This is a genomic window from Sinorhizobium saheli, assembly GCF_001651875.1.
GTDB classification, from domain to species: domain Bacteria; phylum Pseudomonadota; class Alphaproteobacteria; order Rhizobiales; family Rhizobiaceae; genus Sinorhizobium; species Sinorhizobium saheli.
The window spans coordinates 1-54,840 of the sequence record NZ_LNQB01000054.1 but is presented as its reverse complement, the minus strand read 5'-3'; the positions used below and the strand labels follow the sequence as shown (position 1 = coordinate 54,840).

50 protein-coding genes are annotated in these 54,840 nt (G+C 65.0%); 31 read left to right on the top strand and 19 right to left on the bottom strand.

What is annotated here, in order from left to right:
* Positions 1–76 precede the first annotated feature (76 nt).
* From ATB98_RS03945 to ATB98_RS28705, 3 genes are read right to left on the bottom strand one after another with little or no spacing between them, the layout of a single operon-like run.
* Positions 77–1,435, bottom strand: coding sequence for a sigma-54-dependent transcriptional regulator (locus tag ATB98_RS03945; RefSeq protein ID WP_066869342.1), 1,359 nt, complete (start codon positions 1,433–1,435; stop codon positions 77–79).
* 3 nt (positions 1,436–1,438) lie between these two features.
* Positions 1,439–3,304 carry a sensor histidine kinase gene (locus ATB98_RS03940; protein ID WP_066869351.1) on the bottom strand — a complete coding sequence of 622 codons (1,866 nt, stop codon included), beginning with the start codon at positions 3,302–3,304 and terminating at the stop codon, positions 1,439–1,441.
* The gene (locus ATB98_RS28705) at positions 3,286–3,549 is read right to left on the bottom strand and encodes a hypothetical protein (RefSeq protein WP_153435838.1); all 264 of its coding nucleotides are present in this window, start codon (positions 3,547–3,549) and stop codon (positions 3,286–3,288) included. The genes ATB98_RS03940 and ATB98_RS28705 overlap by 19 nt, the downstream gene beginning before the upstream one ends.
* Between ATB98_RS28705 and ATB98_RS03935 the strand changes: the two genes are divergently transcribed.
* Together ATB98_RS03935 and ATB98_RS03930 are read left to right on the top strand one after the other, a co-directional pair.
* Complete coding sequence (locus ATB98_RS03935) at positions 3,535–4,860, top strand: dicarboxylate/amino acid:cation symporter (RefSeq protein WP_066869339.1); 1,326 nt, start codon at positions 3,535–3,537, stop codon at positions 4,858–4,860. The genes ATB98_RS28705 and ATB98_RS03935 overlap by 15 nt on opposite strands.
* Positions 4,861–5,267: 407 nt before the next feature.
* Positions 5,268–6,176 carry a hypothetical protein gene (locus ATB98_RS03930; protein WP_066869336.1) on the top strand — a complete coding sequence of 303 codons (909 nt, stop codon included), beginning with the start codon at positions 5,268–5,270 and terminating at the stop codon, positions 6,174–6,176.
* A 156-nt stretch (positions 6,177–6,332) separates the two neighbouring features.
* Here the strand turns inward: ATB98_RS03930 and ATB98_RS03925 are convergent, their stop codons facing one another.
* Entirely contained in the window at positions 6,333–7,253 is a 921-nt protein-coding gene (locus ATB98_RS03925; protein ID WP_066869333.1) for a response regulator transcription factor, read from the bottom strand.
* Complete coding sequence (locus tag ATB98_RS03920; RefSeq protein WP_066869330.1) at positions 7,246–10,644, bottom strand: hybrid sensor histidine kinase/response regulator; 3,399 nt, start codon at positions 10,642–10,644, stop codon at positions 7,246–7,248. Before ATB98_RS03920 ends, ATB98_RS03925 begins: the two co-directional genes overlap by 8 nt.
* A 326-nt stretch (positions 10,645–10,970) precedes the next feature.
* On the opposite strand from ATB98_RS03920, the gene ATB98_RS03915 reads away from it, so the two are divergent.
* The 15 genes from ATB98_RS03915 (at position 10,971) to repB (ending at position 28,924) form a co-directional block, all read left to right on the top strand.
* A complete protein-coding gene (locus tag ATB98_RS03915; protein ID WP_066869327.1) occupies positions 10,971–11,249 on the top strand; it encodes a hypothetical protein in 279 nt (92 codons plus the stop codon).
* Between the two features lie 240 nt (positions 11,250–11,489).
* On the top strand, positions 11,490–13,607 hold the full coding sequence (gene katE, locus ATB98_RS03910; RefSeq protein ID WP_066869324.1) for a catalase: 2,118 nt from the start codon (positions 11,490–11,492) through the stop codon (positions 13,605–13,607).
* Positions 13,608–13,634: 27 nt separating this feature from the next.
* Positions 13,635–14,711 (top strand): ATP-dependent DNA ligase, encoded by a 1,077-nt coding sequence (locus ATB98_RS03905; protein ID WP_066869321.1) that lies wholly within the window; start codon positions 13,635–13,637, stop codon positions 14,709–14,711.
* Positions 14,712–14,850: 139 nt separating this feature from the next.
* Positions 14,851–16,143: an urea ABC transporter substrate-binding protein gene (gene urtA / locus ATB98_RS03900; protein WP_066869318.1), complete on the top strand. Its 1,293-nt coding sequence runs from the start codon at positions 14,851–14,853 to the stop codon at positions 16,141–16,143.
* 143 nt (positions 16,144–16,286) lie between these two features.
* A complete protein-coding gene (gene urtB, locus ATB98_RS03895; RefSeq protein WP_066869315.1) occupies positions 16,287–17,900 on the top strand; it encodes an urea ABC transporter permease subunit UrtB in 1,614 nt (537 codons plus the stop codon).
* Positions 17,897–19,072, top strand: coding sequence for an urea ABC transporter permease subunit UrtC (urtC, locus tag ATB98_RS03890; protein WP_066869312.1), 1,176 nt, complete (start codon positions 17,897–17,899; stop codon positions 19,070–19,072). Before urtB ends, urtC begins: the two co-directional genes overlap by 4 nt.
* 5 nt (positions 19,073–19,077) lie before the next feature.
* The gene (urtD, locus tag ATB98_RS03885; RefSeq protein WP_066869310.1) at positions 19,078–19,830 is read left to right on the top strand and encodes an urea ABC transporter ATP-binding protein UrtD; all 753 of its coding nucleotides are present in this window, start codon (positions 19,078–19,080) and stop codon (positions 19,828–19,830) included.
* A 15-nt stretch (positions 19,831–19,845) separates the two neighbouring features.
* Positions 19,846–20,541 carry an urea ABC transporter ATP-binding subunit UrtE gene (urtE, locus tag ATB98_RS03880; protein WP_066869307.1) on the top strand — a complete coding sequence of 232 codons (696 nt, stop codon included), beginning with the start codon at positions 19,846–19,848 and terminating at the stop codon, positions 20,539–20,541.
* A 325-nt stretch (positions 20,542–20,866) separates the two neighbouring features.
* Complete coding sequence (locus tag ATB98_RS03875) at positions 20,867–21,259, top strand: BRA0787 family protein (protein ID WP_066869305.1); 393 nt, start codon at positions 20,867–20,869, stop codon at positions 21,257–21,259.
* A gap of 401 nt (positions 21,260–21,660) precedes the next feature.
* Entirely contained in the window at positions 21,661–22,785 is a 1,125-nt protein-coding gene (locus tag ATB98_RS03870; protein ID WP_066869302.1) for a sugar ABC transporter substrate-binding protein, read from the top strand.
* Between the two features lie 78 nt (positions 22,786–22,863).
* Entirely contained in the window at positions 22,864–24,411 is a 1,548-nt protein-coding gene (locus ATB98_RS03865) for a sugar ABC transporter ATP-binding protein (protein ID WP_066869300.1), read from the top strand.
* Complete coding sequence (locus ATB98_RS03860) at positions 24,408–25,388, top strand: ABC transporter permease (RefSeq protein WP_066869298.1); 981 nt, start codon at positions 24,408–24,410, stop codon at positions 25,386–25,388. Before ATB98_RS03865 ends, ATB98_RS03860 begins: the two co-directional genes overlap by 4 nt.
* Positions 25,385–26,377 (top strand): ABC transporter permease, encoded by a 993-nt coding sequence (locus ATB98_RS03855; protein ID WP_066869295.1) that lies wholly within the window; start codon positions 25,385–25,387, stop codon positions 26,375–26,377. Before ATB98_RS03860 ends, ATB98_RS03855 begins: the two co-directional genes overlap by 4 nt.
* Positions 26,378–26,569: 192 nt before the next feature.
* On the top strand, positions 26,570–27,850 hold the full coding sequence (gene repA, locus ATB98_RS03850) for a plasmid partitioning protein RepA (protein WP_066869292.1): 1,281 nt from the start codon (positions 26,570–26,572) through the stop codon (positions 27,848–27,850).
* 3 nt (positions 27,851–27,853) lie between these two features.
* The gene (gene repB, locus ATB98_RS03845) at positions 27,854–28,924 is read left to right on the top strand and encodes a plasmid partitioning protein RepB (RefSeq protein ID WP_066869289.1); all 1,071 of its coding nucleotides are present in this window, start codon (positions 27,854–27,856) and stop codon (positions 28,922–28,924) included.
* Between the two features lie 54 nt (positions 28,925–28,978).
* Here repB and ATB98_RS03840 read toward each other — a convergent pair whose 3' ends face one another.
* Positions 28,979–30,133, bottom strand: a complete 1,155-nt coding sequence (locus tag ATB98_RS03840; RefSeq protein ID WP_066869286.1) for an acyltransferase family protein — start codon at positions 30,131–30,133, stop codon at positions 28,979–28,981.
* Positions 30,134–30,573: 440 nt separating this feature from the next.
* On the opposite strand from ATB98_RS03840, the gene ATB98_RS03835 reads away from it, so the two are divergent.
* From ATB98_RS03835 to ATB98_RS29420, 4 genes are all read left to right on the top strand, one after another.
* On the top strand, positions 30,574–31,254 hold the full coding sequence (locus ATB98_RS03835; RefSeq protein WP_066869283.1) for a redoxin family protein: 681 nt from the start codon (positions 30,574–30,576) through the stop codon (positions 31,252–31,254).
* A 282-nt stretch (positions 31,255–31,536) separates the two neighbouring features.
* Complete coding sequence (locus tag ATB98_RS03830; RefSeq protein WP_066869280.1) at positions 31,537–32,865, top strand: hemolysin family protein; 1,329 nt, start codon at positions 31,537–31,539, stop codon at positions 32,863–32,865.
* 151 nt (positions 32,866–33,016) lie between these two features.
* The gene (locus tag ATB98_RS03825) at positions 33,017–33,205 is read left to right on the top strand and encodes a DUF3008 family protein (protein ID WP_066869277.1); all 189 of its coding nucleotides are present in this window, start codon (positions 33,017–33,019) and stop codon (positions 33,203–33,205) included.
* 539 nt (positions 33,206–33,744) lie between these two features.
* Entirely contained in the window at positions 33,745–33,903 is a 159-nt protein-coding gene (locus ATB98_RS29420) for a hypothetical protein (protein ID WP_167354051.1), read from the top strand.
* 111 nt (positions 33,904–34,014) lie between these two features.
* On the opposite strand, the gene ATB98_RS03820 is transcribed toward ATB98_RS29420, so the two are convergent.
* On the bottom strand, positions 34,015–34,536 hold the full coding sequence (locus ATB98_RS03820; RefSeq protein WP_066869273.1) for a sigma-70 family RNA polymerase sigma factor: 522 nt from the start codon (positions 34,534–34,536) through the stop codon (positions 34,015–34,017).
* 177 nt (positions 34,537–34,713) lie between these two features.
* On the opposite strand from ATB98_RS03820, the gene ATB98_RS03815 reads away from it, so the two are divergent.
* The 4 genes from ATB98_RS03815 to ATB98_RS03800 all read left to right on the top strand — a co-directional run bounded on the left by ATB98_RS03815 (position 34,714) and on the right by ATB98_RS03800 (position 36,462).
* The gene (locus tag ATB98_RS03815) at positions 34,714–34,995 is read left to right on the top strand and encodes a DUF1236 domain-containing protein (RefSeq protein ID WP_066869270.1); all 282 of its coding nucleotides are present in this window, start codon (positions 34,714–34,716) and stop codon (positions 34,993–34,995) included.
* 99 nt (positions 34,996–35,094) lie between these two features.
* Positions 35,095–35,349, top strand: coding sequence for a hypothetical protein (locus tag ATB98_RS03810; protein ID WP_066869267.1), 255 nt, complete (start codon positions 35,095–35,097; stop codon positions 35,347–35,349).
* A 376-nt stretch (positions 35,350–35,725) separates the two neighbouring features.
* Positions 35,726–36,199 carry a CBS domain-containing protein gene (locus ATB98_RS03805; protein WP_066869264.1) on the top strand — a complete coding sequence of 158 codons (474 nt, stop codon included), beginning with the start codon at positions 35,726–35,728 and terminating at the stop codon, positions 36,197–36,199.
* On the top strand, positions 36,196–36,462 hold the full coding sequence (locus ATB98_RS03800) for a DUF982 domain-containing protein (RefSeq protein WP_066869261.1): 267 nt from the start codon (positions 36,196–36,198) through the stop codon (positions 36,460–36,462). The genes ATB98_RS03805 and ATB98_RS03800 overlap by 4 nt, the downstream gene beginning before the upstream one ends.
* A 9-nt stretch (positions 36,463–36,471) precedes the next feature.
* On the opposite strand, the gene ATB98_RS03795 is transcribed toward ATB98_RS03800, so the two are convergent.
* From ATB98_RS03795 to ATB98_RS03765, 7 genes are all read right to left on the bottom strand, one after another.
* On the bottom strand, positions 36,472–36,780 hold the full coding sequence (locus tag ATB98_RS03795) for a DUF6074 family protein (RefSeq protein ID WP_066869258.1): 309 nt from the start codon (positions 36,778–36,780) through the stop codon (positions 36,472–36,474).
* A 334-nt stretch (positions 36,781–37,114) separates the two neighbouring features.
* Positions 37,115–37,894 carry an SDR family oxidoreductase gene (locus tag ATB98_RS03790; RefSeq protein ID WP_066869255.1) on the bottom strand — a complete coding sequence of 260 codons (780 nt, stop codon included), beginning with the start codon at positions 37,892–37,894 and terminating at the stop codon, positions 37,115–37,117.
* A 3-nt stretch (positions 37,895–37,897) separates the two neighbouring features.
* A complete protein-coding gene (locus ATB98_RS03785; RefSeq protein ID WP_066869252.1) occupies positions 37,898–38,275 on the bottom strand; it encodes a hypothetical protein in 378 nt (125 codons plus the stop codon).
* 137 nt (positions 38,276–38,412) lie between these two features.
* Complete coding sequence (locus ATB98_RS03780) at positions 38,413–38,877, bottom strand: low affinity iron permease family protein (protein WP_066869249.1); 465 nt, start codon at positions 38,875–38,877, stop codon at positions 38,413–38,415.
* A 106-nt stretch (positions 38,878–38,983) separates the two neighbouring features.
* Positions 38,984–39,232 (bottom strand): DUF982 domain-containing protein, encoded by a 249-nt coding sequence (locus ATB98_RS03775; RefSeq protein WP_066869247.1) that lies wholly within the window; start codon positions 39,230–39,232, stop codon positions 38,984–38,986.
* Positions 39,210–39,500 carry a DUF982 domain-containing protein gene (locus ATB98_RS03770; RefSeq protein WP_066869244.1) on the bottom strand — a complete coding sequence of 97 codons (291 nt, stop codon included), beginning with the start codon at positions 39,498–39,500 and terminating at the stop codon, positions 39,210–39,212. Before ATB98_RS03770 ends, ATB98_RS03775 begins: the two co-directional genes overlap by 23 nt.
* Positions 39,501–39,845: 345 nt before the next feature.
* Positions 39,846–40,097: a DUF982 domain-containing protein gene (locus tag ATB98_RS03765; RefSeq protein WP_066869241.1), complete on the bottom strand. Its 252-nt coding sequence runs from the start codon at positions 40,095–40,097 to the stop codon at positions 39,846–39,848.
* Between the two features lie 398 nt (positions 40,098–40,495).
* Between ATB98_RS03765 and ATB98_RS03760 the strand changes: the two genes are divergently transcribed.
* The 3 genes from ATB98_RS03760 to ATB98_RS03750 all read left to right on the top strand — a co-directional run bounded on the left by ATB98_RS03760 (position 40,496) and on the right by ATB98_RS03750 (position 42,654).
* Positions 40,496–41,593, top strand: coding sequence for a DUF475 domain-containing protein (locus ATB98_RS03760; RefSeq protein WP_066869238.1), 1,098 nt, complete (start codon positions 40,496–40,498; stop codon positions 41,591–41,593).
* Between the two features lie 164 nt (positions 41,594–41,757).
* Positions 41,758–42,201, top strand: a complete 444-nt coding sequence (locus ATB98_RS03755) for a universal stress protein (protein WP_066869235.1) — start codon at positions 41,758–41,760, stop codon at positions 42,199–42,201.
* Positions 42,202–42,303: 102 nt separating this feature from the next.
* Positions 42,304–42,654 (top strand): hypothetical protein, encoded by a 351-nt coding sequence (locus tag ATB98_RS03750; protein WP_234781860.1) that lies wholly within the window; start codon positions 42,304–42,306, stop codon positions 42,652–42,654.
* Positions 42,655–42,759: 105 nt separating this feature from the next.
* On the opposite strand, the gene ATB98_RS03745 is transcribed toward ATB98_RS03750, so the two are convergent.
* Positions 42,760–43,509, bottom strand: coding sequence for a YoaK family protein (locus tag ATB98_RS03745; RefSeq protein WP_066869232.1), 750 nt, complete (start codon positions 43,507–43,509; stop codon positions 42,760–42,762).
* Between the two features lie 336 nt (positions 43,510–43,845).
* Here ATB98_RS03745 and ATB98_RS03740 point away from each other — a divergent pair, with 336 nt between their 5' ends.
* Positions 43,846–45,594 carry a type I secretion system permease/ATPase gene (locus tag ATB98_RS03740; RefSeq protein ID WP_066869229.1) on the top strand — a complete coding sequence of 583 codons (1,749 nt, stop codon included), beginning with the start codon at positions 43,846–43,848 and terminating at the stop codon, positions 45,592–45,594.
* Positions 45,591–46,907: an HlyD family type I secretion periplasmic adaptor subunit gene (locus ATB98_RS03735; RefSeq protein WP_066869226.1), complete on the top strand. Its 1,317-nt coding sequence runs from the start codon at positions 45,591–45,593 to the stop codon at positions 46,905–46,907. The genes ATB98_RS03740 and ATB98_RS03735 overlap by 4 nt, the downstream gene beginning before the upstream one ends.
* A 102-nt stretch (positions 46,908–47,009) precedes the next feature.
* On the opposite strand, the gene ATB98_RS03730 is transcribed toward ATB98_RS03735, so the two are convergent.
* The 3 genes from ATB98_RS03730 to ATB98_RS03720 all read right to left on the bottom strand — a co-directional run bounded on the left by ATB98_RS03730 (position 47,010) and on the right by ATB98_RS03720 (position 51,381).
* Positions 47,010–48,356, bottom strand: coding sequence for an SLC13 family permease (locus ATB98_RS03730; RefSeq protein WP_066869223.1), 1,347 nt, complete (start codon positions 48,354–48,356; stop codon positions 47,010–47,012).
* A gap of 98 nt (positions 48,357–48,454) precedes the next feature.
* Positions 48,455–49,969 carry a malonate--CoA ligase gene (locus tag ATB98_RS03725; protein WP_066869220.1) on the bottom strand — a complete coding sequence of 505 codons (1,515 nt, stop codon included), beginning with the start codon at positions 49,967–49,969 and terminating at the stop codon, positions 48,455–48,457.
* Between the two features lie 26 nt (positions 49,970–49,995).
* Positions 49,996–51,381, bottom strand: coding sequence for a malonyl-CoA decarboxylase (locus ATB98_RS03720; RefSeq protein ID WP_066869217.1), 1,386 nt, complete (start codon positions 51,379–51,381; stop codon positions 49,996–49,998).
* Between the two features lie 216 nt (positions 51,382–51,597).
* Between ATB98_RS03720 and ATB98_RS03715 the strand changes: the two genes are divergently transcribed.
* Positions 51,598–52,248: a GntR family transcriptional regulator gene (locus ATB98_RS03715; protein ID WP_066869345.1), complete on the top strand. Its 651-nt coding sequence runs from the start codon at positions 51,598–51,600 to the stop codon at positions 52,246–52,248.
* A gap of 27 nt (positions 52,249–52,275) precedes the next feature.
* On the opposite strand, the gene ATB98_RS03710 is transcribed toward ATB98_RS03715, so the two are convergent.
* On the bottom strand, positions 52,276–54,495 hold the full coding sequence (locus ATB98_RS03710) for a PBP1A family penicillin-binding protein (protein WP_066869214.1): 2,220 nt from the start codon (positions 54,493–54,495) through the stop codon (positions 52,276–52,278).
* Positions 54,496–54,840: the final 345 nt, after the last annotated feature.

The window sequence follows — 54,840 nt, the reverse complement described above, 5'->3', positions numbered from 1 at the left end:
CAAATCAGTCCCTCTGTTGCAGCCGTAGGGAATCACGGCAAAAACCCAAAAGCCAGAGGGCTTTTTCAGCAGCCTGCTAATCCTCCGCAGACTTCCCGGCATAATCCGCCCGGTTGATGCCGTGGCGCTGCAGCTTGTCGTAGAAGGTCTTGCGGGGAATGCCGAGCGCTTCCAAGGTCGCCTTGACGTCGCCGCGGTGGGTCGTCAGCGCCTCCTTGAGGATATCGGCCTCGTAGCGTTCCAGCCGTTCCGGCAGCGTACCCTCGCTCGTCGTGGCGGCAACCGGCGCCTTGCCGGGGATTGCCTCGACGCCGAGCGCCACCCGCTCGGCGAAGTGGGAAAGTTCGCGGACGTTGCCGGGCCAGGCGTGCGACATCAGGTGGTCGCGGACGGCCGCCGACATCGTCGGAACCTCCCGGCCGAAACGTTCCGACGCGCGCGCAAGGAAATGTGAGAACAAGAGCGGGATATCCTCGCGGCGTTCGCGCAAGGGCGGGATCGACAGCGTCACGACGTTCAGCCGGTAATAAAGATCCTCGCGAAAGTCGCCGCGCTCCGCCGGATCGCCGAGATCGACCTTGGCGGCGGCGACGACGCGGATGTCGACGGGCCGCGTTTCGTTGGTGCCGAGCGGCGTGATCTCGCGCGCTTCGAGAACGCGCAGCATCTTCACCTGCGTCGCCGGCGGCATCGCCTCGATCTCGTCGAGGAAGAGCGTGCCGCCGCTTGCATGCTCGATCCGCCCGATGCGCTTCTTGACGGCGCCGGTGAAGGCGCCGGGTTCGTGCCCGAAGAGCTCGCTCTCGATCACCGTTTCCGGCAGCGCGCCGCAATTGAGGGCGACGAAATTGCCGGCCCGGCGCCGGCTCCACTGGTGCAGCAGCGTTGCGACCACCTCCTTGCCACTGCCGGTCTCGCCGGCGACCAGCACGTCGACGTCGGTGTCGGCGATGTGCCTCAGCGTCTGGCGAAGGCGCTCCATCGCCGGCGTCTGGCCGATCAGCGGCAGGCCGTCGGAGGCGGTCTCCGCCGCCTGGCGGAGCGCGCGGTTCTCCATCACGAGTCGGCGCTTCTCCTCCGCCCGCCGCGCGCTCTGGACGAGCCGGTCGGCGGCAAACGGCTTTGCGATGAAATCATAGGCGCCGTCCTGAATGGCCTGCACCGCCATCGGTATGTCGCCGTGGCCGGTCATCAGGATCACGGGCAGGTCGGGGTCGAGGTCGGCAACCTTGCGGAAGAAGGCGAGCCCGTCCATTCCCGGCATGCGGATGTCGCTGACGACCACGCCGGCGAAGTCGGGCGTGAGTTCGGCGAGCGCCTCGGTCGCGCTGGCAAAGGGTGACACGGTGAAACCGGCAAGCTCGAGCGTCTGCCGCATCGCCTTGCGCAGGTCGCGGTCGTCGTCGACGAGGAATACGGATGGGGCGGCGTTCATCGCTCAAGCCTTCTGCAGATTTACGGTGAATGTCGTGCCGGATGGGCCGCTCTCGACCTCGATCGTGCCGCCGTAATCGGAGACGATCTCCTTGGAGATCGCCAGGCCAAGGCCGAGGCCTTCTTCCTTCGAGGTGTTGAAGGGCGTGAACAGCTCGTCGCGGATCGCGGTCGGAATGCCGGGACCGTTGTCCGCGACGGTGAGCGCGATGCCGGTCGCCGTCTCCTCGCAGCGCACCTCGATCGCGGCGCCGTCGCTGTCGCCGATCGCCTCCAGCGCGTTCTGCAACAGGTTGATCAGCACCTGCTCCAGCCGGATGCGGTTGCCGAGTGCCTTCAGCCCATCGGGCGGCAGCGCGATGCGGATCGCGTCCATCCGCCCGGCGAAGCGGCTGCGCAGGAGCAGGAGCGCGCCCTCGACGACCTCCTTCATCGCAGTCGGCTCGGCGGCGAAATGGCCCTTGCGGGCAAAGCGGCGGAGCTCGTCGGTGATCGCGCCGACGCGCTCGGTAAGCTCGGCGATCGTCTCCATGTTCTCGGCGGCCGTGGCGCTCTGGCCGCGGTCGAGGAAGACGCGGGCATTGTCCGCATAGGCGCGGATGGTGGCGACCGGCTGGTTGATCTCATGGGCGACGCCGGCGGCGACCTGCCCGAGGATCGCCAGCCGGTTCGCCTGCACGAGATCCTGCTGCACGGCCTGCAGCTTCTCCGTCGTCTGGCGGTGATCGGCGATCTCGACTTCGAGGCGGTCGCGCGCGAGCCGCAGGTCGCGCGTCCGTTCCTCGACCTTCGCTTCCAGCTCGTTGCGCGCCAGCCGCTCTTCCGCCGACCTGACCGCGATCACTTGCCGCCGGCGCATGAGAAACGCGGCGAGCGCAAGCAGCGGCACGAGTACGGCGAGCATGAGGAGCCGCGCCTCCCGCGCCCCGGCCGAAAGCGCGGCGCTGAGCGGCGACAATTGCTCGAGACGCCAGTTCGTCGAGGGCACCATGGTCTCGACGCGCAGGAACGGCTCGGTGCCGTCGCCCGGCAGCAGCGCGTCGAGCGTGGAGGAGCCGTCGGGCCGCGCCTCGACCTTGCGGAAAGGCAGCGGCAACAGGGGCGCGTCGCCGAATTGCAGGCTCTCGCGGATTTCGGCGAGCCGCTCCGCGGGGATCGCCTTCGTCGTCATGAAGCGCCAGGACGGCAGGCTGGTGATGAGCACGATGCCGCGGCGGTCGGTGACATAGGCGGGCTTGCCGGCGGCGCGCCAATCGGCCTCGAGGCTGTCGAATTCGAGCTTGGCGACGATCACGCCGAGCGGACCGTTAGTCCCGTCGACGCGCCGGGAGATATAGAGGCCGGGCCGCTTGCTGACCGTTCCCATGGCGAAATGCTCGGCGCTGCCGTCGCGCATCGCCAGCCGGAAATAGTCGCGGAAGGAATAGTCGTTGCCGACGAAGCTCGTCGGCTCGCGCCAATTGCTCGCGGCCACCGCAACGCCGTCGCGCCCCATCAGATAGACGACGGCCGCCTCCGCGCTTGCGGCGAGGCTCTCGAGCTTGCGGTTGATGCCGTCGAGCGAGGGCGCGTCCTGCGCCAACAGCGCTTCGCGAACGGCTGCGTCGTCGGCGAGGACCAGCGGCAGCGCCCGCTGCCGCTCCACGACGGCCCTGAGCAGCGAGGCCTTGAGGCTCGCGTCGATGCGGCTCTGTTCGACGAGCCGGGCAAGCGCCTGCGCCCGGCCGTAATCGCCGGCAACGAGAAACCCGGCCGTCAGAAGCCCGAGCGCGACGAGCGCGAAAACGAGCCAGGATCGCCGCGCCCTGCGGCCAAGGGCGCCGAGATCGTCCATGCCGGAAGGGTGTCTGGTCATGGCGGCATTGTGCATGTTTTCGCCCAGGGCGCCAGCCAGAATGTGCGGATTTCCGCACATGCTTGGGAAAGCAACGCTGCGAGGTTGCCGGAAAACAGAACGAATTCAACGGCCCTTCGATCCAGCGGCAAACTGGCACGCTCGTTGCTCAATAGCTCCACAAGGCAGCCGCTGCTGTCGACTTCGGAAAAGCGGCCCGGGAGGCCCGGCATGTCGCCGGACTGGGCGCCCACGTGGAGGAAATCATGATCATCGAGCATTCCGCGGAGGTCCGCGGCAAGACACCCTTCTATCGGCATCTCTATGTCCAGGTCCTTGCGGCGATCGCCGCCGGTATTCTTCTCGGCCATTTCTATCCCGATATCGGCACTCAGCTGAAACCGCTCGGCGACGCCTTCATCAAGCTCGTCAAGATGATCATCGCGCCGGTCATCTTCCTGACGGTCGCGACCGGCATTGCCGGCATGACCGATCTCGCCAAGGTCGGCCGCGTCGCCGGCAAGGCGATGATCTACTTCCTGACCTTCTCGACGCTGGCGCTCGTCGTTGGTTTGATCGTCGCGAACGTGGTGCAGCCGGGATCGGGCATGCACATCGACCCCGCCTCGCTCGACGCGAAGGCGGTCGCCACCTATACGGCCAAGGCGCATGAGCAGTCCGTCACCGGCTTCCTCATGAACATCATCCCGACGACGCTCATCGGCGCCTTCGCCGAGGGCGACATCCTGCAGGTCCTGTTCATCTCGGTCCTCTTCGGCATTGCGCTCGCGATCGTCGGCAAGAAGGCCGAGCCCGTCGTCGATTTCCTGCAGGCGCTGACGCTGCCGATCTTCCGGCTGGTCGCGATCCTCATGAAGGCCGCCCCGATCGGCGCCTTCGGCGCCATGGCCTTCACCATCGGCAAGTACGGCATCGCCTCGATCGCCAACCTCGCCATGCTGATCGGCACCTTCTACCTGACCTCGTTCCTGTTCGTCTTCGTCGTGCTCGGCGCGGTTGCGCGCTACAACGGCTTCTCGATCGTCTCGCTCATCCGCTACATCAAGGAAGAGCTGCTGCTCGTGCTCGGCACCTCGTCCTCGGAAGCCGCCCTGCCGGGGCTCATGAACAAGATGGAGAAGGCGGGCTGCAAGCGCTCCGTCGTCGGTCTCGTCATCCCGACCGGCTATTCCTTCAACCTTGACGGCACCAACATCTACATGACGCTCGCGGCGCTCTTCATCGCCCAGGCGACCGATACGCCGCTCTCTTACGGCGACCAGATCCTGCTCCTGCTCGTCGCCATGCTGAGCTCCAAGGGCGCGGCCGGCATCACCGGCGCCGGCTTCATCACGCTCGCCGCGACGCTCTCGGTCGTTCCGTCCGTGCCGGTCGCCGGCATGGCGCTGATCCTCGGCATCGACCGCTTCATGTCGGAATGCCGCGCGCTCACCAACTTCGTCGGCAATGCCGTCGCCACGCTCGTGGTGGCCAAATGGGAAGGGGAGCTGGACCAGGCGCAGCTTTCCGCAGCGCTCGGCGGGGAAACGCCGGTCATCGAGGCGATCCCCGTCGCCCAGCCGGCCGAATAAGAGCACTCCCAAGATTGGACAGCATTGCGGCGCGGCCTGCCACTGCGGGCCGCGCCGTTTCCTTGCGCCGAATGCATCCGATCGGCTACTGTGCCGAAATGCGACAGACGTCCTTGAAACCTTTGCTGAGGTCTCGGCAGATCAGTAGAAGGTGGTAAAGAAAGCGTTACGCTGCCGATATATGTGTCTGACCAGGATTGACGCTTCCAAGATCCTGGCTCAGATTATTGCTCTACAGACCGTTCATCGCCGTCAATTTATATTGGAAATCATACGCCTACACGAACGATACCGAACAGGGTCTTGAAATTGCGTTCGCTGGTGAGCTCTTCCTCGCTCGTTGCTGACCTCGCCACCACCCGGTCGGCCGATCTCTTTCCTACCCGGCCCCCTTCCGGAGGCATTCGATGACCTCGACGTCGACGATGCGGGTTGCCGGCGTCCGGGCGGCACTGACGATCGGGGACATCCTGGAAAATCCGCATTTTCCCGCCGCCCTCAGGCAGGCCGCCCTGAAGCTTGTGGCCATGCACGACGATGCGCCCCGGATCGTACGTTATGTCGCGGACCTGCAGAAATGGCTTTTGACCCAGGCGAGCCTGGCGCTTCACTTCGAGCACGCGACCGATCCCTCGCGTCCGGGCCTTACGGCGGCGAACCTGGTGGCGTTCCTGGTCGACAGCAATGTCGCGAGCCGCAACACGGCCGTTGCGCACCTGGCCGAGCTACGCAACTACCGGCTCCTGCTTGACCTGGAGGAGCCCGGCGACCGGCGGTCGCGCCCGCTCGGCTTTGCCGACATTGCCGAGACGCTCGCTCGCCAATGGTTCGACGGCCATCTGAAATCGCTTGACATGCTCGACGATGGCAGCCGATACGAGCAGTCCCTCGCCGATCCGCGGTTGCTCTGGCACGCTCACCCGAGGATGGCACGGCGGCTCTTCTACGACCGCGGCTGGTCCGAGCCGCCGGAGTCGGTCGATGTTTTCGTCCGCACGGGGTCGGGCAGCAACATTCTGCACGATCTGATGGCAAGACTGCCGCAGGGCCGGCCGCCGGAGGAGCGAACATGGATCGGCCCACTGAGGATCAGCGAGCTCACCGAGCGCTACATCATCTCGCGCAGTCACGCCCAGCGGGTTTTCGCGCGGGCGCGCGAGCTCGATATCGTCGGCTGGGAGCGGCCCGGCAACAAGGGCAATTTCTGGGTTTCGGAAAGGCTCATCCGCGACTATCGTCGCTGGCAGGCGGTCAAGTTCGCGATGATCGACGATGCCTTCCAATGGACGCTGAGCCGCGCGTCCGGCTCGCTGTGAGCCGTCGATGCGCATCCGCCCGACAGAAGCGAAGCCCCAGCCCGTGTCGGACGAACGCGTCTCACGATCTCCTACCATTGATCCTTCCGCGAAGCGCAGTCTCATTTTTGGGTGCACCGGCTTCGATCCGGTCGACGCCTCGCGGTGACGGGACAATCAGATGCCGTGCAGGACCTGGGTCGCCTTGACGGCGGCCGAGGCGCGGTTTTCGACGCCGAGCTTCACATAGATCTGTTCCAGATGCTTGGTGACGGTACGGGCGCTCAAGCCCAGGATCTCGCCGATGTCGCGGTTGGATTTGCCCTTGGCGATCCAGAGCAGCACTTCCGATTCGCGATGGGTCAGCTGGAAATGCTGGCGCAGCGTCTCATCGTCGCTGATCCCGTTCTCGGCGGTGAGGCGGAAGAGATATTCGTTGGCGCCGATCGCGCCGAGATAGGAAATCTGCAAACCGTTCTGCCCCGCGCGCTCGAGCGTCAGGCTTCCCTGCCTGTTGCCCGCGTGTCTTTCCCGCTCGCGCATCCATTCGGCGATGCGGGCGGTGACGACCGAAAGCCCGTCGTCGCTGCCGGTCGCCGCATTGACGAGCCGGGTCGCCTGCGGCGTCGACCAGCGCACGCTGCCGTCGCCGCGTAGCGCGAGCAGATGCCGCCCGGCGGCATCGAGCGCGACGCGGGCGCTCTGGGCGGAGCGGGCATTGGAGAGATGGACGCGGATACGGGCCCGGAGCTCGTCGATATTGATCGGCTTGGTGAGATAGTCGACGCCGCCGGCCTCGAGCGCCCGCACCACGTGCTCCGTCTCGGTGAGCCCGGTCATGAAGACCACCGGCACCTGGGTGAGCGAGGCATTGGCCTTGAGCCGCACGCAGGCCTCGAAACCGTCCATACCGGGCATTACTGCATCGAGCAGGATGAGGTCGGGCGTGATGCGGTCGGCGATGTTGAGCGCCGCATTGCCGGAGGTGGCGATCAGCACCGAGAAGCCGGATTGCTCCAGCGCCTCGGTGAGGAAGCCAAGCGCCTCGGGAGAATCGTCGACGAGAAGCACGATATCGCGCGAGTTCGCCTCAGGCACTGGTCTCCGCCTCCTCGCGCATGAGCCGCTTCAGGAAGGCGCCGTAGCCGGAAAGGTCGAAGGCCTGGACATAGGCGCGCACGGCTTCGACAAAGGGCTGGTTTTCCGGGTTCAGGGCAATCTCCGTCAGTTTCGCCTCTATGCCTCTCACGTAACCGATTTCGCCGAGCTCTATCAATTCCTGCAGATGATGATTGCCGGGGCTCGTCACGGCATTGGCCTTGCCCGAAGCCTCGCCCTTGCCCCTGCCCGCCGCTTCCTTGTCATCGCTCTCATATATCCATTCGAGCCCAAGATGGATCGCCAGCTTGTCGGTGAGCTGGCGCACGCCGAAGGGCTTGGCGAGCGTGTCGTCATGGCCGATTGCGCCCGCTGCCGAGCCGTCGCCGATATTGGCCGAGAGCATGATCGCCGGCGCCGCCTGGCCGGCTTCGCGCAGCCGCGTCACCAGCTCCCAGCCGTTCATGCCGGGCATGGAAATGTCGATCAGGAAGAGGTCGGGCCTGGTATTCTCGACGAGCGCCAGGCAATCGGCGCCGCTTGACGCCATCAGGACAGGGAAATCGAGCGGCGCGAGCAATTCGCGCATCAGGTCGCGATGGTCGGCATTGTCGTCGACGACGATGATCGTGCGGCGCGGCCCCTTGTAGGTCCTGATCCTGCGCACCGGGTCCTTGAGCGCGGCCGGCCGGTCGACGGCCGAAAGCATCAGCCGCACCCTGAAGGTGGTGCCCTTGTCCTTCTCGCTGGTGACGGCGATCTCGCCGCCGAGCGTCTGGGTGAGCAGGCGGGTGATCGTCAGCCCGAGGCCGAGCCCCGGCATCCGGTATTCCGCCGCACCCCGCTGGAACGGCTCGAAGATCTTCGGCAGGTCCTTCTCGCTGATGCCGCGACCGCTGTCCTCGATGGTGAAGGTCGCCACCTGGCTGCGGTAGGCGACGTCGAAACGGATGCGACCCTGATCCGTGAACTTGAGCGCGTTGGAAATGAGGTTGACGAGGATCTGGCGAAGCCGCTTCTCGTCGGTCTTCACATATTGCGGCAGCGAGGCGCCGCGGCTGTGCTCGAAGGCGAGCCCCTTGGCCTGTGCCTGGGGTCGGAACATGTCGACGATCTGGTCGAGGAAATCGTGGATGTTGATCTCGTTGGAATAGACCTGCAGCTTGCCGGCCTCGATCTTCGAAATGTCGAGCAGCCCGTCAATGAGGCCGGAAAGATGGTCGGCGCTGCGCCTGATCGCCTTGATCGCCCCTTGCCGCGGCGGCGGGATGGTTTCGTCGCGTTCGAGGATCTGGGCGTAGCCGAGCACGGCATTGAGCGGTGTGCGCAGTTCGTGGCTCAAGCCCACGACATAGCGGCTCTTCGCCCGGTTTGCCGCCTCGGCCGCCTCCTTGGCGTTCTGCAGCGCCGCGTCGGTCTTCTTGTGGGCGGCGATCTCCTTCAGAAGCAGCGTGTTCTGGCGGGAGGATTCCTCCTCCGCCACGACGCGGCTGTCATGGGCAAGCACATAGAACCAGGAGACGACCGCCGCCACGATCGAAAAGACGAAGAAGACGATTGCGATCGTCCGCTCGACCACGGCCGCCGTCGCCGGCGAGCCGGCCGTCGTCTGGTGGGCGATCATGGCGAGGATGATGCCGATGCCGGTGATCGAGATTACCGCCGAGATCGCGTAGCGCCCAAGCCTCGTCGAGAGCCTCGATACGACCGTCTCCGGCAGCAGGCTTTTCGCGACGGTGGCAACCTGGGCGTTCAGCCGCGCCTTCGGCTTGCACATGTCGTGGCAACGGCTGTCGAGCGAGCAGCAAAGCGAGCAGATCGGCGCGGCATAGGCGGGGCACCAGGCCATGTCCTCCGGCTCGAACGGATGCTCGCAGATGGAGCAGGTGATCTCGCTCTCGCTGAGCCAGCTCTTGCGCGGCTTGCGGGCGAGATAGAACTTGCCCTCCGTCCACCAGGCAATGAGCGGCGAGACGACGAAGGCCGTGGCAAGGGCGATGTAGGGGGCGAGCGAGGCGGCGATTTCGCCCATGGCGCCGAAATGGGCGGTAAGCGCCAGCAGCGCCGAGACGGCCATCGTGCCGAGGCCGACGGGATTGACGTCGTAGAGATGGGCGCGCTTGAACTCGATGCCGGGCGGAGAGAGGCCGAGAGGCTTGTTGACGAAGAGATCGGCGGAGATGGTCGACAGCCAGGCCATGGCGATGATCGAGAAGATGCCGAGCGTCTCCTCGAGCAGCCGATAGATACCGAGCTCCATCAATATGAGCGCGATCGCCACGTTGAAGACCAGCCAGATGACCCGGCCCGGATGGCTGTGGGTCAGCCGCGAGAAGAAGTTCGACCAGGCGAGCGACCCGGCGTAGGCATTCATCACGTTGATCTTCAGCTGCGAGACGACGACGAAGGCGACCATCAGCATGAGGGCCGCCGTTTCAGAGGGTACGAGGTAGCCGAAGGCGGTATGGTACATCTGCGCCGGGTCGCCGGCGCGAGTCGAGGGCACGCCGGCGCTGAGGCTCAGCACGACGAGGAAGGAACCGGCAAGCAGCTTCGGCGCGCCGACGATCACCCAGCCGGAACCGGCGAGAAAGACGGCGATGCGGTGACGCAGCTTCTTCTGACCATCCGGCGGCAGGAAGCGCAGGAAGTCGACCTGCTCGCCGATTTGCGCCATCAGCGCGAAGATCACGGCGGAAGCCGCACCGAACTCGATGAGGCCGAAGGGCGCGAGCGTGCCGGTAGGGCCGGGGGCGTGGCGGATGCCGGCATAGGAGAGCCAGAGGCCCACCTTTTCCCAGTCGGCGAAGGCGATGAACGCGAAGGGCAGGATGTTGAGCACGATCCAGAAGGGCTGGGTCATGAGCTGGAACCGGCTGATCAGCTTGACGCCGTGGGTGACGAGCGGGATCACCATGACGGCGCTGACGATGTAGCCGATCCAGAGCGGTATGCCGAGCGCCAGCTCCAAGGCGCCCGACATGATCGACGCTTCGATGGCGAAGAGGATGAAGGTGAAGCTCGCATAGATCAGCGAGGTGATCGTCGAGCCGATATAGCCGAAGCTCGCGCCGCGCGTCAGAAGGTCGATATCGACGCCATGCCGGATCGCATAGCGGCTGATCGGCAGCCCGACGACGAGGATCATCACGCTCGCGACGAGGATGGCGACGATCGCGTTGGTGGTGCCGTAGGACATGGTGATGGCGCCGCCGATCGCCTCCAGCGCCAGGAAGGAGATCGCCCCGATCGCCGTCTGCGAGATTCGTTCGGAGGAAAACCGCCGGGCGCTCTTGGCGGTGAAGCGCAGCGCATAATCTTCGAGCGTCTGGTTGGCGACCCAGCGATTGTATTCGCGTCGAACGGGAATGATGCGCTGGCGTGCCGCCATGGTGCCTCGTCGTGTCTCGTGTCGCCGGCCGCCGCCAGTCGCTTGTTCTCGTAACACAGAAGAGCGGCTCGCGAAATTGCTGCGTTGCGGGAAGGCTCGGCTGAAAGGCTCAGCCTTCGTGCGGGCGACCCGCCAACAGCGCCCTATAGGACCTTAGTCCGATGCGGTGAGGGACACAGGTCCTATGGCCGTTCCCGAATCCCGACACATATCGCCTGGGTGAGCGCCTTCGGAGCAAGGCGCCATCGCTGGCCGCCGGGGAGGGCTCGAGGGTCACAGCGCAACGGCCACTCCGTTGGTACCGCTTCTCTCAATCGAGGACAGCCATGAACGCCGACAAGATGCGAAGGCTAATCGAGGATTGCCAGCGAGACCTCCACGACTATCTGGAGCCCGGCTGCGGCATCAGCGACAGGGAGATGATCATCGCCCTGCTCTATCGGCTCGATGGGCCGCAGGCGAGGGATGCGCTCGGGGAGGAACTGGACCGGTGGCGATCTCTGCCAGAGGGGCCGGCGAGCGCCAGGGCCATTGGCCCGCGCCAGAACGAGGCCCGGCTGAGGATCATCCTCAACCGTCGGGCGAGAGGACCAGCAAGCGCTTGACCGTTCCGGCGTAAGGCACGGCGAGCGTCGCCCCAGCGATCTGTCTATCGCTGCCGCATTTGTGCGACGTCCGGCGATTCCACCTGACTGAAAATGCTCTAGCCTCGATTTCCCGCCGGTGGTCAGCTTCTTCGGCTGTCCGCCGAGCGGGCCGGCCGCTCAATTTTCGGTCGGCTGGCGGAACCAACCTCGGCGTCCAAGGTTTCGTGGCCATTCCGTTCTCGATCAAGGAGTGCAGTCATGGCCAAGAAAAACTCTGCGCCAGGTAAGTCGAAGCAGGCCGCCATTCATGACCAGAAGGCCATCCGGGGTAACGGTGGAGAACTGCATCAGATCGCCGAAGGCGAGACGCCGGTTTTGACGACTGCGCAGGGCGGGCCGGTCGCCGACGACCAGAACAGCCTGCGCGCCGGCGAGCGCGGGCCGACCTTGATCGAGGATTTCCATTTCCGCGAAAAGCTTTTCCATTTCGATCACGAGCGTATTCCGGAACGCGTCGTGCATGCCCGAGGCTATGGGGCTCACGGCTTTTTCGAGACCTACGAGTCGCTCGCCGCGTTTACCCGGGCGGACGTGTTTCAGCGCGCCGGCGAGAGAACGCCGGCCTTCGTCCGCTTCTCGACCGTCGCCGGCAGCAAGGGCTCGTTCGATCTTGCTCGCGATGTGCGCGGCTTCGCGGTCAAGATCTACACCCAGGAAGGCAATTGGGATCTCGTCGGCAACAACATCCCGGTCTTCTTCATACAGGACGCGATCAAGTTTCCGGACGTCATTCATTCGGTGAAGCCGGAGCCGGATCGCGAATTCCCCCAGGCGCAATCGGCTCACGACAATTTCTGGGACTTCATCAGCCTGACGCCGGAAAGCATGCATATGGTCATGTGGGTCATGTCCGACCGGGCGATCCCGCGCTCTTTCCGTTTCATGGAGGGGTTCGGCGTCCACACCTTCCGCTTCGTCAACGCCAGGGACGAATCCACCTTCGTCAAGTTCCACTGGAAGCCGAAGCTCGGCCTCCAATCCGTCGCCTGGAACGAGGCGGTGAAGATCAACGGCGCGGACCCGGATTTCCATCGGCGCGACCTGTGGGAGGCTATCCAGTCCGGCAATTTCCCGGAATGGGAACTGCACGTACAGCTCTTCGATCAGGACTTCGCCGACGGGTTCGATTTCGACATTCTCGATCCAACCAAGATCATCCCGGAGGAGGTGCTGCCGACGAAGCCGGTCGGGCGGCTGGTTCTCGATCGCATGCCGGATAATTTCTTCGCCGAAACCGAACAGGTCGCCTTCATGACGCAGAACGTCCCGCCCGGGATCGATTTCAGCGACGATCCGCTCCTGCAGGGGCGCAACTTCTCCTATCTCGACACGCAATTGAAGCGGCTCGGCAGCCCGAACTTCACGCATCTGCCGATCAATGCGCCGAAGTGCCCCTTCCAGCACTTCCAGCAGGACGGCCACATGGCGATGCGCAATCCGGCGGGGCGGGTGAACTACCAGCCGAACTCCTGGGGCGAGGGGCCGCGCGAGTCGCCGGTGAAGGGCTTCCGCCATTTTGCCTCGCAGGAGAACGGACCCAAGATGCGGATCCGGGCGGAAAGCTTCGCCGACCACTACAGCCAGGCCCGTCTGTTCTTCATCAGCCAGACGCCGCCGGAACAGCGGCATATCGTCGATGCCCTGACTTTCGAGCTCAGCAAGGTGCAGACGCCGGTCATACGCGAGCGCATGGTCTCGCATCTCCTCAACATCGACGAGACGCTTGCAAAGCAGGTCGGCCATGCACTTGGCCTCAAGGCCATGCCCGAGCCGGCCGAAGCCGCCATGCCGACGCGGCAGGACCTCGACCCGTCGCCGGCGCTCAGCATCGTCGCGCGGGGACCGAAGCGTTTCGAAGGCCGCAAGCTCGGAATATTTGCCACCGACGGCGCGGATGCAGCGCTCCTCGATGCCCTCACGGCCGCAGTCACCAGGGAAAAGGCCGCCTACGAATTGATCGCACCGAAGGTTGGTGGCTTCACTGCCTCGGATGGCAAATGGATCGCGGCCCACCAGATGCTCGACGGCGGCCCCTCCGTTCTCTACGATGCCGTCGTGCTGCTGCCGTCGGCCGAGGCCGTCGCGGACCTGGTCGATGTCGCCACCGCGCGCGATTTCGTGGCCGACGCCTTCGCCCATTGCAAATATATCGGCTATGTCAGGGCGGCCCTACCGCTTCTGGAGAGGGCAGGCATTGCGGACGTTCTCGATGAGGGAACGATCGAGCTCAGCGACGCGGCGGGTGTCGCCGCCTTCCTCAAGGAGATCGGCAAGCTCCGCGTCTGGCCGCGCGAACCCTCGGTCAAGCTGAAATAGGGCCGGGCCGGAACGGAGGCGAGTGCCATGGCGTCGTCGGAGCGGGGAAGGTCACCCAAGGAACCCGGGTCGTCCCGTCCGCCCTCGAAGGCGTCGCGCGGGAACGGCTTCGCGCTGCCGGTCAGCACCGCCCCGATGGAGGCGCGTACCGAAGCGGAACTGCCAGGCGGCGGTGCATGGCAATACGAGCCGAAATGGGACGGATTTCGCTGCCTTGCCTTCAAGTCCGGCGACGAGGTCGATCTCCGGGCGAAATCCGGCAAGCCGCTCGGGCGCTTCTTTCCGGAGGTCGTCGCCCTGTTGCGGGAGCTCGACGCCGCCCAGTTCGTCGTCGACGGCGAGCTGGTGATCGACGTCGACGGACGCCTCTCCTTCGATGCGTTGCAGATGCGTCTGCATCCGGCGGCAAGCCGGGTTCGGAAGCTCGCGAAAGAGACGCCGGCCAAGCTCATCCTCTTCGACATGCTGGTCGGCACGGACGGCGCCGTACTGACGGGAGAGCCTCTTATCGCGCGCAGAGCCGCGCTCGAAGCCTTCGCCGCCGGCAACGCGGTCGCGGGAAAGCTGGAGCTTTCGCCCTTCACGCCTGATCGGCATGAGGCCGGGCGGTGGCTCACCTCATGGCAGGTGGGAGCGACCGATGGCGTCGTCGCAAAGCAACGCCACGGTCCTTATGCGTGCGGCGAGCGGGCGATGGTAAAGGTCAAGCGCCTGAAGACGGCCGATTGCGTCGTCGGCGGCTTTCGCTACGAAAGCAACAGCAGCGAGGTGGGCTCGCTCCTGCTCGGGCTCTACGACGCCGACGGGACGCTGAACCATGTGGGCTTCACCGCAACGATCTCCGACAAGGAGCGGCCGGCATTGACTGAGCGGCTCGAGGCGCTGCGGGAGCCGCCCGGCTTCACCGGCAAGGCGCCCGGCGGCCCCAGCCGCTGGGGTTCGGAGCGCAGCGGCGAGTGGGAGCCGGTCCGTCCGGAGCTTGTCGTCGAGGTCCGCTTCGACCACGTCAGCAACCGGCGCTTCCGGCACGGCACGAAACTGATGCGCTGGCGGCCGGACAAGGACCCGCGCCAGTGCACCTATGAGCAGATCGAGCCGCGTTGAGCGCCTTCGCCTTCCTTCTTCCCCCAATCACCTACGTAGAATGACGTATGTGCAGTGCAATGTGCCTGTCCGATGATCGCCACGGCCAAGGAGAACCAACGCTCCGTTGCGGCGACCAGAACAAGAGGGGTTCAATCAGATGACTATCAGGGCACGCGTCACCGGCGCATTCCTCGCTGCCGTCCTTTCGACGACCGCGTTCAACGGCGCCTTTGCCGCCGACGACACGATCAAGGTCGGCATTCTTCACTCGCTTTCCGGCACCATGGCGATTTCGGAGACGACGCTGAAGGACGCCATGCTGATGCTGATCGAGGAGCAGAACAAGAAGGGCGGCCTGCTCGGCAAGAAGCTCGAGGCGGTCGTCGTCGACCCGGCCTCCGACTGGCCGCTCTTTGCCGAAAAGGCGCGCGAGCTCATCTCCGTCAACAAGGTTTCTGCCGTCTTCGGCTGCTGGACCTCGGTGTCGCGCAAATCGGTGCTGCCGGTCTTCGAGGAGCTGAACTCCATCCTCTTCTATCCGGTCCAGTACGAGGGCGAGGAAAGCCAGCGCAACGTCTTCTACACCGGTGCCGCGCCGAACCAGCAGGCGATCCCGGCCGTCGACTATCTGATGGAGAATGAAGAGGTCGAGCGCTGGGTGCTCGCCGGCACCGACTATGTCTATCCGCGCACGACCAACAAGATCCTCGAGGCCTATTTGATCTCCAAGGGCGTCAAGCCCGAGGACATCATGATCAATTACACGCCATTCGGTCATTCCGACTGGCAGACGATCGTCTCCGACATCAAGAAGTTCGGCTCGGCCGGCAAGAAGACCGCGGTCGTCTCGACGATCAACGGCGACGCCAACGTGCCCTTCTACAAGGAACTTGCCAACCAGGGCATCAAGGCGGAGGACATTCCGGTGGTCGCCTTCTCGGTCGGCGAGGAAGAGCTCGCAGGGCTCGACACCGGGCCGCTCGTCGGCCATCTCGCCGCCTGGAATTATTTCCAGTCGGTCGACAACCCGGCAAACGCCGAGTTCATCAAGACCTGGAAGGCCTACACCAAGAACGACAAGCGGGTCACCAACGACCCGATGGAAGCCCACTATATCGGCTTCAACATGTGGCTGAAGGCGGTCGAAAAGGCCGGCACCACCGACACCGACGCCGTGCTCGACGCGATGGTCGGCATCTCGGTGCCGAACCTCTCCGGCGGCTATTCGACGATGATGCCGAACCACCACATCACCAAGCCGGTGCTGATCGGTGAAATCCAGGCGGACGGCCAGTTCGAGACCGTCTGGGAGACGCCCGGCCTCGTCGTCGGAGACGAGTGGTCGGACTACCTGCCGGACTCCAAGGACCTGATCTCCGATTGGCGCGCACCGATGTCCTGCGGCAACTTCAACGTCTCCACGGGAAAATGCGGCGGCAAGGGTTCCTGATTTCATGACGAGAGACTTGTTCAGGCAGGCGGCCGAGGTCGGGTCGCCTTCCCCAGCGATGTTTTCATGACGAACCGATAGCTCGAAATATCCCTCCGTCCGAAACCTCCCTTCGGGCGGAGGAGCCAAAGAGCGAGAAACGAATGCACCGCATAGCCCGCACCCTGCTGCTTGCCTTCCTGCTCGTCGCTGCGATCGCCCCGGGCCTTCGCGCTGAAGAGCCGCTGCGCGAACTGATCGATGCCCTCGGACAGGCCAAATTGTCCGACATGGACGAGCATATCGCGGCCCTGGCCAAGACCGGCGATCCCAAGGTCGTGCCCGTCCTCGAAGCGCTCGGTGAAGGCAATCTCTATGCCCGCAAGGCGGACGGCCAGGTGTTCCTGACGAAGGAGAGCGGCTCGACGCTGTCGCTCACCGACCCCGTCTCCGGCGAAAGCGTCGGCGAGGCGCCGAAGGCGGCGCTTTCGAAGGTCAAGGTCAACAACGGCGTGCGCCGCGCGGTGCGCTCGGCGCTTGGCAGCCTGACGCTCCTGAGCCCCGATCGCGACGCGCGCCTCAAGGCCGCGCAATCGGTCCTGCAATCGCCGAATGCCGAGGCCCTCGGCGCCATCGAGGATGCGCTTGCGGCCGAGAAGGACGGCGAAGTTCGTGCCCTGCTCGAGCAGGCGCGCGCCACGACCCTCATCATCTCCGACCGGCCGGTCGAGGAGAAGAGACAAGCGGTACGGCTTCTCAAGGAGAACGGCGGCCGGGAGGCCCTTTCGATCCTCTCAGCCGCGCTGAACGCCGCCGACGACAGCCTGAAGCCGGACATCGAGGCGGCGGTCGCCAGCATCGAGCAGTCGCAGGCCTTGTGGGCGGCCGGCCAGAACGTCTGGTACGGCCTGTCGCTCGGCTCGGTGCTGCTCCTGGCGGCGATCGGTCTTGCCATCACCTTCGGCGTCATGGGCATCATCAACATGGCGCATGGCGAGATGGTGATGCTCGGCGCCTATACGACCTTCCTTGTGCAGGAGGTCATACGCGATTCCTTGCCCGGCCTCTTCGACTGGTCCCTGGCGATCGCCCTGCCGCTCGCCTTTCTCGTCACCGGCACCGTGGGACTGGCGATGGAGCGCGGCGTCATCCGCTTCCTCTATGGCCGACCGCTCGAAACACTGCTTGCCACCTGGGGCATATCGCTGATCCTGCAGCAGGCGGTGCGCACGATCTTCGGCCCGACCAATCGCGAGGTCGGCAACCCGTCCTGGATGTCCGGCGCCTTCGAACTCGGCGGCCTGACGGTCACCTGGAACCGCCTCTGGATCATCCTATTCGCGCTTGCCGTCTTTGCCGCGCTGCTCTTCCTCTTGAAGAAGACGCCGATGGGCCTGCAGATGCGCGCGGTGACGCAGAACCGCCGCATGGCCTCCTCCATGGGCATCCGCACCCCCTGGGTCGATGCGCTGACCTTCGCGCTCGGCTCCGGCATCGCCGGCATGGCGGGGGTCGCGCTCTCGCAAATCGACAACGTCTCGCCGAACCTCGGCCAGGGCTACATCATCGACAGCTTCATGGTCGTGGTCTTCGGCGGCGTCGGCAATCTGTGGGGCACTCTCGTCGGCGCCTTCTCGCTCGGCATCCTCAACAAGTTCCTGGAGCCCTATGCCGGCGCCGTGCTCGGCAAGATCCTCGTGCTCGTGCTGATCATCCTCTTCATCCAGAAGCGGCCGCGCGGGCTCTTCGCACTCAAGGGCCGGGCGGTGGAAGCATGATCACGTCGTTTCTCGTCAAGTCGCTCGACCGCACCATCCTCATCGCCGCGGCGCTCCTGCTGGCGCTTGCCGTCCTCGTCCCGGCGCTCAATCTTCTGACCGCGCCCGATCATCCGCTGCATGTGCCGACCTATCTGGTCTCGCTCTTCGGCAAGTACCTGACCTATGCGCTTCTCGCCCTGGCGCTGGATCTCGTCTGGGGCTTCTGCGGCATCCTCTCGCTCGGTCACGCCGCCTTCTTCGCGCTCGGCGGCTATGCCATGGGCATGTACCTGATGCGCCAGATCGGCGCGCGCGGCTCATACGGCAATCCGCTGCTGCCGGACTTCATGGTGTTCCTCAACTGGAAGGAACTGCCTTGGTTCTGGTACGGCTTCGACATGTTCTGGTTCGCGGCGCTGATGGTCGTCGTCGTGCCCGGGCTCATCGCCTTCGTCTTCGGCTGGTTCGCCTTCCGCTCGCGCGTCAACGGCGTCTATCTGTCGATCATCACCCAGGCGATGACCTATGCGCTGCTGCTCGCCTTCTTCCGCAACGACATGGGCTTCGGCGGCAACAACGGCCTCACCGACTTCAAGGACATTCTCGGCTTCAACATCCAGGCCGACGGCACCCGCGCCGCGCTCTTTGCCGCCTCGGCACTGGCGCTTGCCCTCTCGCTCGTCGTCACCTCGGGGATCGTCCGCTCGAAATTCGGCAAGGTGCTGGTGGCGCTGCGCGATGCGGAAAGCCGCACCCGTTTCCTCGGCTACCGCGTCGAGCACATGAAGCTCTTCGCCTTCACCGTCTCGGCGATGATGGCCGGGGTCGCCGGCGCGCTCTATGTGCCGCAGGTCGGCATCATCAATCCGGGAGAGTTCGAGCCCGGCAACTCGATCGAGGTCGTCATCTGGACGGCGGTCGGCGGCCGCGGCACGCTGATAGGCCCGATCATCGGCGCCATTCTCGTCAATGGCGGAAAGAGCATCTTCACCGCCGCCTTTCCGGAATTCTGGCTCTTCGCGCTGGGCGGGCTCTTCGTGCTGGTGACGCTGTTCCTGCCGAAGGGCGTGGTCGGCACGGCCCAGCAATATCTTGCCCGGCGCAAGGCTCACCGTGCGGCGGAACGTCAGGACGGCGAGAGCGACAAAGAGCAGGGTGCCACCGCCCCAGAAGCAATGGCCGCGGAGTGATCGTCATGACCGGGAAGAAACCCAAAAGCCTGCTCTATCTCGACGGCGTCTCCGTCTCCTTCGACGGCTTCAAGGCGCTGAATTCGCTCTCCTTCATCGTCGAGCCCGGGGAACTGCGCGCCATCATCGGCCCGAACGGCGCCGGCAAGACGACGATGATGGACATCATCACCGGCAAGACCCGGCCGGACGCGGGCGAGGTCTTCTTCAAGGGGGACATCGATCTCACCAAGAAGGACGAGGCGGAAATCGCCCAGCTCGGCATCGGCCGCAAGTTCCAGAAGCCGACCGTCTTCGAGAACCACACGGTCTGGGACAATCTGGAACTGGCGCTGAACCGCCGCCGCGGCGTCTTCGCGACGCTGTTCTACCGGATAACCGGCGAGGACAAGGCGCGCATCGAGGAAATCCTTTCGATCGTGCGGCTCGCCGCGCGCCGCGACGACCTTGCCGCCAATCTGTCGCACGGCCAGAAGCAATGGCTGGAGATCGGCATGCTGCTCGCCCAGGAGCCGGAGCTTTTGCTCGTCGACGAGCCGGTCGCCGGCATGACCGATGCCGAGACGGCGGAAACCGCGATCCTTTTGAAGGAGATCGCCAGGACGCGCTCCGTCGTCGTCGTCGAGCACGACATGGGCTTCATCCGCGATCTCGGCGTCAAGGTCACCTGCCTCGCCGAGGGCTCGGTGCTGGCCGAAGGCTCGATCGATTTCGTCAGCAATGATCCGAAGGTGATCGAGAACTATCTCGGCCGGTGAGCGGAAGGAACCATCATGTTGAGCGTCGAAAACGTCAGCCTCCATTACGGCGCCGCCCAGGCGCTCCGCGGCGTCTCGCTGAGGGCGGAGATGGGCAAGATCACCTGCGTGCTCGGGCGAAACGGCGTCGGCAAGTCGAGCCTCTTGAGGGCCGTGACCGGCCAGCATCCGGTGACCGGCGGGGCGATCTCCTTCAACGGCGTCGCGCTTGACGGGTTGGCACCCTTCCGCCGGGCCAGGCAAGGCGTCGGCTATGTGCCGCAGGGGCGCGAGATCTTTCCGCTGCTGACGGTGAAGGAGAACCTGGAGACCGGCTATGCGCCGCTGAAGCGCTTTGACCGGTCGATTCCCGACGACATCTTTAGCCTTTTCCCGGTGCTGCAGACCATGCTCGGCCGGCGCGGCGGCGATCTCTCCGGCGGCCAGCAGCAGCAGCTCGCCATCGCCCGGGCGCTGGTCACGCGCCCGAAGATCCTCGTGCTCGACGAGCCGACCGAGGGTATCCAGCCGTCGATCATCAAGGATATCGGCCGGGCCATCCGGTATCTGAAGGAATCGACCGGCATGGCGATCCTGCTCGTCGAGCAATATCTCGATTTCTGCCGCGAACTCGCGGATCACGTCTACATCATGGACCGCGGCGCCTTCGTGCATGAAGGGCCGGCGGAGACGCTGGACACGCCCGAGGCGCGCCGGCATCTGACGGTGTAGGACGTTTGGTGGAATCACCTGAAATCGCATAAATGCGGCAAGACGAACCGATAGAGAGGTGGTGCGAGCGCACGCGAGCGCATCCCGCTCCGGTGTTTTCCACAGGGTATATTATTCCTCGATTTCAGCGACTTGCGCCCATCAGAAAGCATATCTTGCCCTCAAGGGTCGGCAGAAAATCCACTGTTTAAATTGATTGTGTTTGCGCCGGCGGCTGGTTTGAATCATACTCCGCCGCACGGTTTATGAAGGAGCATCACAATCCGTTATCGCTGACAGAATTGGCCATTTCGCGTTTCCGGCCTAACCCTCGGAGGAGACCCTAATGACGAATTTCCTGCCCGCCCTTTATGAAGGGCATGCCCCGATCACCCTCCAGACGCTCTTCAGAGATGCGCTCGAAGCCTATGACGACTGGGAGGAAGGCATGCCGGAGCCGCGCGTTGCCTTCGAGGGCAAGATGCTTCCGATCAGCGATGTCTTCGATTGGATGAGGTCCTGCACCGACATCATGCCGGCCAATTTGATCGGCATCGTGACCGACCGGCTGACCAAGCCCTGGAACGGCACCGGCCCGCTCGACGAGATGACGGTCTCCACCGCAGCCCGGGTCATGTCCGTGCTCGTCCGGCGCCGTCTGAGGCGCTTCGGCCGCGGTGCGGTCGAGGCTTTCGTCGACCGCTTCAACGAACCGATGCGTCCCGGACGCGAGGCCTGAGCCTGAAACCGGAAGGCCGCGCAGCGGTTGTTGCGCTGCCTCCCCTGTGCCGGTCAGGGCAGCCGCATTTTCAGCGTCGCGCGTCGTGTGAAATGCGTTGAAATTGCGTCGCTTTACATAAGATATTGGTAGCGCTACCATTTCGGCTGGACGCCCACCGGGAGGAGCCTGTCCGGGCGTCATGGACTCGCGTATCGATATGTCGTGCCGGATCGGCAACTGAGGCAATCTGGGTCTTCGCGTTTCCTGAAGCCCGAGAGGATGCCTCAGCAGGTTCCGGAGCCCGCGTCGGTTCGATTGAACCTCCGTGCTCCGGCCGCAGGCGTTTCTGCGGCTTATTCGACGTCTTGCGCCCCTATTTCGATGCCCTGTCCCTTTCATGAATAACGGGAGGGAATTCGATGACCAGAGCATTCGCCAGCGGCTTTCTCGCAGCCGCTGCACTTGCATTTCTATCCACCACTGCCGCCGCGGAGCCGGAAATCGTCAGCGGTCCTGCGGCCGAACCGGATTGCTTCGCGCCCTGGACGCCCGAGACGAAGTTCTTCAAGTTCCCGAAGAAGGAGGGCCCGTACCGGATCGCGCTTGCAAACGGCTATATCGCCAACACCTGGCGCATCCAGATGATCCAGACGGCCAAGGCCTATGCCGCGCAGCCGGACGTCGCGGCCAAGCTCAAGGAATTCAAGGTGGTCTCGACGGGCGAGGACGTCCCGGCGCAGATCTCGGCGATCAACAATTTCATCGATTCCGGCTATGACGCGATCATCGTCAATGCCCAGAACCCGACCGCCTTCGGGCCGGTGATCAAGCGGGCCAAGGAGGCCGGCGTCGTGCTCGTCGCCTTCGACAACGTGCTCGACACCGAGGACGCCATCAACGTCAACGTCGACCAGAAGGGGCTCGGCGTGCTTTGGGCCAATTGGCTGGCGAAGCACCTGCCGGAAGGCGGCAAGATCCTCGAGGTACGCGGCGTGCCCGGCACCTCCGTCGATACGGATCGCCATAACGGCATCCAGGAGACCTTCGCCGCGACCGGCAAGAAATGGGACGTCGTCGAGGTGCTCGGCAAGTGGGACGATCCGACGGCGCAGAAGGCGACCGCCGACGCGATTGCCGTTCACAAGAAATTCGACGGCATCACCGCGCAAGGCGGCGACACCGGCGTCGTGCAGGCGATGATCGATGCCGGCCATCCCTTCGTGCCCTTCGGCGGCGAGACCGAGAACGGTTTCCGCAAGTTCTGCGCCAAGCATGCGGGCGAGGGACTGAAGTGCTCGTCCGCCGGTACCGGCCCGGCCCAGGTGGCGGTTGCGATGAAGACGGCGATCGCCGCGCTCGAGGGCCAGGTGGTGCCGCAATCGATCAAGCTGCCGCTGGCGATCGTCGAGGATCCGAACTTCAAGGAGGGCGAGGACTATTATCCGGACCAGTCCGACAATTTCTTCGTCGGCAATGCCTTCCCGACCTGCGGCATCAACTTCACGGCCCAGGAGATCATGGGCCAGACCAAGGAGAACCAGTAGTTCTCCCGCGCCTTTGAGGCACTCACGCGATGCCGCGCCGCCGCGCGGCATCGACCGCAACTTGGATCGGGGCGATCGATGAGCGCAGCAGGGATATCGGCACCGCTGTTCCGCATGGAAGGCGTATCTAGGCGCTATGGCGGCGTCCGGGCCCTGGAAAATGCCCATCTGGAGGTTGTTCCGGGTCGAATTCACGCGATCCTCGGCGAGAACGGCGCCGGCAAGTCGACGCTCATCAAGATCATGGCCGGGGTGGTCGCGCCGGACGAGGGGCGCATGCTGCTAGACGGTCGGGAGGTGACCTTCCGGTCTCCGGCGGAGGCAGCCGCGGCCGGGATCGCCTGCGTGTTCCAGGAGCTGTCGCTGATCCCGGACTTGAGCGTCGCGGACAACATCGTCATTTCCAACCCGCCCCGCCGCTTCGGCATGATCGACCGGCGCGCTCAGCGCGCGCTTGCGCAAGAGGCCCTGCTGCGCGCCGGCGCCGATGACATTCACCCGCGGGCAGCGGTGAAGGACCTGCCCCTGTCGCGTCGGCAGATGGTGGAGATCGCCAAGGCGCTGGCCTTGAAGCCGCGGGCGCTGATCCTTGACGAGGCCACGTCGGCGCTGACGGCCGGCGACGTCGCCAAGGTCTTCGCGGTGCTGAGGCGCCTGCGCGACGAAGGCCTTGCGATCCTCTATATTTCGCATCGCATGCAGGAGATCGCCGAGCTTGCGGACACATGCACCGTCTTCCGCAACGGCCGCAACGTCGCGACCTTCGCGGCCGGGAGCCGCAGCAACAGCGAGATCGTCGAGATGATGATCGGTCGCGAATACAGCCATGTCTTTCCCCCGAAAGGAAAACCGGCCGCCGCGCCCGGGAAGCCGCCGGTGCTGGAATGCCGCAATCTCGGCTGGACCGATCGGCTGCGCGATGTTTCGCTTGCGGTCGGCGAGGGAGAGGTCGTCGGCCTCGGCGGATTGGAAGGGCAGGGGCAGCGGCTGCTGCTCCTCGCCCTGTTCGGCGTCTTGCGCGGGGTGACCGGTTCCGTGCTCGTCGACGGTCGGCCGGCGGCGATCAGCAGTCCGGCGGAAGCGCGTGAGCGACCCTTTTCCATGGCGCTGATCCCGGAGGACCGCAAGACCGAGGGGCTGATGCTGCCGATGACGGTGCGCGAGAACCTCTCTTTCGCCGCCCTCGACCACGTGGCGCGGGGCGGCATCATCGACCGCAGGAAGGAGGAGCAGCTGATCGACGACATGGTGCGGCTGCTGGAGATCAAGACCGCAGGGCTGGACGTGCCCGTCGCTGCCCTTTCCGGCGGCAACCAGCAGAAGGTCGTCCTTGCCAAGTGGCTGATGCGTCGGCCCCGGATCATTCTGCTCAACGACCCGACGCGCGGGATCGACGTCGGCACCAAACAGGAGCTTTACCGGCTGCTGCGGCGGCTGGCGGAAACGGGCGCGGCGATCATTTTCTACTCGACCGATTACGACGAACTGGTCGGCTGCTGCGACCGGGTGCTGGTGCTCTATGACGGGCGGGTCATTCGGGAGCTCGCGGGCGATGAGATCAACGAACGCGCGCTGATCGCGAGCGCGCTCAACGTCGGCGACGGGCAGGCGGAGACCGCGGCATGAACGAATGGCGCTACTGGCTCGGCGAACAACGCGGCACGCTGACCGGCCTCGCGATCTTCCTCGCAATGTTCGCCGTCTATGTCGCTAACCACCCGGCCGGGTTCACCGCGAACGTCGTTCACACCGCCGCCAACAAGGGCGTGCTGCTGGCCTTCGTCGCGATGGCCCAGGCGCTGGTGGTGATCACTGCCGGAATCGATCTTTCGGTCGGGATGATCTTCGTGCTCACCAACTGCCTGGCCTCCTGGATCGTCGTCGGAGCGGCGCTGCCGACCGCGCTCGGCGCCGCGGCCGTGCTGGTCGTCGGCGCCCTGTGCGGCGCGCTCAACGGCCTGCTGGTGATCTACGGCCGTCTGCAGCCGATCGTCGCGACGATTGCGACCGGGGCCATCTATTTCGGCCTCGCGCTGCTCCTGAGGCCCTATCCCGGCGGCTCGGTCAACGAGGCGCTTGCGGATGCGCTGACCGGGCGGTTCTTCGGCGTGATCCCGTCGAGCCTCGTCGCGCTTGCGGCCGTCGTCCTCGTCGTCTGGCTGCCCTTCCGGCGATCCGTCATCGGCCGGGCGGCCTATGCGGCGGGGTCTTCCGAGCAGGCGGCCTTCATGTCGGGCGTGCCGATCCGCCGCGGCAAGTTCATGGCTTATCTTCTGGGAGGATTGCTCGCCGGAATGGGAGGATTGTTCCTCACCTTCTTCACCTACACGGGCGAGGCCGCCTATGCGAGCGGCAGCGCCTACACGCTCTGGTCGATTGCGGCGGTGGTGCTCGGCGGCGTGTCGCTCTATGGCGGCCGCGGCAGCGCCGTCGGGGCGATCTTCGGCGCCTTTGCCGCCCGCACCACCGGCGACATGCTGTTCGCCTTCGACGTCGACCCGCTGTGGCAGCCGCTTCTCCAGGGCATCGTGCTGATGATCGCCGTCAGCATCGGCTCGCTCGCGCTGCTGCGCGTCCGCAATCGTCTGGACTGGTTCCAATGAGCGAGACGTCGGAAAGCCGCGTGTCGATCAGGGCGCGCCTGCCCGGCTTTCTCCGCCGCGCCGATCCCGCCGTGCTCACCGCCTTCGGCTGCATCCTGCTTCTCCTGCTTTTCGGCAGCCTCTATTCGAGCAACTTCCTCTCCCTCGACTATCTGCTGCAGCAGCTCAAGGTCGCCTCCTTTCTCGGCGTCGTTGCCGCCGGGATGATGGTCGTCATCCTGCTCGGCCATATCGATCTGTCGGTGCCCTGGGTGATGACGACCGGCGCCATGATGGCCTGCGCTGCCGCCGGCTTCGGCAGCATGGGCATTGTCGCCGCCATTCCCGTCGGCGTTCTCTGCGGCGTTGCCATCGGCCTCTTGAACGGGGTCGGCGTCGCCTACCTGCGCATTCCTTCGATGATCGTGACGCTTGCCTCCAACGTGGTGGCGCAGGGACTGATGGTCGTCTATACCGGCGGCTTCTCGCCGCAGGATTCCGCGCCACCGGCGGTACGGTGGCTCGCGACCGGCGCGCTCGTTCCCGGGCTGCCGAACGCCATTCTCGTCTGGCTCGCGGTCAGCGCGGCGATGATCTTCCTGCTGACGCGCACCGCGTTCGGCCGCGCCGTCTACGGCATCGGCAACAGCGAGCGCGCCGCCTTTCTCTCCGGCGTCGGCACGCGGCGCGTGGTGATGACCGCCTTCGTCCTTTCGGGGGCTTTGAGCGCCTTCGGGGGCGTGCTGCTCGCCGGCTATGCCTCGAAGGCGGCGCAGGCGATGGGCGACGCCTATCTCCTGCCTTCGATCGCCGCGGTCGTGCTTGGCGGCACGTCGATCCTCGGCGGCCGGGGCTCCTATCTCGGCACGGTCGCAGGCGTCATCCTGATCACGCTGCTGCAATCCATCCTCTCGGTCATGCAGATGCCGGAGGCCGGCCGCCAGATCGTCTACGGCGCCGTCATCATCGTGATGCTGCTGCTCTATGGCCGCGCGCCGCCTAACCGATAGTTCTGCGCATTCTTCGCTGCCGATTCTGCCGATAATGGCTTGACGCGAATCAGAGGGTGAATCATTCCTGTAACGGAATAGATCGCATATTCCGTATTTCGGCGTAGCCCAGCGATTTTCTGTAAGGGAATGCGGCGGGCGCAGCGGCGCGGTTGGCGGGCGCGGCTGCGGCATGCACGAGGAGATTTGACGATGGATATGACGGCATCGGCGGCCGTAGCCGCAACTGCAAGCGGCGGCGGGGAGATCGCGAGCGCCGGATATCGCCGGCCGGCCGACGAGGCGATCGCTCAGGATGCGCGGGCGCTCTCCGAACAGTTGAAGGCGATGCGCGACCGCCTGTTCCCGCCGCTGGCGACGAAGACGCTGAGGAGCTTCACCTCCGGGGAAGCCGCCAGGCTGATCGGCGTTTCCGACGGTTACCTGCGCCAGCTTTCGCTTGCCGGCGAAGGGCCGCAGCCGGACACCGGCCTCGGCGGCCGGCGCTCCTATTCGCTCTCCGACATCAATGCGCTGCGCCAGCACCTTGCCGAGCAGGCGCTCGCCAAGGGCAATGGCGCCAAGGCGCGCGGCTATCTGAAATGGCGCGATCCCGCCCGGGGCGAGCATCTGCAGGTGATTTCCGTCACCAACTTCAAGGGCGGTTCCGGCAAGACGACCTCCTCGGTGCACCTGGCGCAATATCTGGCTCTCACCGGCCACCGGGTGCTGGCGGTCGACCTCGACCCGCAGGCCTCGCTCTCGGCGCTGTTCGGCTATCAGCCGGAACTGGACCTCACCGGCAACGACACGCTCTACGGGGCGATCCGCTACGATGCCGAGGCGCGGCCGCTGAAGGACATCATCCGCAAGACCTATTTCGACGGGCTCGATCTGGTGCCGGGCAACCTCGAACTGCAGGAGTTCGAGCACACGACGCCGCAAGCCTTGAGCGCCCGCCAGAACGGCGCCGATGCGGGGCCGCTTTTCTTCGCGCGGGTGCAGACGGCGCTCGCGAGCGTGGCCGACGACTACGACGTCGTCGTCATCGACTGCCCGCCGCAGCTCGGCTACCTGACGCTGTCGGCGCTCTGCGCCTCGACCTCGGTGATCGTCACCGTGCATCCGCAGATGCTCGACGTCGCCTCGATGAACCAGTTCCTCTACATGACCTCGGACCTCCTGAGCGTCGTGCGCGAGGCGGGCGGCGAGCTCAATTTCGACTTCCTGCGCTATCTCGTCACCCGCTTCGAGCCGAATGACGGGCCGCAGGCGCAGATCGTCGGCTTCATGCGCTCGCTCTTCGGCGACCGGGTGCTGACCTCGGCCATGGTGAAGTCGACGGCGATCTCGGATGCGGGGCTGACGAAGCAGACGCTCTACGAAGTCGGCCGGGAGAATTTCACCCGCGCGACCTATGACCGAGCGATCGAGTCGCTCAACGCCGTCAACGGCGAGATCGAGGCTCTCATTCACGCGGCCTGGAGGCGCTAGGACATGGCGGGCAACAACCGGAAGAACGAGTTGCGGGCGCTGTTCATGGGCGGCGCGCCGACCGCCGCCCCGCAATCCACCTCCGACGAGGCGAGCGCGACGGCGAGCCCGTTGACATCTGTCAACAGCCAGCCGGGCACGAACCCGCCGCGCACGGCCTCCGGGGCGGTCAAGGCGATGGGGTTGTCGCTCGGCAGCATCACCCGCGAGGCCGAGGAGGCGAGGGCGCTCCGCGAAGCGTTGACGCAGGGAGAGCGCGTCGTCTCGCTCGATCCGGCCGTGATCGAGGCCTCCTTCATCGAGGACCGGCTGACCGACGGCGAAGTGGACGATCCGGATTTCCTCGCGCTCGTCGAAAGCATCCGCGAGAACGGCCAGCAATCGCCGATCCTCGTCCGCCCGCACCCGGAGAAGCAGGGCCATTACCAGACCGCCTACGGCCATCGCCGCCTGAAGGCCGTGCGCCGGCTCGAGCTCCAGGTGAAGGCGATCGTCCGGCCGCTTTCCGACGACGAACTGGTGCTTGCCCAAGGCAAGGAAAATGCCGAGCGGCGCAACCTCTCCTTCATCGAGCGGGCGCTGTTCGCCGCCGCACTCGCCGCCCGCGGCTTCGACCGCAAGGTGATCGGCGACGCGCTTGCGGTGCAGAAGAGCGAACTTTCGCGCCTGCTGCAGGTCGCCGACAGCGTGCCGCACCAGCTCGCCCGCGCCATCGGCCCGGCGCCGAAGGCCGGCCGCGAACGCTGGATGGCGATCGGCACGCTGATCGAAACGGAAGAGGCGCGCCGGCAGGCGGAGGAAGAGATCGCGACGCCGCGCTTCCGCGCTGCCGACACCGACGAGCGATTCCAGCTTGTCTTCAACCGCCTTTCGCACAAGGAGAAGCCGGAGCCGGAAACGCCGGAGGAACTGAAGGACGAAGCCGGCCGCGTCTTCGCGCGGCTGCGGCTCGACGGCAAGGCGCCGAAGATCGAGTTCCTTCCGGGCACCCACCCGGCGTTCATCAAGGAAGCGGTGTCGAGGCTGGCGAAGTGGCACGCGACGTTTGTGGCGAACCAGAAGACGTTGCTATAGGGCGCCGTGCCATTCAAGTAAGCTTGAGGTCGAGGGCGAATTTCAATTGCCCACTCACGCCCCGACCGGCTGCGGCCTCCTCTTGCCGATCAGCCGCTTGGCCAATCTTTGACCCGGTTTCTCGACCGCGAAGAAGGTGACGGAGGCGGCCGTGTAGACCAGCGGCACCAGAAGGGCGGTCACCGCGGCGAAGCGCGCGGGCGCGGCGAGCGTGTCGCCGAAGGCGCTGATGAAAAAGGCGGCAAGCGGCTGCAGGAAGATGAGGTGCCAGAGATAGGCGCCGAAGGAGAGTTCGCCGAGCCAATGGAAGAACCGGTTTCCAAGCGAGGAGGATAGGGCGTCCAGTCCGCCACCCAGCGCATCGCCGAGCAGGCGAGGATAGAGGAGCGCGAAGAAGGTGGCGACGAGCATGACCCGCATCAGCATCTTCGTCGCCGTCATGTCTCCGCCGACGGGCAGAAGGGCGAGCGCGACGGCGGCCGCGCCGTGGAGCGCGGCCCTCGATCCATCCGCGTGAAGGCCAAGCGCCAGCAGCATTCCGCAAAGGAAAATATGCATCTTCAGCGGCAGGAATGCCGGCATCGGGAAATGTACGCCCAGAAGCCAGGTCGCCGATACGACCGCGCCGGCGATGACGGCAGTGACGAGCGCGCCTTTCAGCCAGCCGCATTTCTTCAGCAAAAGCATGATGAAGGGAAAGGCGGCATAGAACTGCGTTTCGAGCCCTATGCTCCAGTCCGGCAGAGGTGTGCGGTAGGCGTAGTCGGGAGAAAGCCCGAAAAGAAAACTGACATGCATCAGCCCGTTGGTCGGGCCGTTGTCGAGGTAGCGCGCCGGCGATTGCGGCGTTCTGTCGAGGAAGGCGTCGATGATCGTTCTCGATTCGAACAGCCAGGCGCCGAGCAGGAAGGCGACAGCCAGGAGAAGATAATAAAGCGGCGCGATCCTCAGGAAACGCCGGATCCAGAAGCTTCTCCAGGTCGAGGGCAGATCCCAGGGCTCCTTGCCGGCACGCAGCCGATAGTGAAACACCATCAGGAAGCCGGACAGCATGATGAAGAGGTCGACGCCGAGATCGGGCTCCGACAGGACCGGAAGGCGCCAGCCCGTCAACAAAAGCGCATGGCCGATCATTACCCATAGGGACGCCAGTCCTCGAAGCCCGTCCAGGCATTCGATGCGTGTTCTGCGCGGATCATGGTCAGCCATCGGCAATCTCACTCCTCGTTGGCAGCCAGGGGTCTGCCTGCGTTTCATGTTGCGACGCACAAGGGACTGCCTAGACGCCGACTAAGGCAACAGTAAGTAGCAACAGATCAGCCGTTGGTTGGCGGGGGTGCCGTCAGCCGCGGGCGATCCGACCGCCACGCTTCGCGTCTCCGGCGGATCACGATTCGCTGTCTAGTCGCTTGCCCGCGGGCCGATGTGGGGCCATTCTCACATTGAAATCCTGGCCGTACGGTTCGACGAGGGCCGGTCCCGATCTGGCCCTGCCACTCCTCCCGTGCTGCCGATGTAGCCTGATCCCTACGGCGCCGCCGTCTCCTCAGACGCGCGAAAGATCGCTGTAGACTTTGAATTGCCGCATTTGGGTTTCCCGGGTCGAGCTCAATTTACGGGGACATGCGGTAGGACGAGGAGGGTTGTCCATGTCTACGCCTGATGTCGACCATCCGTTACAACCGGGCGAGCGTGTTCCGAACATCGTGCTGGATGCGATCTCGCGCGACGGGAAAATCTCGCTTGATGATTTTCGCGGCCACAGTCCGTTGTTGATCGGTCTGTTTCGAGGCCTGCATTGCCCCTTCTGCCGGCGCTATGTCGCGGCGATGGCGCAACTCAACCCGGCCCTGCGGGAAAAAGGCGTCCAGTCGCTGGCGGTGGTAAACACGCCCGTCGAGCGGGCGCGGCTTTATTTCCGCTACCATCCGATCCGCGACCTCCTTGCCGCATCCGATCCGGTACGCGCCTCGCACCGTGCCTTCGGCCTGCCCATCGTCGAGTTCACGGAGCACGAGACGGACTGGCCGCACAAGCTCGGAATGGACGTGGTCACGACACTGCGGGTCGATCGTCCGGGCGAATTGCCCGAGCCGATGAACCCGTACGATGCAGGCGAACTGCTCATCAAGAAGGACGGATACGAGATCATGGAAGCCGATCAGCAGGTGAGCCTGGCGGGGCGTATGCAGCTCGTCGGCCATTTCCTGCTCGACAGGGAAGGGGTCGTGCGCTGGAGCTTCACCGAAGTCGAGGACGCAGGCGGAAATGTCTGCCGGGCGCTGAACCCGGACGAGCTGATGTCGGCAGCGTCGGAAATCGGTCATTGAGCGTGAAAGACGCGCTCGAGGCGGCCGCTGAACGGCGAATGAAACGACGCGAGCGCACCTGATTGTCCGCGGCGCCGCTCGTCGTTTCGACGCGCAGAGGCGAACAACCATCCTGAAGCCGCAACCCCGCGCCTTTGCGGTCGGGGGGCATCGCCCTCGCACGAGCCCTGCCTCCCGCAAACGATTTTCTTCGCCACCGATTACATGCTCGCGCGAAACCGGCGTGTTACACTCGCGCCTCGTCGGAATTGCGGGGCCGGGCTTGCGGCCCGAAAGGAGAACATGCCTAACCCTGACAGTAGCCTATTCGATTTCCTCGGAATTCTGGCCGTCTTCCTGCTGGTGGCCGCCAACGGCTTCTTCGTCGCGGCGGAATTCTCCCTGGTGTCGGTGCGGCGCAGCCGCGTGACCGAACTGGTGACGCAGCGCAGGATGAATGCAGTGGCGCTTCAGCGCGCCGTCGACAACCTCGACGCCAACCTCGCGGCGACGCAGCTTGGCATCACGATCTCGTCGCTGGCGCTCGGCTGGGTCGGCGAGCCGGCGCTTGCCCATCTGATCGAGCCGCTCCTCGGGATCCTGCCGCAGGCCTGGGCGACGGCCGGATCGCACGCCGTTGCCGTCGCGGTCTCCTTCGTGATCATCACGGCGCTCCACATCGTCCTCGGCGAACTTGCGCCCAAGAGCTTGGCACTCCAGAGAAGCGAGGGCACGGCCCTTGCCGTCGTCAGGCCGCTCGGCCTGTTCCTGTTTCTTCTGCGCCCGGCCATCCTCGCCTTGAACGGGCTCGGAAACGTCGTGCTCAGGCTGGCGGGGCTGCGCACCGGGACGGGCGAGGCCTCGCTGCATTCTCCCGCCGAGCTCAAACTTCTCGTCGCCGAGAGCCACGAGGCAGGCCTTCTCGACGTGGCGCAACAGGAAATCGTCCACCGAATCTTCGGCATGGGCGACCGCCGCATCTCCGATTTCATGACGCCGCGCGTCGACGTCGACTGGATCGATGCGGACGACCCGCCGGCCGAGATGCTGAAGACGATCCGCGAATGCCGGCACGAGCAATTGCTCGTCGGGCGCGGCAACATCGATGAACCCGTCGGAATGGTCCTGAAGAAGGATCTGCTAGACCAATTGCTCGACGGCGGGTCGCTCGATCCGCTCGGGGTCGTCCGGCAGCCCCTGATCCTGCACGAAGGGACGCCCGTCTTCCGCGTGCTCGAGCGCTTCAAATCCGCGCCGGTCAGGCTGGCGACCATCGTCGACGAATATGGAAGCCTCGAAGGCATCGTCACGCAGACGGACCTGCTGGAGGCGATCGCCGGCGAACTGCCGGACCTCGAAACGGAGGAGCCGGACGTGATCGAACGCGAAGACGGCTCGCTGTTGATCGACGGCATGATGCCGGCACATGACGCCTTCGAAAGGCTGAAGCTCCACGACCGGCCGCAAGACGGCGGCTATCACACGATCGCAGGCTTCGCGCTGCACATCCTCGGACACCTGCCCGATGTCGGCGAGACCTTCGAATTCGGCGAGTGGCGATTCGAAATCATCGACATGGACGGGCGCCGGATCGACAAGATCCTGGCAAAGAGCATCGCCGAAGCGCAATAGCTCCTCCCACTTTGCCCAGTGCGTTCGCCGGCTGCATTCGGCGCGGAACATAATCCAACTCTGGCGGTTCCGGGCATGGTGAATTCGCGACCGTCGGAGGCGCGTCGGGTGACACCCAAGCTCCGGGATCGCACGATTGGAGGAACAGGACATGCCTGCCAAATCGAAGGCGCAGCAAAAGGCTGCCGGCGCCGCGCTGGCCGCCAAGCGTGGCGAGACGAAAAAGAGCGAGCTCAAGGGCGCCTCTCGAAGCATGGTCGAATCCATGACGGAAAAAGAACTCGAGGAAATGGCCTCGACCAAGCGCAAGGGAAAGAAAGAGCACGTTTCGGACAAGTGAGCGCGACTCGTCCGAGCCGGGGAGAAACCCACTTTCCTTGTCGCATTCCGCGGCCTGAGCGTCATTCGACGCAGGGCTTGCAGTAGTACTACCGCTCTTGCGCGCAAAGTGTTGACTGTCCTCGATGTTCCGGTCGGCGGAACCGGGCGGCGGCGCGGCCCTGTTGTTTTTCATGATTTACAGCGGGATAGAGGAACAATAGTCTGTTTTCGAGGTCCCGTTGCATGTCGCCGGCTGCGATGGTTCTTCGGGGAACGATCCGCAGAATGCGGGAAGACGCAGGGCGTGCGGCATGGTTCCGGCTAGTACATGTGCTTGTCCGACCTCGATTCAAGGACAAACACATGCAGCAATTCAAGGCGCTGCAGCGATCTTCGCGTGTCGGATGAGAGACGCGCGGCGTTGCGGTGACGGGCTCGAGGGCGACTAGAGCGGGATGCACTCACATGCGTTCGCGCCACCGCTCTATCTTTTTGTTGCCGCATTTGTGCGACGTCAGGGGATTCCACCTGACTGCAAAATGCTCTAAGGACGGCCGAATGAGCGATACCAAGGCTCCCGCAAACCCGGACGCGGACGAGACCCTCGACAGGCAAATCGCGTTGCTTATGGAGGAGGTACGGAGGGAGACGGTTCCTTCGCGCCTTCTCGAACTCGCGCGGAAGCTGCAGAAGGCGCTCGACGACCGAAAGGGCTGATGGTGCACGACCGTCCCATGTGCGTCGCGCAAATTGCGGCGCCCATCCGGCGCGCCGCCGAAGCCGGGACGGGGTTGAGATTGCCTTGGGATTGCTGAACTTCAACGAGCCTCAGTTCAGGGGATTTCCGTGCATCTGAGCCGTCAATTCGTCGCGGGCGCGACTGAGGCGGCTCTTGATCGTGCCGATGGCGCAATCACAGACGTCGGCGGCTTCCTTGTAACTCATCCCGAAGCCGGCGACGAGCACGAGAACTTCGCGATGTTCGGGAGAAAGGGCCCCAAGCGCGGTGCGCAACTCGCCGTTGAGGACCGACCATTCCTGCGACGGCGCGGTCGGGATCGGCAGCTCTGCGCAATTGGTGGCGCCCGGACCTTCGCGCATGCGGATCTTGTACTGCGTGCGGAACGTATTGCGCATGATCGTGAACAGCCATGACTTGAGGCTCGTGCCGGGTTCGAACTGCTCGATACTGCGCAAGGCCCTCAGCAGCGTCTCCTGCACGAGGTCGTCCGCTTCGAACGTAGCCGATGTGAAAGTGCGGGCGAACGCCCGCAATGCGGGGATCAGATCGACTACTTGCTCTTGAAGCAATGGTAACGGCTGCGATTCGTGGCTGCCGGTGGCAGGCATAGCGAGTATCGCCCCTTTTGCCTGTGATGTAACGGGTGACGTGGGAAAATGCCTTTACCCGCGCTTTGGTTCCTGTCGCAGGGGACGATTTTCCGGCACGGCTTGCAGGGCCGCCGCGGGACAGGCGGGAACCAAAGGTGGCATAACCGGGTTGGAGAGACGCAAAGGAGGAACGCAATGAAGAGAATCACCTCTATGAGCGTCGCCCTGTTCCTGTCATTCGGGTCGGCCCTCGCCCAGACGACAGTCGTGTTGCCGGGCGAAGTGCGGACCTATGTAATGGAGCAGAATGTACCTTCCGTCACCTATGAGGGCGAGATCGTCGTGGGCCAGCCGGTCCCCGAGGTCGTGGAAGTCACGCCGATCCCGGATCAGCCCGACTTCGCCTTTGCGGTGGTCAACAATAAGCGGGTCATCGTCAATCCCAAGACACATGTCGTCGTGGAGGTTCTCGAGTAAGATCGCGCGGAAGCCGGCAGCTGGAGCGGAACGCGCTCACATGTGATTCCACCCCAGATGCCTGCTTCCCCTCCCTCAGGGAAGTATCGTGAGGCTCACATGCAGAACGTCGAGTTTCGGCTGGCGGCGCACCGAGAAATCCTGGTCGCCGTCCTTTCCGCCCTCGCGCGCCACGATGAGCTGTGGTCGGAGATCAACCGCCTCCTCGAGGAAGTGGAGATCGTCCAGGACCACGAGGAGGACCCCGGCATCGTGCCGTCCGAGGCCTTTGCGAGGCAGAACGCGTTGACTGCGGAAATCACCTCCATTCTCGAGGACGCGACGGCGCGCGCGCAGGCAGCCTCGGAGGTCTAGCCAGATCAAGAAAGCATGTCGCGGCCTGCATGTCTCCTTTGGTCGACCTCGATTGAAGGACAAAGACATGCCGCAATTTCTAAGGTCGCCGTAGGAAAGATTCCCGGGAACCGCTCCCGTGTTCGTGCGTTACCCCTCAAAACTGCGGTTTCAACCGCGTGCCGACGCAAGAGAAGGGAGCGTATCGTGCGATATCGCCTGAAGCAGAAGCGCCCGGGGTTTGCCCGGCCGCCTGAAAATCCACATCCGAAGAAATCCGGTCGGAACACCTGGCAGCCACAGGTCATCGTCCCTTATCGGGTCGATCTCACTCTCAAGAAGTCGACGGAAGAGGAAGTGGCCGTTCCGGCGTCGATCAATGGGAGGAGCCTGAGCAATGGCAGGCCATGAGGACAAGCCGGCCCGTGTCGGGGACGTGATGTCGCGCCAGGTCTTCACGGTCTCTCCGACCGATACGGCGCAATCCGTCGCTCGGCTGATGGCGGAGGCCGGCGTCGGCGCCCTGCCGGTCGAGGCTCCCGGTGTCGGAACGATCCTCGGGATCGTGACGGACAGAGATATCCTCACCTCGGTGGTGGCGAAGGGCCTGTCGAGCTCGACGGCGGTGTTCGAGTTCATGACGGTTTCCGCCGAGTGCTGCGAGGAGGGAGACAGCCTGTTGCTCGCGGCGCAGAAGATGCACGACCTTCAGATACGTCGCCTGGTGGTGGTCGACGAGAAACGCCATGCCGCCGGCATCATCGCGCTCGCGGACATCGCCCGCGTGAACCCCGAACTCGGCGGCCTCATTCTTGATGGAATGAACCGCCCGGCGGCGGAGCCGGCCCAGCTCGAAGGAGTGTCGTCGTGAAAGTCCTGACGCAGGATCGTCTGTGGAGCGAAGCGGTCATCCTCGAGGAACCGCGGCGCGTGCTTCGGGTGCAAAGCACGCGGGACGCGTTTCTCTGCCTGAAAAACCATTGGCCGCTCCCCGACGGCAAGGCCAAACGCGATGCCCTGGCGGCCTGCGATCGGGTGATCGACGGGCTCGATGCTCCCGATGCCGCGCGCGACGCCTTCATCAAGGCGGCCGAAGAGGCCAAGTTCAGCGTGCGCTGCTGGACCGGAGGGTGAGGGAAGCGGTCAAGTGCGGCTGTCGGATCGGCTCCGCTCGGCGAGCTCAGTCCGGTAGCGCTCGGCCATGGCGATCTGGACTTCCGCCTGGAAAGTCAGGATCTGATGGCGGATCTCCTCCTCCGGCAGCCCGAGCGCGGAAAGCTGACGGGCAAGCCTGCGGCATTCCGCCTTCCAGTAGTCCACCGCGGCGCTCCCGTGAATCCCGTCGAGTTCCCGCGCGCAGCGTTCCACGTCGCCGGCCCGCGCCGCGAGTGGAAAGGCGATGATTTCTCCGCCCTCGGTCCCGCTCGTCCGTTCATTGCATTCCATTGCCATCGAATCACCCCGCGCTCGGCTCGAGACCACCTCTATCGGGGAGATGGTTAACGATTCATTGGCTCCGCCATTCCCCTGAGGCGACGGCGGCGGCGCAGCGCTTGGTCAGTGGCGCGGAAGAGCGCGCCACGATCGCGATTTTGGGCTGCAGCCGGAACAAATCGCATTCCTCCGGGTTTGATCGTCGGAAACGCGTGGAATAAGTTCCCTCTCCGCAAAGCCCCTACGGATCCGCGCGTTCCGCGACAGTAATGTCCAAGGAAGGGTCCTGCCGTCCCCCAGGCAGGGCCCTTTCTTCATGCGGTTGCCGGGACGGACCGAGGCTAGACTAAAATTAGCGCAGGAGGCCCTGGCCGCCGTCGATCCAGATCGGGCTGCCGGTGATGTGGCGGGCGCGATCCGAGGCCAGGAAACGGATGACCTCGGCGACGTCCTCGCTGCGCCCCGGCTTGCCGCCGGTGATCGGGACCTGACCCGCGGGCCATTCGACCGGGATCGCGGTTTCCTCGGGATGACGCAGGTCGGTGCTCTCGTCGATGCGCGTCTCGATCTCGCCGGGGCAGACGGCGTTGATGCGGATGTGGTGCTTTGCGAGCTCCAGGGCCAGTTGCTGGACGATCGCCACCTGCGCCGCCTTGGTGGCGGCATAGGCGGTCGCCCCTGGCGTCGTGAAGGTGCGGGTGCCGTTGATCGACGATACGACGACGACGGCGCCGCCTCTCTGCTTGAGGTAGGGGACCGTGGCGTTGAGGGTCAGGAAGGTGCCGCGCAGATTGACGGCGATGGTCTCGTCCCATTCGAAGGGCTTCAGGTCGTCGATCGGCGCCCAGACCCCGTTGATGCCGGCATTGGCGACGACGATGTCGAGCCGGCCGAATTCCGTCATGAGTTCGTTGACGGCATTGCGCATCTGCGTCTCGTCCGAGACGTCCGCGCCGAGGGCAAGCGCCCGGCCGCCCGCGGCGGCGATCGCGGCGACCACCCCGTCGACGTCGGCCCGGGTCCGCGCCAGCACGCCGACGCGGATGCCGTCGCCGGCAAGGGCAAGCGCCGTGGCTTTGCCGATCCCGGACCCGGCACCCGTGACGAGGGCAACGGGCTCTTCATTGTTCATGGCTTACTGCTTCTTTGCGCGATCGGTGGGAATGGTCGAGACGGTCACCGAAACCGGGTCGCTCGCCGGGAAACTGTCTTCGAGGCCTTCGTCGAGCTGTCTCTCCATCTCGGCGGCGTCCTTCGTGTGGCGCGCGCTGCGCGTCATCCGCGCCGTCTGCGGCCCGTCCCCAGACCCATCCTCGATCGCGCTCGTATCGGCGCTCGCGAGTTCGCGCATCACGACCTTTGCCCGGTCGATCGCGTTCAGCCGGTTCAGGCTCCCCGATGCATCATTGCGCATCGAGACGGAGACGACATCGCCGCCTTCGCCGACGAATTCGACGGTGAAGCCTGCCTTTCCGCCCTGTTCCGGAATGACCTGTGTACCGACGAGATGCATGCCATCGTCCTCCTTGATGCTTAACGGGGGTGCGGGAACACCCGCGTCGCTGCGCCGATCGCGCAGCGGACAGGAGGCAAACGGTTGCGAGCTCTCTTTGGTTCCAGGCGGCCGCGCGTCTTGATATCGGCCGCGCGCTAGCCGGACGCCGCCCGTTCGCGCCGCTCCTTCGCCTTGCCGCGGGGTTTCTTCGAATGCCTGCCGGCCGCCCGGGATACCTTTCGGTGAAGCGCCTGGTCGCCTTCGTCCTCGGCGTGTTCCTTCAGGAGCTCGGTCAGGCGCTTGAGCTCGCGTTCGTCCAGGTCCTGGATGCCGATATAGCTGTTCTCGGCCGAGCTCGTCAGGATGAGTTCGTCGAGCTTGGCCTGCAGCGCCGCGTCGTTGCGGTTCTGGGAATTCTGCAGCACGAAAACCATCAGGAACGTGACGATCGTCGTCCCCGTGTTGATGACCAGTTGCCACGTTTCGGAAAAATCGAAGAGCGGCCCGGAGAGACCCCACAGGACGACGACGGCAAGCGCGATCGCAAAAGTCGTCGGCCGCCCGGCATAGGCGGCGACGCTGGTTGCAAACTGGTTGAATTTGTCGATGGTCTGAGACATGGCGTTACCCGGCTGTCACTTCATCCGCATTGAGAACCCCCGCGGACCAGAAAGGGTTCCGCGGCGCGAGGCAGGCCGCCTCAGGACGTGCGGCGACGATGCGGGGTCAATGCACCACCAGGAGGTTCGCTTCCTTCGCTGCGGCGACGAAGGCTGCTCGCGCGACATAGGAAGGGCAGTCGCCTTCGAGCACCGTCTGGCAGACGCCGATTGCGTTCTCATAGGCCCTCCCGCGGTGGATCGGCCAGCGGTTGGCGAGCAGTTCCGCCGCCTGGCGGGTGTTGGAGACCATATGTATCTTCGCGTCGTCAGCCATGCGGACCGGAACGCATTCATTCCAGGGGCCTGTCTCCATCGCCTTTAACCTCTTCTTGCGCTTCGGGCAGGAGCGTCAGGAAGGCCTCGCGAAGGGCGGCGATGAAGGCGGCGCGCGACTCCTCGGGCGGCTTTTTGCCCCGCAGCGCCGCATTGCAGGCGCGGAGCGCGCATCCGTAATAGGCGCCGTTGCGCACGGGCCATTCGCTCTGCAGGCACTTCATGGCGTCGAGCGGGCCGATGACGGTTCGGCATCGGCCGTCCAACATGCTGACGCTGACGGGCTTGCTCCATGAAATCTCGTACATCGTTCGCTTCCTTGCGGGCGTTCGCTTGCGAACGCGAAAAGCGCGCCGAGCCGCGCGGAGTGCCGTATCCTGCCCTGGATACGATGAGCCGGATCTCATGCATGGGCGGCGAACCATGCAGCGTTCAAAAGTTACAGCGTCCTTCGTGCGCCTGAACGGCACGCACCGGATGAACGAGGACATGCGCGGTTTTCGCCCGCATCTCACGGCTCAACTCGGGAGAACTCATTACGCTCACCGTCGGACCGATTGGCCCGCATCGCAGTCTAATGCATGCCGCAGAAAAGTGTGCAGCGGTTTTGGGGCAGCGGCAGCATAAAACAAGTACATTCAATTACGACGCGCTTAATGGCTGCGGATGGAGATATGCGCCTCTTCCGCGGCCTTGATGAAGGCACGACGGGCCTTTTCCGTGTCGACCTTGCCCTCGAGCGCCTGAAGGCACATCCGCTTGGCTGCGGCGAGCGCTCGTCCCTCCTGCAGCGGCCAGCGCACCAGCAGGCATTCGACAGCCTCGCGCGTGCTCTTCACATCGCGATAATTGCCCGTCTCACCGAACCTGAGTTCGACGCTTTTATCCCACCAGAAACAGTGCATGACGCTTCGCCTCGCGGGTTTGTTGGTGTCGAATTTAAACCGTCACGCCACGCTTTGGTTCCCTCTTGAAAACCGGGCCGACTGACGTCGCCGCCCGGCGGCCGCGGGCGCCGGAGCTCTGCGGCCGCCCCTTGACGCGGCGGCCGGCTTCGTTATTTAAAGGGGCGCTCCCGCTCTCAGACATCGGAATGCGGGATGAACATTGGTGCCGGGCCCCTCTGGCGAGAGTTTTACGGCGCTCTCGCGATGTCGGTACCGCCAGCAGTCACGCCGGCGGATTTAGCTACCATGAAAACTCAACTCATGCCTCACGCATGTGCCCTTTCGGCTGTGCGTCTTTTCTCAAGGACTCTCCCTTTCGCCACCGTTGCCACCGCGCGTGGAGGGGAGGTTCGCCCATGACCGGACCCCGTTCTCGGACAGACGCGCTCAGCTACTTCAAATGGGCGTTCATCGTCACGGCCGCAGGTCTCGTGCTCGGCGCCTGGATAGGCTGGCAGTCGACAGGCACATTCAGCGGCATGGCGACCGTCTTCTTCATCTGCAGCGTTCTCGCTGTCCTCGAAATCTCGTTGTCCTTCGACAACGCCATCGTCAACGCCAACAAGCTCCAGGACATGACGCCGATCTGGCAGAAGCGATTCCTGACCTGGGGAATCATCATCGCCGTCTTCGGCATGCGCATCGTCTTCCCGCTCCTGATCGTAGTGCTCGCGGCCAATATCGGCCCGATCGAGGCGGTCGTCCTCGCCGCGGCGCGGCCCGAGGAATATGCCCGCATCATGAACGAGGCCCATCTGCCGATCGCCGCCTTCGGCGGAACGTTCCTGATGATGGTGGGCCTCACCTTCTTCTTCGATCATGAGAAGGACGTGCATTGGGTCAAATGGCTCGAAGGCCGGATGGCGCGCTATGCGACCATCAAGGGCATCGAGATCGCCTTCGTGCTTGCCCTCATCCTGGCGTTCTCGTCCCTTCTGGAACGGGAGGCGGCGACCGTCTTCTTCCATGCGAGCGTCTACGGGCTGCTGACCTTCCTCCTCGTCGAGGTCGTCGGCGGGCTGCTCGACGCGTCGCAACAGACGATGAGCGCCGCGGCCAAGGGCGGCTTCGGTGCCTTCCTCTATCTGGAAGTGCTGGACGCGAGCTTCTCCTTCGACGGCGTCATCGGCGCCTTCGCGATGACGCAGAACCTCTTCGTCATCGCTATCGGCCTCGGGATCGGCGCCATGTATGTGCGCTCAATGACGATCATGCTGGTCGACAAGGGAACGCTCAGCGAATACCGCTATCTCGAGCACGGCGCCTTCTACGCCATCCTCGTCCTGTCGGTGGTGATGTATTTCCAGACACTGGTCCACATCCCCGAGGTGATCACCGGCCTGGGCGGCGCCAGCCTCATCGGTCTCTCGTTCTGGTCCTCGATCCGTCACAACAGGCGGGAGAAGGAAAGCGCCGGGGAGGAGGCGCGGGGACGGATGCGCGTCGAGGCGTAACCGAGCGGTCCAGGGACGTTCAGGACGGCCTGGCGGCTTTCCCGCCGGGCCGTTCTTTTTTACGCGCTTCCAGGTCAAATTACCCGATGATAAAGTATTGATGTGCGTCAATGCAGGATGTAGGCGACGCGGCTAGCCTGATTCCGATTTGATCGGAGGCTTCCATGTTTCGCAACATTCTCGTCCCCACCGACGGCTCGCCGCTCGCCACCATGGCCGTGGATGCGGCAATCGCCTTTGCCAAAGAGGCCGGCGCGAAGATCACCGTGCTGACGGTGACGGAGCCGTTCCACTTCTTTTCCACCGACGTCGAGCAATTGGGCAGCACCCGGGAAGAATACGAGGCGCTTTCCCGGGAGCACGCGGCCGAGACGCTGGCCGCGGCGCAAGCCAAGGCCGAGCGCGCCGGCGTCGCCTGCACCGCGGGTCAGCTTCGCAACCACGAGGTCTACCGCGCGATCATCGACAAGGCCGAGGAGATCGGCGCCGACCTCATCGTCATGGCGTCGCACGGGCGCGGCGGCGTCGGCGCCCTGATCATCGGCAGCGTCACTGCCAAGGTGCTGACGCATTCGACGATTCCGGTGCTCGTTTACCGGAAGAAATAGCGAGGTCGCGAGAGTTCTCGCTCCGTGCCGCGCCGCTGCCGGAAAAGGGCCAAAGTCTTGGGCGATGGCCGACCGGATGAAGAAGCGATGCGGAGGAATGTCGTGAACGCGACTGCGAACGATCTGGCGCTGATTGCGGTCATGCGCCGGTATTTTCGGCTAAAGGACGAATCGAATGCGCTCAAGGGGCGGCTGGAGGCCGTCCGCAAGGACGCCGGCGACGATATTGGCCGGTTCTACGACCCGCGCACGAATGCGCTCCATGCCAAAGACATCATCGCCTGGCACGGGCTCAGGAAGGAAATGGACGAGCTGATGGGGCTTGCGGCGACCTGGGGCAGGGGCGGCAGCATCGAAGGGTGCCCCGCCGCGATGGCTGCCGCGGCGGAATCCTTGCCGGACATGCACGCCGCCATCGAGATGGACGACGCCACGGAGCTTTCCACGGTATGACAGCGCCGCGCCCGTGGCGCGGAAGAGTCTTTTCAGCCCAAGGACCTGGGACGGCTGGATGCCGGTGACAGCACAGGAATGATGGGCGCGGGCGAGTGGCGACCTTCACCGTTCGAGCGCCGAGCGGACGTCCTCCATCACCGGCAGCGCGGCAATGACCAGGAGCGGTATGGCAAGGAACAGCGCCGCCGCGTCACCGAGGCTGCGGAACAGCAGTGCGCCGCAAATCCCGCCGAGCAGGAAGAGCGCGATGAGCGAGGCCAGCAGCCGGAGCTTGGCGCGATCGGCACGGACGGGCGCCCGCGAACCCTTGCCCTCGCTGCGGTTCCAATAGACGAGCTTGCCGAGTTCGATGCCTGTGTCGGTCACGAGACCGGTGACATGGGTGGTGCGGATGCGCGCCCCCGAAAGCTTGGTGATGATCGCGTTCTGCAGCCCCATGATGAAGCAGAGGAGGGCGACCGTCGCCGACACCGCCACACCCTCAGCGGGGGCCAATAACGCTCCCATCGTCGCAAAGCCGGTGAGCAGCAGCCCCTCGACGAGCAGCGGAAGCGCGTATTCCGCCTCGAGCTCGAGGCGCCGGCCCCAGTTGATGAGGATGGCGGAGGTGGCCGCACCGGCCACGAACGACACCAGCGCCGCAAAGCCCGCCGCGACCAGCGCGATGTTTCCGAGCACGATGTTGTCGGCGACGGCCGAGATGATGCCCGACATGTGGGAGGTATATTGGTTGACCGCCATGAAGCCGCCGGCGTTCGCCGCACCGGCGACGAAGGTGAGGTAGTAGGCGAGGTGGCGGTCGGTGGCCTCGTTGCGCTGTTTTGCGGTGAGATTCTTCAGGTACTTCTTCATGAGGCGAGTGATGCGGGAAGTGGCCCGGGGGCCGGGTAGGAGTGGAAATCACCAATAGCACAACATCGACTTCGCCGCGCATTCATCCTGCATTCGGCCGAATAATAATAACTTCGCAACTTCGAAAGGCGAAGGTGGAGGAAGAACGAAGCGAATGATAGACAGCAGTTGTTGGTCGATGGACAAGTTTGGCGTACATCACTGTTTCCCGGGGAACAACTCCTCCTTGTGACCATTGAATAGATGGAACGGCAGCGAGACGAGCAATGTGCGTTGCAAAACGACCGAGGGTAGGCCGCATGCGGCCGGAACGTGCCGATTGGGGGATGTCATCCAGTGCCTGAACTTGCAGTAAAAGCCACGACGAATGCGAGCAGCGCTGACCCTGCTTCGGCGCTCCGCGATTGCCGCAGCGCCTTCATCGGCGTCGGCATCGCCAGCGCGCTCGTCAACATTCTCTATCTCACCGGCTCCTTCTTCATGCTTGAGGTCTACGACCGGGTCCTGCCGAGCCGGAGCATTCCCTCGTTGATCGCGCTCTGCCTTCTCGCCCTCCTGCTCTACGGCTTCCAGGGCGCGTTCGAGCTCGTCCGCGGGCGGATGCTCGTCCGGATCGCCGGTGCGCTCGACGAGAGCCTCAGCGGCCGCATCTATCGGGCACTGGTGAAGGCACCGCTGAAGCTCAGGATACAAGGGGACGGCCTCCAGGCGCTCAGGGATTTCGACCAGGTTCGTTCGTTCCTGTCGGGCAGCGGGCCGGCCGCGCTTTTCGACCTTCCCTGGTTGCCCTTCTATCTGGCCATCTGTTTCCTGTTTCACCCGGTCATCGGCCTCGTGGCGGTCGGAGGCGGGCTGATCCTGACGCTCCTCACCTATCTCACCAATCGCGGCACCCAGGCGCCCGCCAGGAAGGCATCGGAGGCCGGAAGCCAGCGCAACGCCTTCGCCCAGGCCTCGCAGCGCAATGCCGAAGTCGTCCAGGCGATGGGAATGTCCGGCCGGATGACGGCGCTCTGGGAGCGGCGCAATGCGGTGTACCGCGAGGAGAACCGCCGCACGTCCGATATCGGCAACGGCTATGGCGCGCTGTCGAAGGTTTTCCGCATGGCGCTGCAATCGGGCGTGCTGGCGGCGGGCGCCGTGCTCGTCATCGAGGGCCAGGCTTCGCCCGGCATCATCATTGCCGGCTCGATCCTGACCGCCCGGGCGCTCGCCCCGGTCGAGCTCGCCATCGGCAACTGGCGCGGCCTCGTCTCGGCGCGCCAGAGCTGGCAGCGGCTCAAGGAGTTGCTCAAGGCCCTGCCGGAGACGGAAACGCCGCTCGCCCTGCCGCGCCCGCACAAAAAACTCAGCGTCGAAGGCCTGGCCAGCGGCCCGCCGGCGGCACAGCGCCTCGTCGTCTCGGACGTGACCTTCGCGCTTGCTGCCGGCAGCGCCCTCGGCGTCATCGGCCCGAGCGCATCGGGAAAATCATCGCTGGCGCGCGCGCTCATCGGCGTCTGGCCGGCTTATCGCGGCTCGGTTCGCCTCGACGGTGCAGCCCTCGACCAATGGGATCACGACGCGCTCGGCAGGCATGTGGGCTATCTGCCGCAGGACGTGGAGCTTTTCGCCGGAACCGTGGCGCAGAACATCTGCCGCTTCGCCGAGGACGCAACCTCCGAGGCGATCGTCGCCGCGGCCAGGGCGGCGCGCGTCAACGACCTGATCCTTCGGCTGCCGAACGGCTATGACACCGAGATCGGCGACGGGGGCATGGCGCTCTCGGCCGGCCAGCGCCAACGGGTGGCCCTGGCGCGCGCGCTCTACGGCGATCCCTTCCTCGTCGTCCTCGACGAACCGAATTCCAACCTCGATGCGGAGGGCGAGCAGGCGCTCTCGGAGGCGATCATGAGCGTGCGTGCCCGCGGCGGCATCGTCGTCGTCATCGCCCACCGGCCGAGCGCGCTCGCAAGCGTGGACCTCGTGCTGATGATGAACGAGGGGCGGATGCAGGCCTTCGGTCCGAAGGACGAGGTCCTCGGCAGGGTGCTTCGCCCGTCACCGCTGAAGATTGTCGCGGAAGGCCCGGAGGTCAAGCAATGAGCGGCAGCGTCAAACAGACATCGAGTGCGCGCCGCTCGCTTTCGCGCCACATGATGGGCGTCTCGGTTCTCGCCCTTGCCCTCGTCGTCGGCGTCGGCGGCTGGGCCGCGACGACAGAGCTGTCGAGTGCGGTGGTCGCCGGCGGCGTCGTCGTCGTCGACGACAATGTCAAGAAGGTGCAGCACCTGACCGGCGGCATCGTCGGCGAACTCCTGGTCCGGGAGGGCGAGCGGGTCGAGGCCGGCCAGGTCCTGATCCGCCTCGACGGCACCACCGTCCGCGCCAACCTCGCGATCGTCGAAAGCACGCTGGCGCAGCTTTACGCCCGCCGCGCCCGGCTTCAGGCCGAGCGGATCGGCGCGGCCGCCTTCGACATAGACGAAGACCTCGCCCAGTTCATCTCCGGAGCGGCGGCGAAGAAGCTCGTCGACGGCGAGCAGAAGCTCTTTGCCAGCCGTCGTACGGCGCTCATCGGCATGAAGGGGCAGCTCGAATCGAGAAAGGCACAGCTTGCCGACGAGATCGAAGGCCTGACGGTGCAGTTGAAGGCGATCGAGGACGCGCTGAAACTGATCGCCGAGGAATTGACCGGCGTCGATTCCCTCTTCGGCCAGGGACTCGTGCCGATGCAACGGGTGACGACGTTGAAGCGCGAGCGCGCCGAGCTCGAGGGCGAGCGTGGCCGGCACATCGCCGCGCGTGCCCAGGCCCGCGGCAAGTCGAGCGAGATCGACCTGCAGATCCTGCAGCTCGACGAGGACCGGCGCACCGAGATTTCCAAGGAACTGACAGACGTCGAGGCGAAGATCGCCGAATACGAGGAGCGCCGCACCGCCGCGGCCGACCAGCTGCGCCGGCTGGACATCACCGCGCCTCTTTCCGGGCGCGTCTACCAGCTCGCGGTCCACACGGTGAACGGCGTCGTCAATCCGGGCGAGACGCTGATGCTCGTCGTGCCGGAGGCCGACGACCTGACCGTCGAGGCGCGGGTGGCGACCCACGATATCGACCAGATCCATGTCGGCCAGCCGGTCGAAATCCGCTTCAGCGCCTTCAACCAGCGCACCACTCCCGAGGTCGAGGCGGAGGTGGTCACGATCGCCCCGGACCTCGTCACCGACGAGCGCACCGGCGCGAGCTACTATCCGCTGCGCATCCACCCGAGGCCGGAGAGCCTCGCCAAGCTCAAGGGGCTTTCGCTCTATCCCGGGATGCCGGCCGAAGTTTTCATCAAGATCGCCGACCGCACGGTCATTTCCTACCTGACCAAGCCGCTTACCGACCAGATGCGGCACGCTTTCCGCGAGGATTGAGGCAAAGACCTCACGAGCGACGGCGGCAGTCAGAGAAAAAGAAGCGGGCCTTGACCGTGGAGTGGTCAAGGCCCGTTTTGCCACCGGCACCGTTGCCTTCGCTCAGACGAGGCCCGGCACCACGAAGACCAGCCAGGCAACCACCGGCCCGATGATGGCGATCAGCGCGCTGTAGATGAGCAACTGGCGCAGCACGTGCTCCCGCTTCTCGTTTGGGGCATTGGCGACGACGAGGGCGCCGTTGGTCGAGAACGGGCTCGTGTCGACGATCGTCGTCGAGATCGCGATCGCCGCGACCACGCCGACGGCGCTGATCTGGCCCTGCAGCAGGAACGGCACGGCGAGCGGGATGATGGCGCCGAGCAGCGCAGTCGAGGAGGCGAAGGCGGAAACGATGGCGCCGGTGAAGCAGAGCAGCAGCGCCACCAGGAGCGGCATGCCGAGGCTGGATATGCCGTTGGCGACGTAGTCGACCGTCCCCGCCTTTTCCATCACGCCGACATAGGTGATGATGCCGGTGATCAGGAGCACGGTCGACCAGCTCACCTTGTCGATCGCCGCCTTCTGGGTCGTGGGCGAGACCAGGGCGAGGGCGACGGCAACGGTGATCGCGACAAGCCCGACATTGAACTTGAAGACGAGTGCGCCGATGCCGAGCGCCGTCAGGCCGACCAGGGTGAAGATCATTTCCGGCGTCAGGCGCAATGCCTGCAGCCTGTCGGCCGAAGTGCCATAGGTATGGTCACTGATCGGCCTGGCGGGCGTGCCGCCGTGGCCCCGGATCGATGCCGAGACGCCCTCGGGGTGCAGCTCGGGCAGGGGACCGGCGGCGGCCGGCTTCTGCTTCATCACCTGTGCACCGCCGAAGACGAAGAAGACCAGCACGGCGATCGCGAGATTGAAGAAGAAGCTGGAGAGGAACAGCGAGGTCGGCGCGAAGGGAAGGCCGGCCTTGGCGACGATCTGGTTGGTGATGCCGCCATAGACGCTGATCGGCGAGAAGCCACCGGCCTGCGCGCCATGGATGACCATCAGCCCCATCATCGCCGGGTGGATGCGGTATTGCACGGCAAAGCTCAGCGCAACCGGGGCGAGGATCGCCACCGCCGCCGGCCCGAGCGCGCCGAAACCGGTGATGATGGCGGCAACGACGAACATCACCCAGGGAATCCAGGCGACATGCCCGCGCACCAGCCGCACGGCGCATTCGACGAGCCAGTCGATGGTGCCGTTGATCTGGGCGATGGCGAAGAGATAGGTGACGGCGACCAGCGTCAGGAACAGGTCGCTCGGGAAGCCGGCGAAAATGTCGCTGGTCTTCATGCCGATGATCAGCGAGCCGAGCAGGAAGGTGCAGCCGAATGCCAGCGCACCCATGTTGATCGGCTGGATCGTCGCGACGACGAACATGGCGACAAGCAGCAGTATCGATAGCATTTCGATGCCCATGATTCCCCTCCCTCCAGCGCCGCGGGCGCCGTAGCTGTCATTTTCAAAGTTGGTGATGATGGCAGCACGCCTTCCTCCCAGAGGGCGTGCGACCCGGCTTATGTTCCTTCGTAGAGACCGGCGTATTTCTGCCGCAGCACGTTCTTCTGGACCTTGCCCATGGTGTTGCGCGGCAGGTCGTCGGCGAAGAGGATGCGCTTCGGTTGCTTGTAGCGGGCGAGCCGGCTCTGAAGCGCACCGAGGATCGTCTTTTCGTCGAGCGCCGCATCGGGCTTGCAGACGACGATGGCGGTGACGCCTTCGCCGAAATCCGGATGCGGCACGCCGATCACCGCGCTCTCGGCGACGCCTTCGAGCTGGTCGATCTCGCCCTCGACCTCCTTGGGGTAGATGTTGTAGCCGCCCGAGATCACCAGGTCCTTGCTGCGGCCGACGATGTGGACATAGCCTCGCCCGTCGATCTTGCCGAGGTCGCCGCTGATGAAGAAACCGTCGCCGGTGAACTCCGCCGCGGTCTTTTCCGGCATGCGCCAGTAGCCCTTGAAGACGTTCGGGCCCTTGATTTCGATCATGCCGGTTTCCTCCGGCGGGAGCTCGGCGCCGGTCGCCGGATCGGTCACGCGCACCGTCACGCCGGGTAGCGGCAAGCCGACGGTTCCGGCAATCCGTTCGCCGTCATAGGGATTGGAGGTGTTCATGTTGGTTTCGGTCATGCCGTATCGCTCGAGGATGGCGTGACCGCTGCGCTTTCTGAACTCGACATGGGTCTCGGCAAGCAGCGGCGCCGAACCGGAGATGAAGAGGCGCATGTTGGCGACGGCCGCTCGGTCGAGACGCGGGTTCTGCAGCAGGCGCACGTAAAAGGTCGGCACGCCCATCAGCATCGTCGCCTGCGGCATCAGCGACAGGACCTCGTCCGGGTCGAACTTCGGCAGCAGGAACATCGAGGCGCCGGCAAGCAGCGTGACGTTGGTGGCGACGAACAGCCCGTGGGTGTGGAAGATCGGCAAGGCATGGATCAGCCGGTCGTCGGCGGTCACGCGCCAGTAGTCGCGCAGGGTCTCAGCATTGGAGAGCAGGTTGCCATGGGTGAGCATCGCGCCCTTGGAGCGGCCCGTCGTCCCGGAGGTGTAGAGGATCGCGGCTAGGTCGTCGGCCGCGCGCGAGGCATCGACGAAGTCGGCCTGCTCGTCCCTTGCGAGATCGAGAAGCGAGCCTGTGCCATCGGGATCGAGCGTCTCGACGATCGCGCCGCGGGGCTTGGCGATCTTGTCGACGCTCTCCCGGGAAGACGAGGAGACGACCACCAGCCGCGGCTCGGCATCGCCGATGAAATAGTCGAGTTCGGCGAGCGTGTAGGCGGTATTGAGCGGCAGGTAGACGGCGCCCGAGCGAATGCAGGCGAGATAGAGGATCAGGGCCTCGGGGCTTTTGTCGACCTGCACGGCCACCCGGTCGCCCGGCCGGATGCCGAGCGCATCGATCGCGCTCGCGATGCGGCCGGAAAGGCTCAATGCATCGTCATAGGTCCATGTGCGGCCGCCATCCGTCCGGATGAACGGCGCGTCGCCGCGGGCGGCGGCTCGGATGGCGTCGAAAAGATGGTTGCTCATTGTTGCCCTCTTCCTGTCCTTTGCGTCTACGACCGGCGCGACTGGCCGCGAAGCCCGGCGACCTTCGCCGCCGCAGCTTCGCCGTTGCGCGCGAGCAGGTTCCTGACGAGCGGCGAGGCGGCCACTTCGCCGCGCTGCGCCAGCGCCTCATGGTTGGCCACGATGTCCTCGAGCTTGTAGAGGTAGTTGACCATCAGGCCGTGCGCCTGCTGCATGGCCTTCGACGAGCGGTCGCCGAGAAAATTCAGCCGTTCCAGCCTGGCGCCGTTGCCGAGGTGGAAGCGGGCGACCGGATCGGCCGGGCGCCCGTCGGGCGTCCTTTCGATCAGGAAGTAATGCGCCGCGAGCGGCAGCAGCACGCCTTCCGCCTCGGCCGCCTTGCCTTCGTCGTCGGGCCAGGCCGGATCATCCAGGAGCGCCAGCGCCTTGCGATCGGCATCCGACAGCAACGGGTCGGTCGCGGACATGCGCGCCTTGGCGAGCCAGCGCGCAAAGCCGGGAACGGGTGACAGCGTGACGAAATTCTTGAGGCCCGGCAGGTCGCGGCGCAGATCGTCCACCACCTGCTTGATCAGGAAATTGCCGAACGAGATTCCGCGCAGGCCCTCCTGGCAGTTGGAGATCGAATAGAAGACGGCCGTCGTCGCCTCGTCGGCGCCGATCTGCGTCCTGCCTTCGTCGAGCACCTCGTTGATCGTCATCGGCACGGAGCGCGTGAGCGCCACCTCGACGAAGACGAGCGGTTCGTCGGCAAGCCGCGGATGGAAAAAGGCAAAGCAGCGGCGATCGGCCGGGGCCAGGCGGCGGCGCAGCTCCTCCCAGCTGGCGATCTCGTGTACGGCCTCGTATTTGATGATCTTTTCCAGGATATGCGCCGGCGTCGACCAGTCGATCGGGCGGAGCGTGAGGAAACCGCGATTGAACCAGGAGCCGAAGAGATGGGTGAAATCCGCGTCCACGGCGCGGTATTCGTCGGATTGTTCGCGGCCGCCAAGAAGCTGCTCGCGCATCCGCACCAGGTTGGCGGTGCCGTTCGGCGCGTGGTTGAGCCGGCGCAGGAGCTCCTGCCGCCGCGGTTCCGCCGCCGCGTGGAGGGCGATGATCGCGGCGGCGCTTCTTTCCTTGACGTATCTGTCGACGGCCTTGTCGAGCTTTGCCGTGTCGGGCCCGAACCGGTCGCAAAGCATGAGGAGGAACTTCCGCACCCCGTCCGCGTCGAGCTTGTTCCAGCGCGCGAGGATCTCGGCGGCAATCGCCATGCCGGATGCCTCACCGCGGCTCGACAAGAGCATTTCGCAGAGCGTTTCGAGATCGGCTTCCACCTTGGCCGCGCGGGAGCCGGCAAACAGCAGCTTGCGTCCGCGCTCGGTGATGCCCTGCAGCATGTCGCCGAAAAATGAGGTCCCTGGCATGCCCGTTCTCCTCCTGCTCCATGGCCGTCGGCCGCTCCTCATCCTAGAGCGGAATGCGGGCGGAAAGCAGCACGCCTTGCCGTCGCGCCTCAATGCGGATAAGCGCCGTTCTCATTTCCGGCCTGGCAGTATAGTATGTACATTGTCACGTCACGTACACGAAGTCAATCATCGTGTATACAAGAAACGGAAATTTGCATTATGAAGGTGGACCGGATGTCCGAAAATGTCGGCCGATGGCTGCGCGACGAAATCGAAAACGCGATCCTTTCCAATGAGTTCGAGCCCGGCGCGCGGTTGGACGAGACGGTGCTTGCCAATCGGTTCGGCGTATCGCGAACGCCCGTGCGCGAGGCGCTGATGCAGCTCGACGCCATCGGCCTCGTGGAAATCCGCCCGCGCCGCGGCGCCGTCGTCATCGATCCCGGGCCGCACCGCATCTACGAGATGTTCGAGGTGATGGCCGAGCTCGAGGGGCTGGCCGGATCGCTCGCCGCGCGGCGCCTGGACGAGAAGGGACGCGAAGCGATCACGGCCGCGCACAGGCGCTGCGAGCTTTCGGCCGGCGCCGGCGACAGCGACGCCTACTACTATGACAACGAGGCGTTCCATAAGGCGATCTACGCCGCGAGCCGCAGCGACTTCCTCGAGGAACAATGCGCGCAACTCCACCGTCGCCTCCGCCCCTACCGGCGACTTCAACTGCGCGTGCGCAACCGCCTGTCGACCTCCTTCGCAGAGCACTGTGCCATCGTCGACGCGATCTTTGCCGGGGATGGCGAGGAAGCCCGACGCCTCCTCCGCGCGCATGTCGGCATCCAGGGCGAGCGGTTCAGCGACCTGGTGGCGAGCATGGGGGCGAGGTGACGGGGCGCGACTGATTTCTCGCAGACGCTACTTCTCGCAGAGCCTGCGCGGACCGTCATAGGGCTGGAACGTGCAATCGTCGGGTCGAAACGAGCGATAGGCGCGCGCACAGGCCCTGAAGTTGCATGCGGCGGCCGAGCCGGCCGCTCCGGCTTCGCCCGCGTCCGCGCCGCCGGCGGCGAGCGCCGCGGTCATGAAGTTGCGCCAGATCCGCGCCGGCAGCTTTCCGCCGGTCACGTCCGCCATCGGCGTCTCGTCGTCGTTGCCGACCCAGACGCCGACGACCAGCGGTTCGGTGAAGCCGACGAACCAGGCGTCGCGGTGGTTCTGGCTGGTGCCGGTCTTGCCTGCGGCCGGCGTGCCGATATCGGCTTCCCGGCCGGTTCCGCGCTCGACGACGAGCCGCAACAGGCCGACGAGGTCCGGCTGGTACTGGCTGATATCGGTCGCCGGCTGGCTGGCGGGGCCGACCCGGAAGGCTTGCGGCTGGTCCTGGGCATGGAAGGAGACGATGCCCCAGGGCTCGATCGGCGCCTTGCCGGCACGCACCGAGGCATAGGCGCCGGTGAGGTCGAGCAGGTTCACCTCGGACGAGCCGAGCGCGAGGCTCGGCGTCTCGGTGAGCTTGGCGTCGAGCCCGAGTTCGCGCGCCGCGGCGATGACCTTGTCGATCCCGACCTCCAGCGCCAGCGCGACCGTCGCCGCATTCAGCGAACGGGCGAAGGCCTCGGCTATGCTGACGGGGCCGCTGTAGCCGCCGCCGAAGTTTTCGGGCGACCAGCCGTTGATCTCGATCGGCGCGTCCTCGACCGGATCGTAGGGCGTGAGCCCCGCCTTCAGCGCCGCGTAATAGACGAACAGCTTGAATGCGGAGCCGGGCTGTCGCATCGCCGAGACGGCGCGATTGAAAGTGCTTTTCGAATAATCGCGCCCACCGACCATGGCGACCACGGCGCCCTCCGGCGTCATCGCCACCAGCGCTGCCTGCGATGCGCCTGCCTTCCGGCCTTCCCGCTCCAGCGTCTCGGCGACGACCTTTTCGGCGATCGCCTGCAGCCTCGGCACCATGGTCGTCCTGACCTTGATCGTGCCGCGATAGGGGCCTGCGAGCTCCCGGGCGTCCTGCATGATCCAGTCGGCGAACCAGCTTCCCGACCGCGTCGCGGTCCCCGAAGGCTTGACCTTGACGAATTCGGCCTTGGCGACCTTGGCCTCCTGCGCGGTGATTTTCCCGTTTCTCACCATCGCGTCGACGACCTGTTCCGCCTGCTGGCGCGCGCCCTCCGGGTTGGTCAGCGGATTGAGCTGAGAGGGGGCACGGATGATGCCCGCGAGCATGGCCGACTCGCCGATGTCGAGATCGCGGACGTCCTTGTCGAAATAGATCCGGGCGGCGGCCGGCACGCCGGTCGCGCCTGCCCCGAGATAGATGTTGTTCAGGTAGCGGGTCAGGATCTCGTCCTTGCCGAGTTTCGCCTCCAGCCAGAGGGCGATCACCGCCTCCTGAATCTTGCGCTTCCAGGTGCGATCGCGCTCGAGATAGAGGATCTTGATGAGCTGCTGGGTGATCGTGCTGCCTCCCTGCACGACCTCTCCCGCCCCGACATTCGCGTAGACGGCGCGCGCAATGCCCCGCACATCGATGCCGAAGTGCTCGTAGAAACGCCGATCCTCCCTTGCGAGCACCGCATCGACGAGATGCGGCGGAAAGTCCTTTCGTGCCGCATAGGGCCCCTGCAGCGGCCCCTGGCTGACGAGCGGCTTGCCGTCCGCGGTTTCGAGCACCACCACCGGCTTCAGCGACGCTTCGGCGATTTCGTTCCATGGCACGTCGCGCAAGGCCCAGGCGACGGGGACGGCAACGAACAGGAGGCATGCCGCAATTCCGATCGCCGCCCCACGCAGCAGGCGCGATCGCCGGTAATGGGGCGTCGATGCATCTGGGCGCGTGATCTTCGACCTCGCGCCGGCGAAGGCCGGCATCGACTTCGGGAACTTCATCTTTCGCTGCCCGGGGTGCCTCATGGCGGCGACGAAGATCCCGGCCGTCCGTCCTATTGCAGCGGGCACCTCCTCGCGAAGGGCCCGGCCGAGCCGCGAGAGAGCCCGCCTGAGCCCGACAAGTGCCTTCGTGGTCTTGGCGAACGCCGCTCGTCGCGAACCGGCCGGGCGATCTCCGCGGGGCTTGCGGTCTTCCGGCCCGGGGTCAACCCGGCCACTCTCCGACGCGGCATCGCTTTGCGCCATCCAAGTTCTCGATCCGTAAACCGCTGTTGGGGCGGCGGTGTCCGCGAAGAGGCGCGTCCGTTCCGCCACTGAGATCATATCCGGCGTCCGATGCACCCGTCGACCGCAAAGACCGCCTGCAGGGTGCCCGTCTCTACCGGCAGAGCTGGTTCAGTCCCGAATGCGTCGAAAGCATGACGTCTCGGCCGCGCAGATATATACGTCGCACACGGCCGTTGGTTCCGGGCAGCGATGCGATTGACTGCGTCGCCTTAATTGGCCGCATTGTGCGACGTCAGGTGATTCCACCTGACTGCAAAATGCTCTAGCAGGCTGCTGAAAAAGCCCTCTGGCTTTTGGGTTTTT

Coding starts and splice junctions, on each gene's coding strand:
- ATB98_RS03830 (WP_066869280.1), top strand. CDS start 31,537: ATGCCTAACCCTGACAGTAGCCTATTCGATTTCCTCGGAATTCTGGCC.
- urtE (WP_066869307.1), top strand. CDS start 19,846: ATGTTGAGCGTCGAAAACGTCAGCCTCCATTACGGCGCCGCCCAGGCG.
- ATB98_RS03915 (WP_066869327.1), top strand. CDS start 10,971: ATGAACGCCGACAAGATGCGAAGGCTAATCGAGGATTGCCAGCGAGAC.
- ATB98_RS03810 (WP_066869267.1), top strand. CDS start 35,095: ATGCAGAACGTCGAGTTTCGGCTGGCGGCGCACCGAGAAATCCTGGTC.
- repA (WP_066869292.1), top strand. CDS start 26,570: ATGGATATGACGGCATCGGCGGCCGTAGCCGCAACTGCAAGCGGCGGC.
- ATB98_RS03795 (WP_066869258.1), bottom strand. CDS start 36,780: ATGGCAATGGAATGCAATGAACGGACGAGCGGGACCGAGGGCGGAGAA.
- ATB98_RS03745 (WP_066869232.1), bottom strand. CDS start 43,509: ATGAAGAAGTACCTGAAGAATCTCACCGCAAAACAGCGCAACGAGGCC.
- ATB98_RS03860 (WP_066869298.1), top strand. CDS start 24,408: ATGAACGAATGGCGCTACTGGCTCGGCGAACAACGCGGCACGCTGACC.
- urtA (WP_066869318.1), top strand. CDS start 14,851: ATGACTATCAGGGCACGCGTCACCGGCGCATTCCTCGCTGCCGTCCTT.
- ATB98_RS03790 (WP_066869255.1), bottom strand. CDS start 37,894: ATGAACAATGAAGAGCCCGTTGCCCTCGTCACGGGTGCCGGGTCCGGG.
- ATB98_RS03920 (WP_066869330.1), bottom strand. CDS start 10,644: ATGGCGGCACGCCAGCGCATCATTCCCGTTCGACGCGAATACAATCGC.
- ATB98_RS03785 (WP_066869252.1), bottom strand. CDS start 38,275: ATGCATCTCGTCGGTACACAGGTCATTCCGGAACAGGGCGGAAAGGCA.
- ATB98_RS03825 (WP_066869277.1), top strand. CDS start 33,017: ATGCCTGCCAAATCGAAGGCGCAGCAAAAGGCTGCCGGCGCCGCGCTG.
- repB (WP_066869289.1), top strand. CDS start 27,854: ATGGCGGGCAACAACCGGAAGAACGAGTTGCGGGCGCTGTTCATGGGC.
- urtC (WP_066869312.1), top strand. CDS start 17,897: ATGATCACGTCGTTTCTCGTCAAGTCGCTCGACCGCACCATCCTCATC.
- ATB98_RS03840 (WP_066869286.1), bottom strand. CDS start 30,133: ATGGCTGACCATGATCCGCGCAGAACACGCATCGAATGCCTGGACGGG.
- ATB98_RS03930 (WP_066869336.1), top strand. CDS start 5,268: ATGACCTCGACGTCGACGATGCGGGTTGCCGGCGTCCGGGCGGCACTG.
- ATB98_RS03755 (WP_066869235.1), top strand. CDS start 41,758: ATGTTTCGCAACATTCTCGTCCCCACCGACGGCTCGCCGCTCGCCACC.
- ATB98_RS03940 (WP_066869351.1), bottom strand. CDS start 3,304: ATGCACAATGCCGCCATGACCAGACACCCTTCCGGCATGGACGATCTC.
- ATB98_RS03760 (WP_066869238.1), top strand. CDS start 40,496: ATGACCGGACCCCGTTCTCGGACAGACGCGCTCAGCTACTTCAAATGG.
- ATB98_RS03870 (WP_066869302.1), top strand. CDS start 21,661: ATGACCAGAGCATTCGCCAGCGGCTTTCTCGCAGCCGCTGCACTTGCA.
- ATB98_RS03725 (WP_066869220.1), bottom strand. CDS start 49,969: ATGAGCAACCATCTTTTCGACGCCATCCGAGCCGCCGCCCGCGGCGAC.
- ATB98_RS03780 (WP_066869249.1), bottom strand. CDS start 38,877: ATGTCTCAGACCATCGACAAATTCAACCAGTTTGCAACCAGCGTCGCC.
- ATB98_RS03715 (WP_066869345.1), top strand. CDS start 51,598: ATGTCCGAAAATGTCGGCCGATGGCTGCGCGACGAAATCGAAAACGCG.
- ATB98_RS03730 (WP_066869223.1), bottom strand. CDS start 48,356: ATGGGCATCGAAATGCTATCGATACTGCTGCTTGTCGCCATGTTCGTC.
- ATB98_RS03835 (WP_066869283.1), top strand. CDS start 30,574: ATGTCTACGCCTGATGTCGACCATCCGTTACAACCGGGCGAGCGTGTT.
- ATB98_RS03865 (WP_066869300.1), top strand. CDS start 22,864: ATGAGCGCAGCAGGGATATCGGCACCGCTGTTCCGCATGGAAGGCGTA.
- urtD (WP_066869310.1), top strand. CDS start 19,078: ATGACCGGGAAGAAACCCAAAAGCCTGCTCTATCTCGACGGCGTCTCC.
- katE (WP_066869324.1), top strand. CDS start 11,490: ATGGCCAAGAAAAACTCTGCGCCAGGTAAGTCGAAGCAGGCCGCCATT.
- ATB98_RS03765 (WP_066869241.1), bottom strand. CDS start 40,097: ATGCACTGTTTCTGGTGGGATAAAAGCGTCGAACTCAGGTTCGGTGAG.
- ATB98_RS03710 (WP_066869214.1), bottom strand. CDS start 54,495: ATGGCGCAAAGCGATGCCGCGTCGGAGAGTGGCCGGGTTGACCCCGGG.
- ATB98_RS03770 (WP_066869244.1), bottom strand. CDS start 39,500: ATGTACGAGATTTCATGGAGCAAGCCCGTCAGCGTCAGCATGTTGGAC.
- ATB98_RS03905 (WP_066869321.1), top strand. CDS start 13,635: ATGGCGTCGTCGGAGCGGGGAAGGTCACCCAAGGAACCCGGGTCGTCC.
- ATB98_RS03875 (WP_066869305.1), top strand. CDS start 20,867: ATGACGAATTTCCTGCCCGCCCTTTATGAAGGGCATGCCCCGATCACC.
- ATB98_RS29420 (WP_167354051.1), top strand. CDS start 33,745: ATGAGCGATACCAAGGCTCCCGCAAACCCGGACGCGGACGAGACCCTC.
- ATB98_RS03735 (WP_066869226.1), top strand. CDS start 45,591: ATGAGCGGCAGCGTCAAACAGACATCGAGTGCGCGCCGCTCGCTTTCG.
- urtB (WP_066869315.1), top strand. CDS start 16,287: ATGCACCGCATAGCCCGCACCCTGCTGCTTGCCTTCCTGCTCGTCGCT.
- ATB98_RS03805 (WP_066869264.1), top strand. CDS start 35,726: ATGGCAGGCCATGAGGACAAGCCGGCCCGTGTCGGGGACGTGATGTCG.
- ATB98_RS03815 (WP_066869270.1), top strand. CDS start 34,714: ATGAAGAGAATCACCTCTATGAGCGTCGCCCTGTTCCTGTCATTCGGG.
- ATB98_RS03945 (WP_066869342.1), bottom strand. CDS start 1,435: ATGAACGCCGCCCCATCCGTATTCCTCGTCGACGACGACCGCGACCTG.
- ATB98_RS03775 (WP_066869247.1), bottom strand. CDS start 39,232: ATGGAGACAGGCCCCTGGAATGAATGCGTTCCGGTCCGCATGGCTGAC.
- ATB98_RS03820 (WP_066869273.1), bottom strand. CDS start 34,536: ATGCCTGCCACCGGCAGCCACGAATCGCAGCCGTTACCATTGCTTCAA.
- ATB98_RS03935 (WP_066869339.1), top strand. CDS start 3,535: ATGATCATCGAGCATTCCGCGGAGGTCCGCGGCAAGACACCCTTCTAT.
- ATB98_RS03720 (WP_066869217.1), bottom strand. CDS start 51,381: ATGCCAGGGACCTCATTTTTCGGCGACATGCTGCAGGGCATCACCGAG.
- ATB98_RS28705 (WP_153435838.1), bottom strand. CDS start 3,549: ATGCTCGATGATCATGATTTCCTCCACGTGGGCGCCCAGTCCGGCGAC.
- ATB98_RS03855 (WP_066869295.1), top strand. CDS start 25,385: ATGAGCGAGACGTCGGAAAGCCGCGTGTCGATCAGGGCGCGCCTGCCC.